We start from the raw sequence: 41,413 nt of genomic DNA, 5'->3' as shown, positions 1-41,413 counted from the left end.
CTCCGAGGCTCCCAATGCAGACAAGCACAATGACAGAACAAGTAGAAGAAAAGACGTTTGGTGTGGAGCAGATAGTAAAGATCGTCGGCTTAGCCGCATCAGTGAGTTTGCCGGCGTCTATTCTCTTTGACTGGGGCTTCTTTGGTGCGCTTGGTATGTCGCTAAGACAAGTGCCAACCTCGCTGGTTGATCATGCAAAAAGCGCGGTGTTCTGGTTTCCGTTCGTCATTCTGATGGGCGTTTCGATGACCGTCTCTGAAATGCTGGTCGTCAGATTCACGAGCGAAATGGGTCCATCGCTGAGAGCGGTCGAGAACGAGAGCCGGGACATTGCGGTCCTCTGGAGAAAGGTTCGTCAGCGCCATCGCAGGCTGTTCATGACGGTAGCGGCGGTCGGCATCGCCTTCATAATCGCTTATCTAGTGGCCGGGGACGCGGTGTTTCTTTGCTTGGTCACCGGTATATCGATGCTCTGGTCGGCCTTCGCAGTCTGGAGTGTTGCGCACCCCGGCGGTCTGCGACGGTGGTCTGCTAATGTCATTACCCTAATCGTGTTTGGTCCGCCGGCCGCACTCATGCTCTGGGGAATAGGGCACATCGAGGGAATGGGAGTGCATTTCGCGCCTCTTTCTACCAGAATTACGGTTACAGGCGCGCCGCCACAAAACGTTGCCGTGATCCGCTACTTGGACAAAGGGCTTTTGGCCCGGACTAAGGGAGGGGACGCCGAATTCTTCCAATGGTCGGCACTCGCCAATGTGGACACGCCGTCGAAGTTCGATGAGAACGACGGTCTTCTCTGCAGTTGGCTGCATCGGTGCTACTGGAATCTGCCGGACCACTTTAAAGATATGCGGTGAGCGTTAGTCGGCATGCCGCGAACCGTCTAGCATGTGATTGCTTCGCGCTTTGCCTTTTCAGACATCCGATCCAGATAATCGGCCACTGCGTCGTAAGCTGCATAGCGCGCGGCGCCTTCCTTGTACGTCGGAATCGGAAAAGTCTCGGCACTGACTTGGTTGCGGATCGTGCCCTCCGACATGGCCAGCAGCGTGGCGAGCTGGCCCATCGTCAGGCGCACGCCGAATTTTTCCAGAATGAATGCGCGAGTAAGCAGGCTCATTTGTTTGCGCTCCCTGAGTGAATGAATGCTGCGTGCTGCTGCATGGTGGTTCTCACTTCGACGGATGCAGCGCGCGATCGAGCTGCATCAAACCGGTTTCGATGGACAGGCGAGCCTGTTCGGCCCACGTGCGTGCTTCCTGCGCGGCTTTGTGCCGGCTATAGCTGCCTACCTCGTCACGCATCAGGTCGAGCAGCTCGATGTCCGCGCCATGCACGACGACGTCGACCAGCTGATGAATCTCGTGGCGAATCGCGTTGATTCGTGCGAGGGTGGCCAGTCGGGAATCCGACTGGCCTTCGTTCATCTGGATAGTCTTGCGCCGCGTGAGCGGCACCTCGTCCTTCTGGATCGCATTGGCGGGCGTGAGCCCGCCGCAGTTGACGTCGTCGTTCGATGCATGCGCCGGAGCGGCGCCAGCGAGCGAAAGCCGTGGGCGTTTGTCCGCTGGTTCCCGCTTACGCGGCAGCGGACGTGGGGTAGAAATGGCCGGGCGAACCATCTTTAAGCTCCTCGCTTCGTATCAAGTAGATCCTTCAGGGGCAGCAGGGCGGTGTGAACTCCTGCGATGGTCTGCTTTTCCAATTGGCCGAACGCGGGATCATGAAGCACAGCCTGCAGGGCCTGCAAAAGTTGCTTTGCCTGCACGTCGGTAATTTTGTGCGTAGCCGGCTTGTCGAGCGCCTTCTTGGTGACTTTGGCCTTCCCGCTGGCCTTTACCTGTGCCGCTGCGTTCGAAAGGCGCTCAAGCGCTTTCTCGCCACCATGCGTCCGGATTTCCTCAATCGCGAGTGTCGACGCCACTACCTTGTCGCGGACGAGCTTGTGAAGTGCGACCGGTGCCTGGGCGAGCAGCAGTACGTCGCGGATCGTCTGGTCTGTGATGTTCAGCCGCTTGCAGATCGTGGAATTGGGCTCGCCGAGCTCCTGCAGTTCAACTACTTTCTCTGCCAATTGCAGCGGTGTCAGCTTCTCGCCATCGTTGTTGGTGATGCCCGAATAGATGAGGTTAACGCGGTTGACTGATTTCGCCTCGTCGATAACGATCGGCAGGCGGTCGATCTCAGCGCCTTCCTGGATGGCCATCAGTGCTGCGTGATAGCGGTGCTGCCCCTCGTACACGAAGATTCGGTCTTTACCCCCGACTTTGCGCACGAAACAGCCAAGCGGCTTTTTGCGGTCGTATCCATTGGCCACAATCAAGCTGGCCAAGTGACGAACCCGCTCCATATCCAACGGGCGAACGTTGTCGCGCGGATCGTAGTGGATCTCACCGGGCGGAACAGTCCAGAGGCCCGATGATCCACCACCGGCAGCCTTGACCGCGGCCTTCGTGTTGCCGGTGACGATCATTGCGTCGAGAACGAGCGGACTGGTCTTAGCCATGATTCGCCTCCAGCCTGGACGGGATACCGCCTACGTCGGCGAACGTGGCATCCGGGGCATAGTGAAACAGCGTGCCGTCAAACGGAGCGATGGTTACACCGGCGAGCCAGTAAACGAGGCGTTCGTCGGAGCGCCGGATAGCCTGCCGCACGACCGTGGCTCGCACGAGCATGTGCAGCTCGAGGCGGAGTGCCTGTCGATCGGCGTGCGGCAATGCGGCCTCAACGTTGTCGATTGTGAGCGGGTCCGTCTGACCAGCAAAAAGGGCGATCAACGCCTTGCAGATCGGGGAGATGTCAGTCTGCATGTTGTCTCCGGAGGCGACCGTAAAGGGTGGCGCGCAGGAACGGCCGGGCAAAGCAGACCGCGCAGAACAATGCGATAGCCACGACGATGAGTTTGCCGGCGGAGGCGCCAGCGAATAGCCAGAGCACGGTGTCTGCGAGACCGGACAGGTAGCCGATATAACGGTGTTGGGCTGAGCCAGTGAGGAACCACACGGTGCAGCACGTGGTAATGGCGACGAGGAGGGCGAAGATCACGCGACCTCCTTTACACGTATCGCGCGTGGTTTCCGCTTCTTCGCCTTGGCGATCATGCTCTCGGCAAGGGACTCGGCCTTCTTGCGTTGATTCCTTTTGATGACCGATGCGCAGTCGTCTTCGCTTGGGTACGAGATCGACGTGCCGACGGCGTCGGTGCCGTCGAGGATTATGTAGAGCGTGTGCACGCTGCCGGCGAGAGGTCGGCGCGCAACGACGTACTTTCCCACCATGACAGGTGTGGTCGCGCGCGGTGCCATCGGATCGTAATGAACGATAGAGCGCAGGCCGATGGTGTACTGGGAGCATGGCGGCCGCGATCTGAAAGCTCCGTTGGCGATGGAGGCGGCGTTTTCGGATGCCCATACCGACGACGAGCGTCGCATCCGGGCGTTGATTGCCGAAAACAATGCGCAGCGTGCGACGAAACTTGAACAGGAGCTTTTCAAGCAGCGGACGCGTCTCGCCGATGCGGAACGCATTCTGGAGTCGAAGGCGACAAAGGCCGCCACTGAAAACAAGCGGATTGCGTCCGACAAGATCGACGCCGCGGTGCGCCGGCTGGCTGACCTGAAGCGCATGACCTTAAAGGATGCGGATTCGCGCATCTATCCCGGCTGGTATGCGCCAGTGATGATCGTTCAGGACGGCCGCCGCGTTGTTGTTCCAATGCGCTATCGCTGCCGGCTACCAGGCTGGACGGAGCAGATGGAGAGGGAAAAGCCGGGGACATACAACGCCCGACGAGACAATCTGCGGCGCGTATGGGGGAAGTTGTTCGGCTACAACCACGGCATCATGGTCGTCACTCGTTTCTACGAGAACGTCAATCGGAACGGGAAGAATGTCGTTTTGCAGTTCGATCCGACGCCGCCGCAACAAATGGTGGTCGCCTGCCTGTGGTCACGCACGCCGATACCAGGCGAACCCGATCTATGGTCATTTGCGGCGATCACTGACGAGCCGCCGCCGGAAGTCGCGGCGGCCGGTCACGATCGCTGTATTGTCCCGATCAAGCCGGAGAACGTCGACGCATGGCTCAATCCAGATCCGTCCGACCTGACGTCGCTCTACGCCATTCTCGACGACCGCGAGCGGCCGTACTACGAACATCGAATGGCGGCTTGACTTGCTGACGCTGCAACTGCTCACCTCCAATGCTAAAAATGAGCGAAACGCCGAAAAAACAGACCTTCATCAAAAACATCGACCCCGAACAGGCCAAATACTGGCTGAAGTTCTTCGAAGACATTCGGTCGTTAGCGCACTCGGACAGCCTGGAATGGCAACTGGAGACCGTAAAGCACCTCGCGATCATCCATGGAGCTGGACTTGCCGCCTCCGTTGCTATCGTTGCCGCCGACAAGATGGCTCCGATCAGAAGCCAGGGTATTACGTGCATCGCACTCTGCGCGCTCGGATTGCTGCTGGCCGTGGCCCTGATGTTCTGGCGATGGATATGGGGCACAGTGCAGACTCGCAAACTGCTATTTTTCATCAAAGCATTTGAACGCGGTGATGCTCCGATTGAAGACTTCGACGCTCTTGTCCTCACGGGATGGAAACGGATCGTTACCTTCGGTGCTGCGGGGCTATCGTTGCTTCTGTTCGGCATTTCCATCGGAATCGTCGTCTTCGCCATCCTTTGTTTGAAGAGCTAATGGAGGAGTGACCGGCAAAGTGACTTTGAACGGCCCATTCGACCCAACTCGGCCATTCAGCGTCTGGACGACCGCATGTCTTCTTCCAAGCCTCGTCAGCCGAGGTGGCACCTCTCCACAGGTATGATCGTCGGCCAGCCTTCCGTTTCAATTAAGTACGCACAGAAACGTTAGAGGTTTTATTTTGAAGCTGCTGACGAGTCCAACTTTCTCTTAGGTTACATCCGCTAACTGACCGGCTGTGGCGGTCTGACGGGTTACTTTGGCTGGCAGATGGCCTCACCAGAGATTAATAGGTTAGATCTGGCGTTATAGGGTCCATGTAGTGGGGAGCGGGCGTTCTTAGGACTATGGCAAGTGGCGGGGCCGGCTATGAACAAAAATCAAAAAGATCGTCATCGATCTGTCCACTCGCGCACCAATTTCGATCGCTCATGCACTATGCTTAAGACCGATGCAGTGCTAGTGGCGCGGCCGACACCGGTGACGAGGTTGCACGTTGGGATAGGAGTGGAAATGGGTGACTTAATAAAAGAAATATTACCCGCACTTCCTAACTTTTTCAGTGACCTAATTGAGATATTTTCCGGCCCGAAATCATTCCTTATTTCTATAGACTTTAATACTCGAAAAACGCTCACTAGGGCCGTGATTTTCCTCGGAGTGAGTACTCTGGTTACATATCTGAGCCAGATTTGGTACATCGAGCGATGGAAAACAGAACCGCTTGCCGATTTTTTTGAATATCTTGTGATTAATGGGATGACATTCTTCTTTGACGTCTTGCTTCTCAAATTGGCATGGCGGCTGGCGGGTGGCAAGGCCGAATTTAAGAAGTTGGTGACCTTTGCCGCGTACGAAGGTGGTGCTGGCTATCTAATTGGGAGCTTTGTATCGCTGCTGGGAGCGGGCGTCGCACGAACGATAGACCCGACTGGATTCCCTGCATTGGTGGCGCTAGACACGACTAGGATATTGGAAACACCCTCGGTGGCCGTATATATTGTGCTAATAGCCGCTTTTTTCTACATATTGTTCGCAAATATTTGGTTATTTCTCGTCTGGGGTGCCTTCCGGGAGATAAACGAAGTCCCGAGGCTGCGTTCGGCGATGGCGTTCGTTTTATATTATGCGTTTAGTATTCCATTTGCCATTCTGTCCGCTTACGTGCGAATCTGAGCAAACGAGGAGGTGCGGCCTGTGGGGTGCTGCCACGACGGTGATTTATTCATCGACGTGCACACTGCGGCGTTGCCTGGCCGACGCCGAAATCTGTGTGGAAACGGCCATTTGTGCGCACAGTAAGGATTTGCATAAATGGCCTTTACAAGAGGTAGTGATTAGACTTTGGATGCTGGTTCAGCGTTGGCAATGGCAGGCGGTGCTGCCGCAGCGGTCTGAATGGGCACAGGCGGATTCAAAAAACTTTCAATCGTATTGACGAGATTTTTCAGTTCCTTGATGCGATTCTTAACGTTTCCCCGAATTACGGTGGTATCGAGCGCATTAATAGTGCGCTTCACCCGCGATTTGTTATAACCACGTCGTCCTATTTGATAGCAGTCGTTTAGATCGGCAGCTGGGCTCGGGCGCAAAGTCATGTCATCCACGGCGGGGTGTTTAATATCGAAATACTGTGCAGTAATCTCTAGAGGTTTACCAGCACTCCGTAAGCCTTGCAAATGGGCAATCGCGCGCAAATTTGGGCATAACTTAAAAGAGCAGCCTAGCAGCGCAAGGTGGCAAGTACTAGAGCATCAGACCGGCTGCTGGCCTCATCGCGGAGGAGGCTGGTTAACGCTCGATCGCGATGCCAGTTAACTTGATTTCGATTTTTCAATGAATGTCGTGACCAAGGTCTTCTTGGTCTTGCATGCAGCACACGAGATTTCGGCCTGAAAGTCAAATTCAAGAGCTTGCGCATCGATTCTGCTCACTCGGTACAGGAGAAATTCAGTTCCGTGGCATGCCGGACACTTGTAGGTGGCGCACTCGATGGGTACGTGTGCCTGCACGGCTTGGTACATTGCAGCACAGATTGGACAGCGGGCTTCGATGCGACCCTTTCCACCGAGAGGCCAGCCAATACCATCCTTCTGCTCAATCCATTCGACTGATACGGCCGGGAGCCATCGTCCGGCAACCGCGTGGCGACATGACGACGAGCGTTGCATTGATCGACGATTCCACGAATGTTTCCCGGCAGGTTCTCACGCCACAAGCTTCGCACCCCGTTGCTACATAGTTGCTACAGCCGAGGGGGTGGTCCTTTATGCATGGGCATTTTGAGTCTCATTCCACCCCCTGAACTATTGCCGCCTTGGGACGACAAGTCAAAGCTACTTTGTCCGTCTCAGTGTGACCTGTTGCGGTCCTTCGTCATACTCAAGAGCGGCCATTTCGATCCGCCACGTCGGCGTCCACCGCTGGCCTAAGGGCTCGCCGCGCGGTGGCACCAGTTTGCCTTGATACAATTTCGGTTGACTATCGACAAGCGGCTATTGTTTCGCGAGTCTGGATGTTCTCGCTGAATGGTTGTTACTCAAATTATAGGGGCGACAAGATGGATCTGACTGAATTGAAGGCTCGATATGAAGAGCTCGCGCCACTGCACACAAGAGTCGCCGCCAACATAAAAGATGTTTTACAGAACTTTCTTCTGGAATCCTCCGTTCCCTATGTTTCGGTATCGTCCAGAGTGAAGGATTTTGATTCGTTTTGTGACAAAGTGGACTCAAAAGGGTATAAAAACCCTTTTGATGAAAATACTGACTTTGTCGGGGTTCGGGCAATTCTTTACTTTCCGAGTGATATCGATAAGATTTCTGATGTGATTAAAAAAGAGTTCGCAGTTGTCGAAAGCGAGGACAAGTCGGACAAGGTTGAATGGAATGAATTTGGTTACAGGTCTCATCATTTTATTGTCAAAGTGCCCGGCAGCTGGAGTGCAGCGCCAAATTATCGAAATTTAACTGATATAAAAATAGAGATCCAAATCAGAACTGTTCTCATGCATGCGTGGGCGGAGATAGAACACAAGTTACAGTATAAAAACCGTAGCAAAGTTCCGGGGGAATTGAGGCGGAAGCTAGCACGCCTCAGCGCCAAGCTTGAAGAGGCGGACGAAAATTTTCAGGATTTAAAAGAAAGCATTGAAGCGTATAAAACTGAAGTAGCGGAGGTTATCGGCCGCGCAGAAGTTCCAGAGCAACTTGAAGTTAATATCTTTTTTCTTCAGGAACTTCTTCAAACATTTTATGGGCGACATAAACAAGAACAAGGAACAGCAGATAACGTTCTTGAGGAGATCGTCGAAAAGCAGGTCACGGCAAAGCAGATTATCTCGGCAATTCACGCGTTCGCACCATTGGAGCCATGGCTTGAAGAACGATTTGGGGGCGTGATGACGGCCGGGAACATGCTCTCTTTCGCCTTGGAGACCATTCATCCTGGGTTTTGGTCGCCAGACAGATGTAACGATGCGCGCAACAACAGGATTAGGCAGCTTCGACGTCGCGCGGAAGAGTTGGGCATCATCTCGGCATAGCCGAAAAAATCTTGCCAGGCCTTCTCGGTCATATGTCAACAATCTGAGCCGCAGTGTTGAATATCTTAACTTGGCCGATTGTTGCCGGATGAGCGCGCGAGCCGGGGCTGCGGAATACTCCGCCGATCGCTAAAAGGGGAAATTTTGTTTGCTACAGATCTGCTACAGCAGGGGTAGCCATCCATATCTGACAGGCCTTGCGCCTGTCATTCCACCCCCTGAACTATCGCCGCCCAAGAAGGCGAATCAAAGTGACTTTGGCCGTCGAGCGAAGCCTTGGCTTCACGGTCTTCCCATCGCATTGGCTTGCAGCGGACACTCATTAGTGAAAATGGCTGAGGTCCGTCGCTATTTGTTCGGAGCCGGCTGGACACTTTGTTCTGGTGGCGGTTCAGCACTGTCTTCCGGGGTCGGCTGGACTTCGTCTTCCGGAAGCGGCTCAATGCTCTGCACGGCGGGTGGCTGAATGCTCTTGACCACGACGGGCGGCTCAACGCCTGGCACCGGCGCGCTGTGCAGGTCGGTGCTCAAGCCGCTGCTCAGGCCCGTGCCCACGTTCGAGGTCGTGGTGCTTGCACTCTTGAGCACGCCGTGCGCATCGAACAGGAACACCGCCGCAGACGAGCGCGTGTCGGCACCGCCAACCAACGACCCGATGAACGGAAGAAAGCTCTCAGGATGCGGCCTCGACGTCACGAACGTGTAGACGAGCAACGTCGAACCGTCGTCCAGCGCAGTCTGCACCGACGCCGGGCCGAGCATGGCTGTCACGTCTTGCAGGGTCGTCACGCCAGGCCTGAAGCTCGACATCTGTTGAGGCCTCACTTCGACCCCGGCCGACATGCAACCGGCAAGCAGCGCGCCGCACAGCAGCCCAACTACCAGTCCATGTTTCATGTTGCCCCCATATTGACAATTCTATGACGACGGCGTGTGGTCGGCACGCGGCGAGAAAAGCCAAGCACGCTAAGGGCGCTAGGTGGTGGTGGTCTGGTGGAACGCTCATCGGCAACAGTTCAGCGGTCGCCGAGGCGCATCACCCTTCCCGTCGCGTACCAAGGAGGACAGCAAGTCGGGGAGACGGAGCGTAGCCTTCGACGGGGCACCGGATTCAAGGCGGTGCGAACAATCGTGGAAACGACCGTCCGCAATTCACCGAGGTCCGGTCGTCCAACGGCGCAATGCAAATGTCTCTTCCTGGCCCGATTGTCGTTGGATGAGTGGGCGCGAGCCGGGACTGCATAACAGTCGGCTGATACTCTAGGAGCGGAGTTCTATGTGCTACAGATCTGCTACAGCAAGGGTAGCAACCCATATCTGACAGGCCTTGCGCCTCTCATTCCACCCCCTGAACTACAGGGAGAGGACCAAACCAAAATCATCGCCGCAATCTCGCTATTGAACAAGGTCCGCGGGGATCGGGCGAGTCCAAATTCGCCAGCGAGCGCAGAGTATATCAAACACGCCCAAACGCGAGGAGTGCCGCGCGAGGGCGCAGAAGCCCGTCCCACAAAGCAAACGGCCCAGCAGTCAAAGCCTGCTGGGCCGTGTGAACTGGCCGGGCGACCGCACCGGCGCATGCAACAAACTAACGCATCGCCCCCGCCACCCAATAAACCCGCCTCAGAACTCCACCACCGCGAACTCAGCCTTGCCCACGTCGCACAGCGGGCAGCGCCAGTCTTCGGGAATCGCGGCGAAGCGCGTGCCCGGCGCGATGCCTTCCTCGGGCAGGCCTTCTTCCTCGTTGTAGATCCAGCCGCAAATCAGGCAGACCCAGCTCTTATATTCAGTCACTTCAATTACTTCGCTCACGACGCACTCTTCTCTAGTTCAATGCAAGATCCGGCCAGTCTGCCCCTTTTTTGGGCACGGCGGCGACCCGCAATATTACCGGAATTTGTCAATCCGGCTGAAAACATCCCGATGTGGCGGCGCCGCACAGCGCCCGGGACAACGCCGAGCCCACTCGACGGACCGCGTCACACACAGCGTGTATGCTCTGATCCGCAGCTGATCTTTTGGACCGGCGCGCCGGGGCGCCTGGCATGAACTGCGACGATCGGCCTCAGGTCACTGAGGCGCCATCGTCGCCGACATGGCCCGCGCAGACTCTCGTTTCCCAAAAAGGAGAAAAACGATGTTCAAAAACAAATGGTTGGTCGGTGCGGCATTGGCCGGATTGCTCGCCGTATCCGGCGCGGCGCAGGCCGCAAGCGTATCGTTCGTGCAGCCGGCGGACGGCGCGACCGTCAGCAATCCCGTCCACGTGGTGTTCGGCGTCGACGGCATGAAGATCGCGCCGGCCGGCACGATGACGGAAGGCACGGGCCACCATCATCTGCTGGTGGACGGCAAGCCGCTGCCCAAGGGCGAGGTCATCCCCGCGAACGACAAATCGCTGCACTTCGGCAAGGGTCAGACCGAAACCGACCTGACGCTGCCGCCGGGCGACCACACGCTGACGCTGCAATTCGGCGACGGCGCACATCGTTCGTACGGTCCGGAAATGAGCAAGACCATCACGGTGCACGTGAAGTAACCTGTCGCACGAGACAGCCGGGCGCGTGCAAACGCCGTCCGGCTTCTTCACCATGCGCACCGGGCTTGTCCGCATCTGGCAAGCCGGCCATTTGGCCTATCTCTTCCGGCACACAGGCACCCGCCCGTGCGCCCGGTACAATGAGCAGTTCCGACTCATCGCTGTCTTCTCCAATTCTCCATGTCGCTTTACACCATTACCGGGGCCCAACTGGCGTTCGGTCACGTCGCGTTGCTCGATCACGCGGATTTCTCTCTCGAAGCGGGCGAACGCGTCGGGCTGATCGGCCGCAACGGCGCGGGCAAGTCGTCGCTGCTGAAAATCGTCGCCGATCTGACCAAGCCTGACGACGGCCTCGTCACGCGCCAGCAGAGTCTGTCCACGGTCTACGTGCCGCAAGAGCCGGAGTTCGACACGGACGACACGGTGTTCGACGCGGTCGCCGCCGGCCTCACGCACGCCCGCGCGCTGCTGGACGAATACGACGCGGTCGCCAATCAGCTCGCCGACGAACCGGAAGGTCCGGAGCACGATGCGCTGATGTCGCGCATGAACACGCTGCAATCGGCGCTTGACCATTCGGACGCTTGGAACTGGAGCACGCGCGTGGCCACCACGCTGCAGCAGATCGGTCTGAATGGCGAGGCGCGGGTGGGGTCGCTGTCGGGCGGCATGCAAAAGCGCGTCGCGCTGGCGCGCGCGCTGGTCGTGCAGCCCGACGTGCTGCTGCTCGACGAACCGACCAACCACCTCGACTTCGACGGCATCCGCTGGCTCGAAGACCTGCTGGTCTCGCTGCGCGCGGGCCTGCTCTTCATTACTCACGATCGCGCGTTTCTCGACCGCGTCGCCACGCGCATCGTCGAACTGGATCGCGGGCGTCTGTTGTCGTATCCGGGCAATTTCTCGGCTTATCAGACGCGCAAGGCGCAGCAGCTCGAAGTCGAGCAAGTGGAAGCGGCCAAGTTCGACAAGCTGCTCGCGCAGGAAGAAGTGTGGATTCGCAAGGGCGTCGAAGCGCGCCGCACGCGCAGCGTCGGCCGGATCGCGCGGCTCGTGGAGATGCGCAACCAGCGCGCGGAACGGCGCAACGTGCAGGGCAACGTCAAGCTCGACGTGGGCCAGGGCGAGAAGTCCGGCAAGATCGTCGCCGAATTGACCGACGTCACCAAGCGCTACGGTTCGCGCACGGTGGTCGACAGTTTCACGGCCACGGTCATGCGCGGCGACAAGATCGGCTTTGTCGGTCCGAACGGCGCGGGCAAAACCACGCTGCTCAAGCTGATCCTCGGCGAGCTGGCGCCGGACGAAGGCACGGTGCGCATCGGCACGAATCTGCAGGTCGCGTATTTCGACCAGATGCGCGCGCAACTCGATCTGGAAAAGAGCCTCGCCGACACCATCAGCCCGGGCAGCGAGTGGGTCGAAGTCAACGGCCAGAAGAAGCACGTCATGAGCTATCTCGGCGACTTCCTGTTCGCGCCGGAACGCGCGCGTTCGCCGGTCAAGTCGCTGTCGGGCGGCGAGCGTAACCGTCTGCTGCTCGCGCGTCTGTTCGCGCGTCCGGCCAACGTGCTGGTGCTCGACGAACCGACCAACGACCTCGACATTCCCACGCTCGAATTGCTCGAAGAACTGCTCACGGAATACGACGGCACGGTGCTGCTGGTCAGCCACGACCGCGCGTTCCTCGATAACGTCGCGACCTCGGTGATCGCGTCGGAAGGCGGCGGCAAGTGGCGCGAGTATGTCGGCGGCTTTACCGATTGGCAGATCCAGCGCGACCGTTCGCAGCAAATGGCGCTGGACGCGCAGAAAGAAGCCGGCAAGGACGCGGGCAAAGACACGGCCGCGGCCAAAGACAGTTCCGCGGGCCGCAATACGCCGCAACGCGCCGCGAAGCTGTCGTTCAAGGAGCAGCGTGAACTGGAGGCGCTGCCGGAAAAGATCGCCGCGCTCGAAGCCGAGCAGAAAGCGATAGGCGCACAACTCGAAGACGGCTCCGTGTTCGCCAAAGACGCGCAGGAAGGCACGCGTTTGACGGAGCGCTATGCCGCGATCGACGAAGAACTGCTGGTCGCGCTCGAACGCTGGGACGAGCTGGAAAACCGGCGCAAATAAGGCGCGGGGGCGGCGCGGGATTGGACCGCGCCGCCCCCGTCCCTTATCCAGACGGCTAATCCTGCGCATCGTGAATTGCCGCCCGTATCGAAATCAGTAAAATACCCCGCGAACAGGCTTCCCCGGTGTTCGCACCAGCGTCGACGTTGCCCACCCTGCTGCATGCAGGTCAGGCTTCGAGCCGCCGTCGAGCGCGCCAACGGGAAGCCAGGCGACAAAACAGCTTGCCCGCACTGCGGGCACCCCACCTAACCCCGTTGTTTCGTTTCGCTTTTTTTGAAAACTCAACGCATTGTCCACAGACCTGTGAACAGGACCTGTGGACAACGATGAACCGACGCACCCGAGTCAACCATGTCTACGAAAAAGCCAAACGCCGCGTATAGCGAAGCGTCGATCAAGGTGTTGAAGGGCCTGGAGCCGGTCAAGCAACGGCCCGGGATGTACACCCGCACCGAGAATCCGCTGCACATCATTCAGGAAGTCATCGACAACGCGTCGGACGAGGCCCTCGGCGGCTACGGCCGGCAAATCACGGTCACGCTGCACGCGGACCATTCGGTCTCGGTCGAAGACGACGGCCGCGGCATTCCCTTCGGCCTGCATCCGGAAGAAGGCGTGCCGGTCGTCGAGATCGTCTTCACGCGCCTGCACGCGGGCGGCAAGTTCGACAAAGCCGCCGGCGGCGCGTACACGTTCTCGGGCGGCTTGCACGGCGTCGGCGTGTCCGTCACCAACGCGCTGTCCACGCGCCTCGACGTCACCGTGTGGCGCGACGGCAAGATCGCCGAACTGAGTTTCGCCAATGGCGACGTCGCCAAGGAACTCGAAGTGCGGCCCGCCACGAAAGGCGACAAGAAATCCGGCACGCGCGTCACGGCGTGGGCCAATCCCAAGTACTTCGATTCGCCGAACCTGCCGCTCGGCGAACTGCAACGTCTGCTGCGCTCGAAAGCGGTGCTGCTGCCGGGCGTCGAAGTCACGCTGATCAACGAGAAAACCGGCGAACAGCAAAGCTGGAAATACGAAGACGGTCTGCGCGGCTATCTGCTCGAAGGCATGAACGGCGGCGATCTGCTGATTCCGCTGTTCGAGGGCGAGCGCTATGCCGAAAACTCGCGCGCGAGCGAAGAGACGTTCGCTGAGGGCGAGGGCGCCGCGTGGGTCGTCGCGTGGAGCGAGGAAGGGACGCTCACGCGCGAGTCGTACGTCAACCTGATTCCGACGCCCGCGGGCGGCACCCACGAATCCGGTTTGCGCGACGGTCTGTATCAGGCGGTGAAGAGCTTCGTCGAGTTGCACAACCTGCAGCCGAAGGGCGTCAAGCTGCTCGCTGAAGACGTGTTCGCGCGCGTGTCGTTCGTGCTGTCCGCGAAGGTGCTCGATCCGCAATTCCAAGGGCAGATCAAGGAACGCCTGAATAGCCGCGACGCGGTCAAGCTGGTGTCGTCGTTCACGCGGCCGGCGTTGGAGTTGTGGCTGAATCAGCACGTCGAGCACGGCAAGAAGCTCGCCGACCTCGTCATCAAGCAGGCGCAGGCGCGCACGCGCGCCGGGCAGAAGGTCGAGAAGCGCAAGAGCTCGGGCGTCGCTGTGTTGCCGGGCAAGCTGACCGATTGTGAATCGACGGAAATCGGCCGCAACGAACTGTTCCTTGTCGAGGGCGATTCGGCGGGCGGCTCCGCGAAGATGGGCCGAGACAAGGAATACCAGGCCATCCTGCCGCTGCGCGGCAAGGTGCTGAACACGTGGGAGACCGAGCGTGACCGCCTGTTCGCCAATAACGAGGTGCATGACATTTCGGTGGCGATCGGCGTCGATCCGCACAGCCCGGACGACAAGGTCGATCTGTCGAATCTGCGCTACGGCAAGATCTGCATTCTGTCGGACGCGGACGTCGACGGTTCGCACATTCAGGTGCTGCTGCTCACGCTGTTCTTCAAGCATTTCCCGCAGTTGATCGAACGCGGACATGTGTGCGTGGCGCGTCCGCCGCTGTTCCGGGTCGATGCGCCCGCGCGCGGCAAGAAGCCGGCGCAGAAGCTATACGCGCTCGACGAAGGCGAACTCGAAGCGATTCTCGACAAGCTGCGCAAGGACGGTGTGCGCGATACGCAGTGGTCCATCAGCCGCTTCAAGGGCCTCGGTGAAATGAGCGCGGAGCAGTTGTGGGACACCACGATGAACCCCGACACGCGGCGCCTGAGCCCGGTGGCGCTCGGCGAACTCGACTACGACGCCACGGTCGCGCGCATGACCATGCTGATGGGCAAGGGCGAAGCGGCGTCGCGCCGCAGCTGGCTGGAAGAAAAGGGCAACGAAGTGGAAGCGGATATCTGAGCGCGCGGTTCTGACCGCGCTCTGACTTCGCACGAAAACTTCACGCCAAACACGGATACGGAATCTAGATGGACGACGATAACACTCTCGACCTTTTCACCGAGCCGCCGCCCCCGGAGGGCGACTTTCTCACGCTCGGCAACTATGCGGAACGCGCGTACCTCGACTATGCGGTGAGCGTGGTCAAGGGCCGCGCGCTGCCGGATGTGTGCGACGGCCAGAAGCCGGTGCAGCGCCGCATTCTGTTCGCGATGAACGACATGGGTCTCTCCGACAACGCGAAGCCGGTCAAATCGGCGCGCGTGGTCGGCGACGTGCTCGGTAAGTATCACCCGCACGGCGACCAGTCCGCGTACGACGCACTGGTGCGTCTCGCGCAAGACTTCTCGATGCGCTATCCGCTGATCGACGGCCAGGGCAATTTCGGTTCGCGCGACGGCGACGGCGCAGCGGCGATGCGGTACACAGAAGCGCGCCTCACGCCGATCTCGAAGCTGCTGCTCGATGAAATCAACCAGGGCACGGTCGATTTCATGCCGAACTATGACGGCTCGTCCGAGGAACCGAGGCTGTTGCCCGCGCGCTTGCCGTTCGTGTTGCTGAACGGCGCATCGGGTATTGCGGTCGGATTGGCCACGGAAATTCCTTCGCACAATTTGCGCGAGGTCGCGGCAGCGACGGTCGCAATGATCCGCAATCCGAAGATCGAACACGCGGAATTGATGCAACACATCGCCGGGCCGGATTTTCCGGGCGGCGGTCAGATCATTTCGAGCGACGCCGAGATTTCCGCTGCGTACGAAAGCGGCCGCGGCAGCCTGAAGGTGCGGGCACGCTGGAAGATCGAAGAACTCGCTCGTGGTCAGTGGCAACTGGTGATCACCGAACTGCCGCCGAACACCGCAGCGCAGAAGGTGCTCGAAGAAATCGAGGAGCAGACCAACCCGAAGATCAAGCTCGGCAAAAAGGCGCTCACCCCCGAACAACTGCAAACCAAGCAGACCATGCTGGCGCTGCTCGATGCCGTGCGTGACGAGTCTGGCCGGGACGCGCCCGTGCGGCTCGTGTTCGAGCCGAAGTCGAGCCGTATCGATCAGACCGATTTCGTGAACACGCTGCTCGCGCACACGAGCCTCGAATCGAATGCGTCGCTCAATATGGTCATGGTCGGTGGCGACGGCCGACCCCGTCAGAAGGGCTTGAGCGAAATCCTGCACGAGTGGATCGCGTTCCGCTTCGCCACGGTGACGCGCCGCACGCGGCATCGATTGACAAAGGTCGACGACCGGATTCACATCCTCGAAGGCCGGATGATCGTCTTTTTGAATATCGACGAAGTCATCCGCATCATCCGCGAATCGGACGAACCGAAGGTCGCGTTGATGGCCGCGTTTGGCCTGTCCGATCGTCAGGCCGAGGACATTCTTGAAATCCGTCTGCGTCAGTTGGCGCGGCTCGAGAAGATCAAGATCGAGAAGGAACTCGCCGAACTGAAAGACGAGAAGGCCAAGCTGGAAGAACTGCTCGGCAGCGAATCGGCCATGAAGCGCCTGCTCATCAAGGAAATCGAAGGCGACGCCAAGCAGTACGGCGACGAGCGCCGCACGCTGATCCAGCAGGAAAAGCGCGCGACGTTCGAAGCGCGCGTGGTCGACGAACCGGTGACGGTCGTGGTCTCGCAGAAGGGCTGGGTGCGTGCGCTGAAGGGTCATGGACTCGACGCGGCGGGCTTCACGTTCAAGGCCGGCGACGGGCTCTATGCGGCGTTCCAGTGCCGTACGCCGGACACGCTGGTCGCGTGGGGCAGCAACGGCCGTGTCTACTCGGTCGCGGTCGCGATGCTGCCGGGCGGCCGAGGTGACGGCGTGCCGGTCACATCGCTGATCGAGCTGGAATCGGGCAGCCATCTGATGCATTACTACGCGGCGTCCGCGGATCAGGCGCTGCTGCTTGCCTCGAGCAACGGCTTCGGCTTCGTCGCCAAGGTCGGCGACATGGTGAGCCGCGTGAAGGCCGGCAAGTCGTTCATGACGATCGACGCCGGCGCCGCGCCGCTCGCGCCGATGCCGATGCTGCCGGATGCGACGCACATTGCGTGTCTCTCCTCGGGCGGCCGTCTGCTGGTGTTCGGCCTCGACGAGATGAAGACGCTTTCGGGCGGCGGCCGCGGCGTCACGTTGATGGGTCTCGACGACAAGGAAACGCTGGTGCAGGCGCTGGCCATCAATAACGCGGGTGTCGTGTTGATCGGCACGCGCCGTGGCGGCCGCGTCGATGAAGAGAAGGTGAGCGGCGCCGCGCTCGCGCCGCATATCGGCAAGCGGGCGCGCAAGGGCCGCGCGCCTGAGAGCAAGATGAAGCTCGAAAGCATGCGTCCGGTGCTGGCCGTTTGACAAAGCTTGACGCTGGAACACGGCAAGCGTCTGCTAGCATGCGAGACGCTTGTCGTGCGTAGTACAAAACCGGGGAGCAGCATCGCCATTACGGTGGATATGCTGCGATAACAACTACAAAAACGGCGTGAAAGCCTCGAGTGCGATGGAACTGCGTGCATGGCGCGCGGTCGAACGCGCTCAATAGCCGCTCGTTATAAGCGGCGTGGCGTCGTCGGGAGAGGAAAACAACATGAACAAGGCTATCGAACTCGCGCTCTTTCTCCATCTGCTCGCGGTTGCCGTGTGGGTAGGTGGGATGGTGTTCGCGCATTTCTGTCTGCGTCCGGCCATTGCCGATCTCTCGCCGCAATTGCGCTTGCCGCTGTGGGAATCGGTGTTCGGCCGCTTCTTCAATTGGGTCGCCGCCTCCGTGCTGGTGATTCTCCTCACCGGCGGCTTCCTGCTGATGCAATTCGGCGGCGGGCACGCTACCTGGCCGCTGCATGCCATGGCCGGCCTCGGCATCGTGATGATGCTGATCTTCGGGCACATCCGCTTCGCCGTGTTCCCGCGCATCCGCCGCGCGGTGCAGGCGCAAAAATGGCCGGATGGCGCGCGTGCCGTCGGCACGATCCGTCGTCTGGTGCTGATCAATATCGTGCTCGGCGTGGTGACGATCGGTGTCGCGGTGCTGTCGCGCGGCTTCTGAGATTCCGCGATTCCACAATTGCCCGTTTGAAGTCCGATAGCCGCGTGGCGACACCGCCGCGCGGCGCACCCTTGAAGCCTCGTCATCATTGAGCGAAGCGCTGCTGCGCCGTCTAAATCAGCGAGCCATACGCGAGCCACAGCCCGCACACCACCGCCACCGTCCCGTACACCACGTACACCGGCACCTTCAGCTTGGCGAAGCACATGGCGGAGAACAGCGCCGTCAGCAGATAAACCGGTTTGAACGGCACATGCGCGGCAATGCGCAGCACGGCCACCGCGAGAAACGCGGTGGTGACGGCGCGCAGGATCCGCATGCCGTGCTCGAAGCGCGGATTGGCCTTCAACTGATGCAAATGCCGCTGCGCCAGCACGACGAGACACCCCGACGGCACGAATAACGCGAGCGTGGCAATCAGCGCGCCCACCCAGCCATCCACCAGATAGCCGAAGAACGGCACCACGTTCAACAGCGGTCCGGGCGACAGCGGCGACAGCGAGAACGCCAACGTGAAGTCGTTATCGGAGACGCCGATCGCCGGTGTGACGAACAGCGTCTTGAGCACCGGCAACGCTGAGAAGCCGCCACCGAACAACGTCATGCCGGCACCCGCAAGCCGCGGCCACAACAGCGCCAGTTCATAGCGATGCGGCAACGGCATCGCAAACAACACGAGGAACACGCTCAAGGCGGTCAGCATCTGCCAGTCGCCGCGCGCGAACGACACGACGACGCGCGAATTCCGAACCGGACTCACTAGCCAGCCGGTGCCGAAGGCCGCCCCGAGCATCACGACATAAGCGGCCGGACTGCGCGCATAGAAGAGCGCGATGCAACCCAGCACCGCCGCGACCCATTCGAGTTTGCCGCGCACGAGGGCACGCGTCTGTTTGTACCAGGTGATCGCGATCAGCGTGGCCAACACGACGCTGAAGTGATTGAGCAAGGTTTGCGAGGCGGCGGCGCGCACGAACGGCGTGCGATAGAAGATCGCGAACAGCGTCATCAGCATGAAGAAGGGCAGGACGCTGGCAATGCCCGCGATCCAGGCGCCGGCGCGTCCGCGCAGCGCATGCCCGAGTTGCACGGCGACGTTGCAGCCGACCGGGCCGGGCACCATCCAGGCGAGCGCGATCAGATCGGAGAAAGCGACGCGCGAGAGACGTCCTTCGCGTTCGACATAATGGTTTTCAAGTTGCGCCATCAGCGCGAGGCCGCCCCATGACAACGCGGACAGGCCGAATACGACCCGAAACAGCGTCCACAGCGGTTCCCGTTCGCCTCGTCTGGCAGCATCCTGGCTCGTGATCATCTGCATGGCGCCACGAGCGCCCGGCACGCGGGCGCTCGTCCTTTGAGATCATCGTTTAGTGGTTTTGACGCGGCCGTCGGGCGGCATCGCGCTGTGATGCAGTACTGCGAGAATGTAGCCGGTTTTGCGGCGCTGCGGGTAGATGACCCGTGACGGCCCGCAACGGGCGCCGCGCTCAGGGGTTGGTGCTGGACACGCTGCTGGTGCTGTCGGCTTCGTGCGCGCTGCGGCGGCCCGTCATGCCGCAGACGCCGAAGCGTTCCAGCAGCGCCGGAATCGCGTCCACCGGCACTGGACGCGAGAACAGGAAGCCTTGCGCCTCGATATGGCCGAGCGCGGCGAGCCACGCAATCTGCTCTTCGGTCTCCGTGCCTTCGACCACCACCGTGAGCCCGAGCGAACGCGCCAGATTGACGATCGCGGTGACCATCACGCAGACGCTGCGGTCGCCCGGAATTGCCTGGATGAACGAACGGTCCACCTTCAGCGTGTCCACCGAGAAGCGGTTCAGATAGGACAGCGACGAATAGCCGGTGCCGAAATCGTCGAGTGCGATGCGCACGCCGAGACGCTTCAACGCGAAGATCTTCTCCGAGACGAGTTCGGGATATTCCATCATCGCCGTTTCGGTGATTTCGAGCTCGAGGCGGCGCGCGGAGATGCCGCTCTCCTCGATGGCGTGCGAGATCGTTTCGTACAGATCGCCGCGCCAGAACTGCACCGCCGAGATATTCACCGCGAGCGACAGCGTGTCGTAGCCCTGTTGCTGCCACAGCGCGAGTTGCCGGCAGGCGGTCTCGATCACGAAGTCGCCGATCGGCACGATCAGGCCGGTCGATTCGGCAACCGGAATGAACTCGTTGGCCGGAATCAAACCGTGCTGCGGATGATTCCAGCGCACCAGCGCCTCGAAGCCGGTAATGCAGCGGCGCGTCAGATCGATCTTCGGCTGATAGGCGAGGAACAGTTGCCCTTCGGCGAGCGCCACGCGCAACTGCTGTTCCCACTTCATCAAATGATCCGCGCGATGCGACAGTTGCGGCGAATAGAACTGGTAGCAGTTCTTGCCCGCGTCTTTCGCGCTGTACATGGCGAGGTCGGCTTTTTTCAGCAGGTCGATCTCGCTTTCGTTGGCGACCGAGTAGAGCGCGATGCCGATGCTCGCATGCAGCACGAACGAACTGCCGCGCACATCGAACGGCTTGGCGAACGCTTCGGCCGCGGCTTCGGCGAGCGCGACGGCGCGCTTCTCGACGTCGTCGCCCTTGATCACGACGACGAACTCGTCGCCGCCGATGCGGCTTAGCGCGCCGCCTTCGCCGACCGCGGTGGCGAGTCGCGAGGCCGTCATTTGCAGCACGATGTCGCCGGCGTTGTGGCCGAGCGTGTCGTTGACGGTCTTGAAGTTGTCGAGGTCGATAAAGAGAATCGCCAGGCGCCCGAGGTTGGCCTGCTGCGCCACGTCGTGCCGCAGGGTCTGCAATGTCGCATAGCGATTGCGCAGGCCGGTGAGCAGATCGTATTCGACCAGATGCGTCATCTCGCGCTCGCGGCCGAGCAGCTTGCCGATCAGGCCGGTGGCCACGGCGAAGAAGCTCAGCATGGCGAGCGAGATGAAGCCCGCCATCAGCAGATAGACGTTGCGCGTGTGGTTGTAGTCGGCGAATTCTTCGGCTTGAGAGAGACCCACCAGCACGCCGAGCGGATAACCGTCGATATGCCGGTACGACACGATGCGCGTGACGTTGTCGATCGAATCGACGTAGGTGCCCGACACATGCTCCGAGGTCGGATACGAGCCGCTCGCCGAGAATGCGCCGTTGGCGGTTTCGGCGCTGCCGGTGCGCCGCGCGAGCACGGCGCCGTTGTCCGAGATCACCGCGATCACGCCTTCGTGGCCGATGGCCGCGTTGTTGTAGAAGTCGGTGGTGAAATAGCTGGGATCCTCGGAGACCACCACGACGCCCGCGAACGAGCCGTCCGGATGATTCAGACGCCGCGTCATCTGTAACGTCCAGTGGCCGGACACGCGGCCGAGCACCGGCTTGCTGATATACAACTGGTCGTCGTTCTCGTGTTCGTGGACCTTGAAGTGTTCGCGGTCGGATAGATCGATGCGCTTGGGATTGAGCTCGGCCGTGTTGGCGATCAGCGTGCCGCGTTCGTCGATCAACGACACCTGCACCAGCGTCTCGCTTTGCACGACGCCTTTTTCCACCGTGCTGGCGAGATCGAAATGATTCGGCGTTTTCTCAAACTCGAATTTGACAAAGCGGGTGATCTGATCGACCTGGTGAATCGCCTTGACCGTGTGCTGCTCCAGCGCCGCGGAGAGAATCGCAGCAGAGGCCATGGCTTCACGATAAGTGGCTTCTTTCTCGACCGACAGACGCGCGAAGATCACCGTCCAAAGCAGGATCAGGACCAATACGCCGAGCGCGGGAATCGCGAGCAAAGCGCGCCGGCGCGACACTGCGGGATCGCGTCGGGCTTTGGCTTCGCGCTGGTCGGAAAAGCGGGATTGACTCATCGGGCGGCCCGTGCCTGGGTGCCGGCCGGTTGCAAACGAGCGAGCGTCGACTGCGCTGATTTCATGAGTGGCTGCATGGTGACCAAGGTGCCGGAACTGCTGCGCAGAAGAAGAAACCGTGGCGCCGTGCCTGACCATCCGCAGGTCATCGGGTACGTCTCGATATTACTTAATGCCAGTGGATTAAGGAAGGGGCCGGGCATCGGGTATACGAGGGCGCGGCAACCTGCCCCGCGCGGCGATTTTGGCACCCTGTGCGGGCAGTCTTGAGGCCACCACAGCGCGGTCGTATTCGAGTATTTCATCGGGAATCGGCGGCGAGGGGCGCCAGCATTCAGGTGTGCCAGGCCTTCAACAGGCCTCTTCCAATGCAAGGCGCATTTAATAGTGCAAACGATGCGGCGTTTCGTGGTCAAGCGCGGCCAGGCAGGGCGAACCCTATGCCGCTTCCGATTGCGTGCCTGACACATGAACGAGGCAAGGGGCGTGCCGATCAGGGCAGGCGAAACGTGCCGTCGACAATCGTCACCGACGAGCCGCCAATCCATGTCCTGCGGCGTGCGTCGTCGTAGTGCACGGTAACCTGGCCGGCTCGGCCCAGGGCGGTGCCTTGACGGGCTGAATAGTGCGTGCCCGGGCGCAACTGCTGGGCGCTCAGCAGGCCTGCGAGCGCCGCATTGGCGCTGCCTGTCACAGGGTCTTCACCGATGCCGAAATCACCGCCGGCCATCAGGCAGCGCACCTCGAAAGTGGCCGGGCCGCCGGCCTCGTGCGGACCGTAGACGGCGAGGCCAAGCGTGTTGACCGAACGCGCCATGTCGGTGAGCGCGGCGGCATCGGGTTCGAGCGCGAGGCATTCACGCGCCGAATTGACGCGCACCACGAGCCACGGCGCACCATTGTCGACCGCGCAGGGCGCCGCGCTGAAATCGATTGCGTCGCTACGTAAAGCCGTAGAGAGTGCTGCGTGGCGGTCCTCGGCAAGCGGCGTGACTCGCGCGGGCGGCGCGGCGAAGGCCCATGCGCCTTCCGATTCAGGCAAGGCCTCGAGTTCGACGAGTCCCACGCCGCATTGCTGCACGAGCTTGCCGGCCTGCTTCGGCTGATAGCCGCTTTCGAGCAGCGCGTGCGCGGTGCCGAGTGTCGGATGACCCGCGAACGGTAGTTCGCCATGCGTGGTGAAGATGCGCACACGATAGTCGGCGGCCGGGTCGGTCGGCTTCAACAGGAACGTCGTTTCGGACAGATTGGTCCAGTGGGCGATGGCTTGCATCTGATTCGCATCGAGTGCATCGGCATCGAACACCACGGCAAGCGGATTGCCTTTGAACGGCACCGACGTGAACACGTCGACTTGTTTGAAACGGACAGTGTGGGCGGGCATCGGGCGCGGTCCAGCGAATCAAACGGATGGATAGGGTTGGCGGATTCTATCCGTTGACGACGGAACGATCTACCTCGTCACAAATGCAAAACGCGCCGCGGGTGGCTGACACCTCGCGACGCGTTCCTTGCACTGTGCCGGATGAACCGGCAGCTTCGACTGCGTTACTCGACTTCGGCGATCATCTCGATCTCGACGCACGCGCCGAGCGGAATCTGCGCGACGCCGAATGCCGAACGCGCATGCTTGCCGCGTTCGCCGAATACGTCGGCGACCAGTTCGGACGCGCCGTTGGTGACCAGATGCTGTTCGGTGAACTCGAGCGTCGAGTTGACGAGACTCATCAGCTTGACGATGCGCGTGACGCGGTTCAGATCGCCGACGTGCGCGTGCAGCGTGGCGAGCAGGTCGATGGCGATCGAGCGTGCGGCGGCTTTGCCTTCCTCTGTGGTGAGGGTGGCGCCGAGCTTGCCGGTCCACACCTTGCCGTCCTTCTTGGCGATATGTCCGGAGAGATACACCGTGTTGCCGCTTTGCGCGCTCATCACATACGCGGCAGCCGGTGCGCCGGCGGTCGGCAGTTCGATGCCCAGTTCCTCGAGCCTGTCGTAAATATTCGTTTGAGCCATGGTGTGTCCTTCGTCAGTAGTGGAATTCGGTGGATGCGGGCCGGGCGAAAATCGCGCGCAAAAAAGCGCGCGGCGGCGTTTAGATTTTCGCGCGGATCAGCGCGCCGAGACGCGACACGCCTTCGTCGATCTTGGCCGGCGGCACCGTCACGAACGACAGGCGCAGCGTGTTGTGTTGCGCTTCGCTCGCGAAGAACGGACCGCCCGGCACGAACGCGACGTTCTGCGCGACAGCTTCTTCCAGCAGCTTCATGCTGTCGATCTGCGCGGGCAAATTCACCCACACGAACATGCCGCCTTCCGGGCGGTTCCAGCTTACGCCTTCCGGCATGTAGCGTTCGAGCGAGGCCAGCATCGCCGCGCATTGATCGCGATACAGTTCGCGGATAGTCGGCACGTGCGTGTCGAGGAAGCCGTCCTTGATCACTTCGTACACGATGCGCTGCGTGAAGCTCGGCGTGTGCAGATCGGTGGCTTGCTTGGCTTGCACGAGTTTGAAGATCAACTCTTCGGGCGCGATGATGTAGCCGACCCGCAGGCCCGGCGCCAGCACCTTCGAGAACGAACCGAGATGGACGATGTGGTCCGGCGCCATCGACAGCATGGTGGGCAGCGGTTCGCCCGCGTAGTCGAGCGCGCCGTAGGGGTCGTCTTCGATCACCGGGAACGGCGCGGTCTTCGCGAACTCGGCGAGCGCGCGGCGGCGTTCGACCGGCAGGCGGCGGCCCGTCGGATTCTGGAAATTCGGTTGCGCATACAGCAGACGCGCGCCGGCCGTCAGGTCAGGCGTGAGCCCTTCGGGGACGAGGCCTTGTTCGTCGGTCGGCACTTGCACGTAACGCGGCTCGTACATCGAGAACGATTGCAGCGCGCCGAGGTAGGTCGGCGTTTCGACCAGCACGGGGCTGTCCGGACACACCAGTACCTTGCCGAGAAGGTCGAGCGCCTGCTGCGAGCCGGTGGTGATCAGCACCTGAGTCGGACGAATCTGCGCGCCGTTCACCGAATAACGCTTGGCGATCCATTCACGTAGCGGCAGAAAACCTTCGGTCGCGCTGTATTGCAGCGCCGCGGCGGGTTCGTCGCGCAGAATGCGGTCCGCTGCCGCGCGCATGCGTTCGGCCGGGAAGGTCGCCGGCGAGGGCAGGCCGCCCGCGAACGAAATGACTTCGGGCCGCTCCGTGACCTTCAGAATCTCGCGAATCGCCGAGCTCGTGAGCTTGCGTGCGCGTTCGGACAATTGCCACGTGGGGGCTTTCAAGTCGCTTTGGTCCATGGTCTCCTCTGCTGGTACTGGAACCGGTCAAACTTCAATTATCGCGCGAGTCGGCGACCCGCGCGCGCTGCTTATTTAAGGGTCCGTAGACCGTCGGGTGTTTCAAATTCGGCGACGAGCGCCGGCGCGCCTTCCGTAGGCTGCAACTCGATCAGATGCGCCGCGCCGAGCCAGCGCAGTTGCGCCGCCACCGTGTCGGCTTGCTGGTGTGCGCCTGTCAACGCTTTCAGCGAAATCTCCGTTTCCGGCAAGGCCGTCGACGGATGCCTCGTCGTGTCCCACTGGATCAGCGAAGGCAGCACGCCGTCGCCGATGCCTTGCCAGGCGGGGAACGCGCCGTCGTCGGGCACGGTCAGGCCCCACGTGAAATCGGCGCGCGTCATCGGCACGACAGGAGGAATGCGCTGCGGGTACTGCGCCTGCCACGTCGGCAGGTGTTTTGGCCGCTCGACCCGGGCGACCCAGTGCGACAGATACGGTCCGTTCTCGAGCCGCGCGTGCGTCGCCGGGTCGTCGAGGGCGAACAGGCGGGGGCGCGGCGCGCTGCCGTCGGCCGGCGCAGTGGCCTGCGGATCGACCGCGATCACTTCCAGATACACACCGCCCCACAGGTTCAGCAGGCGGTTGTGCGTGCGCATCAGCGGATGCGCACCGCCGCCGGACGGTGCAACGCCGAGCGTGTCGGCGACGTACTGCGTGCCCTCGTCAAGGGTGCGGGCGGATATCACGAGGTGATCGAGGCGGAGCGGATGAGCAGTCATGACGGATCGGGGAAACGGTTTCTGCGGTAAACCGGAGCGTGCCGGGTGTCGCGGCAACGCTGCCGGGGCCGTAAGCATAACCGTTTGCCAGATCGGCGGGCCATGCGGATGGGTGTTCGGCAGGGTTTTGCCGGAGAGCGCGTGGGCGTCGTGAGGCTTGCCGTGCCGCATTCCATCCTTTACTTATCTCAAATGTAACGACCCTGACCGGCACAGTAACGGTACAATCGACTCGATACTGTTCGGTACAGTTGGAGCCCGTCATGTCCGTCCCGCTCGCCCAGATTCCCGCCCCGCACGATACTGCCTCGCTGACGCTGGTCGAGCAGCTCGTCCAGTGGGCGCGCCGCCGCATCGAGGAGCGCGTGTTCCGCCCCGGCATGCGCATGCCGTCCATCCGCAAGCTCGCGCTCGACAAGGGCGTGTCGCGCTTCACGGTGGTCGAGGCGTACGAACGGCTGGTGGCGCAAGGTTTTCTCGAGTCGCGGCGCGGCTCGGGGTTCTATGTGCGCGAGCGGTTGGGCGCCGCAGCCAGCGCCACCGCCGAGATTCATCCGCTTACGGCGGCCGCGCCGGCGCCCGCCACGATCGATGTGGTCTGGCTGCTGCGCAACATGCTGCACACCGGCGCGCGGCCCGAACGCAGTCCCGGCCTGGGTTATCTGCCGGCGCGCTGGCTCGACGGTGACCTGATCACCAACGCGCTGCGCACGCTCGGCCGGCAAAGCGGCGCGCAGATGCTCGGCATCGGCACGCCGCAGGGTTTCTTGCCGCTGCGCCAGCAGTTGCAGACGCGGCTCGAGGAACTGGAGATTGGCGCGTCGCCGGATCAGATCGTGATGGTGTCCGGCATCACGCAGGCCATCGACCTGATCTCGCGCATCTACGTGAAGCCGGGCGATGCGGTGATCGTCGGCGATCCGGCGTGGTTTCAGATGTTCGGGCGTTTCGCCTCGCAGGGCGCGCGGCTGGTCGGCATGCCCTACACGCCGGACGGCCCGGACCTCGACGCGCTCGAGTCGCTCGTGCAGACGTGGCGGCCGAAAATGCTGGTGATCAACTCGGTGCTGCAGAACCCGACCGGCACGTCGCTCACGGCGGCCCAGGCGTTCCGCATTCTGCGCCTCGCCGAAGCGTACGATTTCATCGTCGTCGAAGATGATATTTACGGTGATCTGTGCCCGCCGAGCTATCCCGGCACGCGGCTCGCGAGCCTCGACCAGTTGAAGCGCGTGATCTACCTCGGCAGTTTTTCGAAGACGCTCGCGCCGAATCTGCGGGTCGGTTTCGTTGCCTGCGCGCCTGAAGTGGCCACGGCGGTCAGCGACCAGAAGATGCTGGTCGGCATGACGAGCCCGGAACTGAACGAGCGTGTGCTGTACAAGATTCTGACCGAAGGCCACTACCGGCGGCATGTCGAACGGCTGCGCGTGCGGCTCGACGGCGTGCGTGAGAAATCCGTGCGGATGCTGGAGAAGACCGGCCTGAAGCTGTTCCTGACGCCCATGGCCGGCATGTTCGTGTGGGCCGACACGGGCGTCGATGCCGACGCGCTGGCGGCCGCCGGCCACGAAGCCGGCTTTCTGCTGACGCCCGGCAGCCTGTTTTCCCCGCAGCAGTCGTCGACCACCTGGATGCGCTTCAATATTGCCAACTGCGGCGATCCCGAGCTGGCCACTTTTTTGTGCCGTTATCTCGACAGTGTGGCGCGCCGCGCCTCTTGAAACCGCGCCGGCTTGCCCCCAATTAGGCGGACAATCCGGCGGCCGGCGCTTCGGCCCAGCGGCGGCGGCTCACCGGCGTCACGCCGACGTCGCCGGCGAACCGCAACGCACGGCGCCGCGCCCGACTTGAACCCCCATTCGCAACAGAGAGGAAGTCCGACCATGGCACAAGAAACCATGAGCTTTCAGGCAGAAGTGAAACAGCTTCTGCACCTGATGATCCATTCGCTGTACAGCAACAAGGAAATTTTCCTGCGCGAACTGATTTCGAACGCGTCCGACGCGGCCGACAAGCTGCGCTTTGAAGCAATCGAAAACAGCGCGTTGTACGAAAACGATCCGAACCTGCGGATTCGCGTGTCGTACGACAAAGCCGCGCGCACCATCACGCTCGACGACAACGGCATCGGCATGAGCCGCGACGAAGCGATCGCCAACCTCGGTACGATCGCGCGCTCGGGCACCAAGGAATTCTTCGGCAAGCTCTCCGGCGACCAGCAGAAAGATGCGGCGCTGATCGGCCAGTTCGGCGTGGGCTTCTATTCGGGCTTCATCGTCGCGGACAAGATCACGGTCGAAACGCGCCGCGCCGGCTTGCCGGCCTCGGAAGGCGTGCGCTGGGAAAGCGCGGGCGAAGGCGATTTCGCGGTCGAGCAGATCGAGCGCGCCGCGCGTGGTACGACCATCACGCTGCATCTGCGTGCCGATGAAGACGACCTGCTGTCGTCGCATCGTCTGAAATCGATCATCCAGAAGTACTCGGACCACGTCGCGCTGCCGATCCTGATGCAGAAGGAAGAGTGGGACGCGGAAAAGAGCGAGATGGTCACGAAGGACGAGGACGAGACCGTCAATCAGGCCAGCGCGCTGTGGACTCGCGCGAAGAACGACATCACCGACGAACAGTACAAGCAGTTCTATCAGCACCTCTCGCACGATCATCAGGACCCGCTCACGTGGACGCATAACCGCGTCGAGGGTCGCAGCGAGTACACGCAATTGCTGTACGTGCCGACCCACGCGCCGTTCGACATGTTCAATCGCGATTATCGCGGCGGCCTGAAGCTGTACGTGAAGCGCGTGTTCATCATGGACGACGCCGAGCAACTGCTGCCCGCGTATCTGCGCTTCGTGAAGGGCGTGGTCGATTCGGCGGATTTGCCGCTGAACGTGTCGCGCGAAATCCTGCAGGAAAGCCGCGATGTGAAGGCGATTCGCGAAGGCGTGACCAAGCGTTCGCTGTCGATGCTCGAAGAGCTGGCCAACTCGGATAACGAGGCGGACAAGGAAAAGTACGCCGGTTTCTGGAAGGAATTCGGCCAGGTGCTGAAGGAAGGCATCGGCGAAGACTTCGCCAATCGCGAGCGGATCGCGAAGCTCGTGCGTTTTGCGTCGACGCATACGGACACGCCGGAACAGACCGTGTCGCTGGCCGACTACGTCGCGCGTATGAAGCCCGAGCAGACCAAGATCTACTACGTGACCGCCGACACCTGGCAGGCCGCGACCCACAGCCCGCACCTCGAAGTGTTCCGCAAGAAGGGCGTGGAAGTGCTGCTGCTGACCGATCGCGTGGATGAGTGGATCCTGTCGTTCCTGAACGAATTCGAAGGCAAGCCGCTGCAAAGCGTGGCGCGCGGCGACCTCGATCTGGGCGCGCTGAACGACGAAGAAAAAGAGGCGCAGGAAAAGGTCGGCGAAGAGTTCAAGCCGCTCGTCGAGAAGATGAAGGAAGCGCTGAAGGACAAGGCCAAGGACGTGCGTCTCACGTTCCGCCTGACCGATTCGCCGTCTTGCCTCGTTGCCGACGACGGCGAAATGAGCGGCTATCTGCAACGCATGCTGAAGGCCGCGGGCCAGCAAGCGCCGTCGTTCCATCCGATTCTCGAAGTGAATCCGGAGCACGCGCTGGTGAAGGGGCTGCACGCGGACAGTGCGAACTTCGACGACTGGTGCCATCTGCTGTTCGATCAGGCATTGCTCGCTGAAGGCGGCGCGCTGGACGATCCGGCGAGCTTCGTGAAGCGCACCAATGCGCTGCTGCTGGCGCGCGCGAACTGAGCGTGGGTCGGAACTAATCCACGGCGTCGCACTGACGTTATCGGGTTGAAAAATGCGCTGCTTCGGCAGCGCATTTTTTTTGTCCGGCGCGGCGGAGCAAGATTGGCTCCGCCTGGGCCGGTTCGAGACGATGGCTCAACGCGCGGGCGCCGTCCCCTCCAGATGACGCACTTGCGAGAGCACGCTACCGGCCAGCTCTTTTGCCTCGTGACATGTAGTGTGATCGGCCAGCACTTTCGCGGCGAGACTGCCGATGGCCTTGCTGGTCTGTTTCGACGTGTGGTGTTGCGCCAGCGCCGAGCCTGCCAGTTCTTTTTCCAATTGCGCGACACCTACGCGCCGTAAAACGGCCGCAGCCAGATGAGCGATGCGGTCGGACGTTTCCTTCTGATTTGCCGTATTCAAACGATGCTCCTTTGTTGTAGTGAGTCAACCTGGATCGACTAGCGGGATGCCGTTCGTAGTCGACCAAAATTAATTATGGTTAACTAACTAAATAGAATCAATGCCATTAAATTGAGATTGGTTTATGAGATATAAAAGCGCGGTTTCGTCTTATGCTCGCGCGATTTTTATTCGGAAGCTTGCAGGATTATTTCCAGTCTCTAAGCATTGAAAGCACCAGGTCCTATTTTTTTGATTACGCCTTCGCGCATGACAACCACAACGCTCTGAATTCCCATGTCCGACTCCACCCTGGCAGTACCTCTCGATTCCGTTCATCTCCTGTGGTTGATCCTGCGCGAGCAAGGCTTCGATGCCGCTGCGCGTCGCGCAGTCGAATTCGCTGTGGCCGGCGCGACGCCGCAGTTGCACGCCGACCTGTGCGCGAGCGCGGGGCGTTTCGAAGACGCGTATCACAGCGCGTCGCAGGCGCAAGCGTGCGCGAACGGAGCGCGCCACGCGCGGGTCGCGCTGTTCGCCGATGCGCTCGGCTACACCAGCGCTGCGCAGCGCGACAGCGAGCAGGCCGTGGCCGCGCAGCCGGTCGAAACAACGATCGACTGGGTCGTGTGGTTGATCGACACATGCGGCGCGCAGTCGGCGGCCGCGCGAATCTTGCGTGCCTATGAGCGTCGAGCGCCGCAGGACGCGCGCGCGCCGTGGTGGTTGTCGATCGCGTTGGCAGCGCTGCCCGAGACGAGCGCGCGGGACGAGCGTCGCGCGGCGTTGTCGAGGGCGTATGCGCTCGACCCCGCGGTCGATCCGGCGTTGCCGCTGCAACTCGCGCTCGCGTTGCGCGAGATGCGCGATTGGCCGGCGCTCGAGCGTATCTGCCGCGAAAGCCTTGCGCGCAATCCCGCCGATGCGGAGATGGCCTGGCAACTCAGCCACGCGCAATGGCAGTGCAACGACGCGGCAGCGGCGGAGGCCACCATGCGCGCCGTGGACGCCGTCGCGCCCGGCGATGCGGACGTGCTGGCCGCCATCGGCATGTATCTGAACGAGCAGGCGCGCTACGAGGACAGCGAGGCGGCGCTGCGTGCGGCGCTCGCAATCGATCCGTCAGCGGTGCAGGCAGCGGTCGATCTGGCGGACCTGGAATTGCGGCGCGGCGATTGGTCGAGCGCGTGGCCGCGATTCGAGGCGCGTCTCGCGCGCGAAGACCGTGCGCAGAACAACGTCGTCAGCGTGATGAGGCGTTTGTGTCCGCGCTGGCATGGCGAGGCGCTCGCCGGCAAGACCTTGGTCGTGCACAGCGAGCAGGGCAGCGGCGACGACATCCAGATGGTCCGCTTCGTTCCGCATCTGGCGGCACGCGTGCGTGACGAAGGCGGCTGGCTGGTGCTTGCCGTGCGTCGCGCGCTGCAACCGCTGTTTGCGCGGTTCTACGCGGATTGCGTGTCGATCGAGGAAGGTCCGCTCGGCTCACCGGATTACGGTTTGCCGCTCATGAGCTTGCCACTCGTGCTCGGTATCGAGCCGGAGCAGGTTCGCGGCGCGCCCTACCTGCAGGCCGATGCGTCGAAGGTCGCGGCGTGGCGCGAACGGATCAGCGCGCACGCGCCCGATGCGATGTGGCACGTCGGTCTCGTGTGGTCGGGCAGCCCGACGCATCGGCGCGACGCCAAGCGGTCGATTCCGCTTGCGGCGCTGACGCCGCTGCTGACGCTGCCCGATGTCGTATTCCATCCGCTCACGCCCGGACGCCACGCCGATGTGACGGCGCTGGCCGCGCAAGGTTTTCGCCTGTGCGATCTGACCGGCGGTTACGAAGACGGCTTCGACGACGTGGCGGCGCATCTCACCGCATTGGACGCGTTGGTGACGATCGACAGCGCGCCGTTGCATCTCGGCGGCGCATTAGGGCATCGCGTGCTCGCGATGCTCGATCACGTCTCGCACTGGTCGTGGGGCAACGAAGAGACGCAGCCCTGGTATGACTCGGTCGAACTATTCCGACAGCCGCAGCCCGCACAGTGGGCACCGGCGGTCGAGCGGGTGGCCGCGCGTCTGAAGACGATGATGACGCCGGACCGGACAGCCTGAGCGGCGCAAGCCTCGGCAGGTTGAGCAACTCACGCAACTGATCGACTTTGATGCACGAACCCGAATTCCCACTCCCCACCAGCGTCTCCAACGATGTTGGCGCGATCACCGCGCGTGCCGACGCCTGCTTCGCCGCAGGGCGCCATCACGAAGCGATCGCCGGCTACGAGCGCGTTCTCGCCGAACAACCGCACAACGTGTACGCGCTCCATCGTCTCGGCCTCGCGTCATTTCGCGTCGATCGGCCCGATCGTTCGCGCGAGTATCTCGATCAGGCATTGAGCGTCGCGCCCGAGCGCGCGGATATCTGGGAGCATCGCGGCTTGATCGCCGCGCTGGGCGGCGAGCTGATGGCGGCCGAAGCGTTTTACCATCGCGCGATGGATCTAGGTGGCGGCACCGCGAGCCTGCATCGGAATCTCGGCGATTGCCTGAAGCTGTCGAAGCGTCTCGTCGAAGCGCGCGGGCACTACCGCGAGGCGCTCGAACTCGAGCCGACATTGCATCATGCCGTTCGCGCGCTCGCACAAATCAGTACGGAGCTCGAACGCTATCAGGACGCAGCGGACTACTGGCTGCGTGCGTGGACGCTCGACTCGACGCATCCGGCGGACGCGCTCGAACTGATCGCGGCTTTGTCGAGAGCGCAGCGCGGTGCGGGAATCGACTGCGTGCTCGCCGAGCTGCGCGCCCGCTTCGCCGGCGACGCATCCGCGTTGCAACAGGTGGCCTTTGCATTGAACGGCGTGGAGCGCTTCAGGGATGCAATCAGCGTCGCCATCGACGGCCTCGGCATCGATCCGCACAACGGCTGGCTGCATCACAACGCGTCATTTGCGTTCAATATGCTGGGAGACTTTCCGTCAATGCATGCGCATGCCGTCGAAGCCGCGCGGCTGATGCCCGATCATCCACTGATGCAATTCAATCTAGCAGCCGCACAACTGCGCGCCGGCGACTACGAAAACGGCTGGAAGCAATACCGCTGGCACGAGGCCCTGCCGGAAAATCACGATCTGGTGCGCCCGGCTTATCCGGAGTGGCAAGGCGAGCGGGTGACGGGCCGCCGCTTTCTGCTCGTCGGCGAGCAGGGGCTGGGCGATCAACTGCAGTTCTTGCGCATGGCCGAGTGGTTGCATCGGCGCGGCGCGCAGGTCGACGTCTGGGTCGAGGCTCCGCTGGGCGAAGTGGCGCGCAGAGCGGCCGGCGTGCATGCCGCGTGGACCACCGCGCCGCCCGGACCGTACGACTACTGGTGCCGCATGCTCAGAATGCCGGAGCATATGAAGCTGGATCTGCCGATGCTGCCGCTCGCGACGTCTTATCTGCGAGCGGAACCGGCGCAGATGCAACGCTGGCAGAACCGGCTCGACGCGCTCGATCCGCCAGATGCGCGCGGTCCGCTCGGAAAGCGCGTCGGCATTGTCTGGGCCGGCAATCCGGCGTATGGACTCGATCGCTACCGGTCGATTCCGTTGCGCCAATGGCTGCCGGTTCTACAGCAGACCGGCGTGCAATGGTTCGCGCTGCAAAAGGGCGAGGCACAGAATGAGGCAGTGGCGTGGTGCGCGGATATCGGCATGCACAGGCTCGGGCCGGAGATCGGCACATTCGCCGACACGCTGGCCATCGTGCAGTCGCTCGATCTGGTGATTACGGTGGACACGGCGGTTGCCCATCTGGCCGGCGCATGCGGCACGCCGGTCTGGGTGCTGGTGCCCACGTTCACCGACTGGCGCTGGATGACGGAGCGCGACGATAGTCCTTGGTATGCGTCGGCGCGTCTGTTCAGGCAGCGCGAGTTGGAGCGTTGGGACACGGTGCTCGACGAGGTCGCGCGAGCATTGCGCGATTTTGTCGCTAGCTGAAACCCGGGCGGGCTCACACGCGCCCGGGTTTCTATTTGAAGGCGGCCGCGAAATGGCCGTTGGTTACTTCTTCCCCATCAACGTCTCCATCGTCTCGCCACGCACGACGATTTCAGTGCGACGATTCAGCGCGCGGCCTTCGGGCGTATCGTTGCTCGCCACCGGATCGTTGTACGCGTTGCCCTTCGTGCGAATGCGGTTCATCGCGATGCCGCGCGCCACCAGCGCATAGCCCACTGCGGTCGCGCGCGCGTCGGACAGTTGCTGGTTGTATTCGAGCGTGCCGACATTGTCGGTATAGCCCTCGACGATAATTGGTTTCTTGCTGCGCTTGAGCAGCACGGCCGAACGATCGATGACCGCGGCCGCGTCGCTGCGCACGTCGGATTTGTTGAAATCGAACAGGGCGGTTTCGGGCAGCTTGACCGCGACACCGCCGGCGACCGGCGCCACCTCGATGCCGACGGCCTTGTTCAACGATGTCTCCGTATCGCGGTTCAGCGGAGCCGCGCAACCCGCCACCAGCAGGACCGAGATCGCGCATGCGGTTGTGCCCAGAATGTTCTTCATCTTCGTGTTTTCTCCTTGATTATTCGTTCACGTGGCGCGCCATTCGATCGTGGGCGGCCGGCTTTGCAAAGCACGGAGGTTTTATCGCGCGACGCGCGCCGCGGAGAATCGGAACTATCTGAAATCGACGCGCCGGTGGAAGTGCTGCACCACCGGTGTCGGACTCGATGGAATCTGCTGAAGGGAAGGGTCTGCGCGTTGGCGAATGATCCGACAGCCGCGCCGTTATAATCCGACACCATGTCTATCCGTTTCGATGCCGCCGACGCCCACTGGCGCGTCGCGCCCTTATCCGGCTTGAGCGCCGCCCAGAAAGACTGGCTGACCCGCGGTGGTTCACTGACCGCGCATCTGCGTGCGCTCGGCGCGGTCGCGGTACGCGTGACGCGTGAAGGCGTCGCGCTGCCGTGGGCCGACGAGAGCGCCGCGCTCGGCCTTGCGCCGCGTGCGCCGGTCTGGGTTCGGGAAGTCGCGCTGTCGGTCGACGGCGTGCCGTTTGTCGCCGCGCATAGCATCGCGCCGCTCGCCGCGAGCGCGGGCGTGTGGCAGGCCATGCGGCGCCTGCGCACGCGGCCGCTGGCCGAGCTCCTGTATAGCGATAGCAGTGTGGCGCGTTCGTCGTTGGTGAGCCGCAGGTTGACCGCCCGGCATCCGCTCTATCACCTCGCGGCACGTGAGGTCGACGGGCCGCCGCCGCACGCGCTGGTTGCGCGCCGCTCGGTATTCGAGCGCCACGGTGCGCCGCTGATGGTCACCGAATGCATGTTGCCGGCGTTATGGACGCATCTGGCGACCCTGCCCGGCGCGAGCAAATCGGAAGAGTGGCTGGCGCATCCGCGGGTGCGCGAACACGGCCGTCCGCTCGAGCACACCGCATCGCGCGCGCATCCCGCAACGCGCACGCCCGACGAACGGAGCCGCTGATGCTGCGCGGCTTTCCTCCCGTCGTCGCCGCGGACACGCATACGCTGATTCTCGGCAGTTTTCCCGGCGAGGCGTCGCTTGCCGCGACGCAGTACTACGCGCATCCACGCAACCAGTTCTGGCGCCTGCTCGGCATCGTGCTCGACGAGCCGCTCGCCGAACTCACCTACGAAGAGCGTTTGCGCCGCGTGCTCGCACACGGCATCGGCGTGTGGGACGTGCTCGCCGCCTGCACGCGCGAAGGCAGTCTCGACGCGGCGATCCGCAACGCCAGTCCGAATGATTTCGCTTCGTTGCGCGCCCACGCGCCGAAGCTCGCGAAAGTCTGCTTCAACGGCAAGACGGCGGGCCGTTTCGCGCCGGTGATCGGCGCGGCGGGCTACGTCACCCTGGTATTGCCTTCGTCGAGTCCGGCGAATGCTATGCTCTCGTTCGACCAAAAATTGCGTCTTTGGCGCGACATCCTTACATGACGAAATTGATCAAGCGCGCTTCGGCTGAAGCGCGTGCCTTCCGCAACCGTGACGCTGACGTCGCCGGCGGCAAACAGAAAACGCAGAAAGAGCACAACGTCACGCGCAACAAAAAGCGCGTTTCGCACGACGACGATCTGCACGACGCGCCGCAAATCGAAGCGCCGCGCAAGCCGCGTTTTGCGCCGGTGACGTTCTCGGAAGAGGGCGGCGTGCGCTTCCTGCATTTCGGCACGGAATGGGTGCAAGGCGCAATGCGTCTGCGCAAGCCGGATCACATCGAACTCGAATACGCGCAGCAGATGATGGCCTGGCTGCTGTTCATCGAAACGCCCAAGCGCATTGTCCAGCTCGGTCTGGGCGCCGCGGCGCTGACCAAGTTCGCGCACCGCTTCCTCAAGCGCGCGAAGGTCGAGGCAGTGGAAGTGAACCCGGCGGTCGTGGTGGCCGCGCGCACGATGTTCGAGCTGCCGCACGACGACGCCCGTCTGACGGTGCACGAAACCGACGCATGGGACTTCGTCAATGACCGCGCCAACCACGGCACGATCGGCGCGCTGCAGATCGACGTCTACGATGCGACCGCGCGCGGTCCGGTGCTCGACAGCGTCGGCTTCTATCGTGCGGTGCGTGCGTGCCTGACCGAGGCGGGTGTGGTGACGGTGAACCTGTTCGGCGATCACCCGAGCTTCGTGCGCAATATGAAGCGTTTGAACGAAGCCTTCGATGGCCGCGTGGTCGCGCTGCCGGAAGTGCACGACGGCAACCGCATCGCGATCGCTTTCTCGGGTCCGGCGCTCGCGGTGCCGTTCACGGCGCTGCAAGCGCGCGCCAAACTGATCGAAGCGGAACTCGGCTTGCCCGCGCGCAAGTGGATCAAGGGTCTGCAGGAATCGACCGGGCAGACCGGCGTCTCGTTCTCGGTCTGATTCCGAGGGCCTAAGCGGTCGGACCGCGCAAGGCGGTTCGATCCAAAGCAGTGCATGAACTGAATACCGCCGTCGGCGCGCTGCTTGCCGTTGCGCCCACGCGACGCTCGTCGCCGTCATCCATCGCGCATTGAACAGCCGGTCCTCTTCCTCGCGAAGCGGGCCCGGCCTGTCAGACCCAAGCCGCGCGGCCTTACGCGTGCCGCTGCAGCGCTTCAAATACGCCCGTTGAAACAGCGTCCCGCCAGTCCCTGAACGCACGGTCGTGCTGGGGTCGTCCCTGCTTGACCGCGCATTCGCCACTCCTATACTCTTTCGAAGCTTTCGGGGCGCCCGTGGCTATCCGCTATGGGATCCACCTCCCGTCAAACACGGGCCAACATTTCAATAATAGGGAAGAGGAGACGTCATGGCTCACGACGCCGACGCGAACAAAGCCAACAAGCACTGGCTCTGGTTGCTGCTGTTGCCCTGGATCGCGATGATCTGGGTGCCGTCATATAACAAGGTCGAACCGGTGCTGTTCGACTTTCCGTTCTTCTACTGGTATCAGCTCCTGTGGGTGCTGATCAGCGCGGTCATCACTGCGCTCGTGTACTTCAAGACCAAGACGCGCTCCAGCGGCCGTCCGCAGGGGGGCGCACAATAATGAACGCCATTGCAACTTTCGTCTTCGTTCTGTTTTTCATCGGCGTCACGATTCTCGGCTTTGTCGCGGCCCACTGGCGGCGCGGCGATCTCGCGCATCTGGAAGAGTGGGGCCTCGGCGGCCGGCGCTTCGGCACCATCGTCACGTGGTTCCTGCTGGGCGGCGACCTGTACACCGCGTACACCTTCATCGCCGTGCCGGCGCTGGTGTTCGGTGCGGGCGCAACCGGTTTCTTCGCGCTGCCGTACACGATCCTGATCTATCCGTTCGCATTCGTCGTGTTCCCGAAACTGTGGAGCATCGCCAAACGTCAGGGCTACGTGACGTCGGCTGACTTCGTTTCGGCGCGTTATGGCAGCCGTATGCTTGCTCTGGCGATCGCCGTGACCGGCATCGTCGCGACCATGCCGTACATCGCGCTGCAACTGGTCGGTATCGAAGTGGTGATCGGCGCGCTCGGTTTCGACACCAAGGGCTTCGTCGGCGATCTGCCGCTGATCATCGCGTTCGCGATTCTGGCGGCGTACACGTACACCTCGGGTCTGCGCGCGCCGGCCATGATCGCGGTGGTCAAGGACGTGCTGATCTACATCACGATCTTCGCCGCGGTCATCGTGATTCCGCCGCAACTGGGCGGCTTCGGTCACATCTTCAGCGTGGTGCCGCCGGCCAAGCTGCTGCTGAAGGCGCCGGACGTCTCGAGCCTGAATGGCTACAGCGCGTACGCGACGCTCGCGGTGGGTTCGGCGCTCGCGCTGTTCCTGTACCCGCATTCGATCACGGCGGTGCTGTCGTCGAAGTCGGGTAACACGATCCGCCGCAATATGGCGATGCTGCCGGCTTACTCGCTGGTGCTCGGCCTGCTCGCGCTGCTCGGCTTCATGGCGCTTGCCTCGGGTGTGAAGGACATGCCGGAGTTCGCGCCGTACTTCAAGGCGTTCGGCCCGAACTTCGCTGTACCGGCGTTGTTCCTGCATTACTTCCCGTCGTGGTTCGTCGGCGTGGCGTTCGCGGCGATCGGCATCGGCGCGCTGGTGCCGGCGGCGATCATGTCGATCGCGGCGGCAAATCTGTACACGCGCAACATCCACAAGGAGTTCGTCAACCGCAACATGACGCATGAGCAGGAGACCAATGTCGCGAAGCTGGTCTCGCTGATCGTCAAGGTCGGCGCGGTGGCGTTCATTCTCGGCCTGCCGCTCACGTATGCGATCCAGTTGCAGCTGCTCGGCGGTATCTGGATCATCCAGACGCTGCCGGCGATCGTGCTGGGTCTGTACACGCGCGTGCTCGACTACCGCGGCCTGTTGATCGGCTGGGCGGTCGGCATCGCAACCGGCACGTGGATGGCGATTTCGCTGAAGCTGGCCAGCTCGATCTTCACGATCCACCTGTTCGGCATGGCGATCCCGGGCTACGCGGCGGTGTGGTCGCTGATCGTGAACCTGGTGGTGGCGGTGGTGGTGAGCCTGCTGGTGCGCGCGGCCGGCATGCAGCGCGCCGAAGACCGTACCCGTCCGGAAGACTATCTGGACGTGGTCGAAAGCTGATCATGACCGCTTTACGTCGCGCCGCTTCACGTGGTTCGACGGCTTGAAGACTGCAACGCCCGCACACGAAAGTGTGCGGGCGTTTGTCTTATAGCGCCACTCCAGGGCAGGATAGCAGGACCGACCTTCACCGCATCGAGCGCGCCGCCATGGCTTCTGCCGATTCCCACACCGTGATTCCACGCCGCTCGGCGCTCAGCCGGATGGTTCGCGCGGTTACGTCGCCTTACTACCGTTATCGCCACGCCAAGGTGCTGCACAGTCTGCGCGTTGGGCTGGCCATGCTGGTTTCGATTCTGGCGACCACCGGGATCGATATTCCGCACGGCATCTGGTCGTCGGTCACTTTGCTGGTGGTGATCGGCGGCTTGCAGCATCACGGCAACATCCGCAAGAAGGCGGCCGAACGGGCGGCGGGCACGTTGCTCGGAGCGTCGATCGGGCTCGCGCTGATCGTGTTGCAGAACCTCACTGGGTCGGCGCCGCTCACCTATGTGGCGATGTCGATCGTCGCGGGCATCTGCGCGTGGTTCGCGATCGGCTCGTCAGGCTATATCGGGCTGTTGACCGCGATCACCATGTGTATCGTCGCGGGTCACGGCGACAATCTGATCGACGTCGGCTTGTGGCGCACGCTGAACGTGCTGATCGGCATTGTGATCGCGCTGGCGTTTTCGTTTGCGCTGCCGCTGCATGCCACCTATTCGTGGCGCTACGGGCTCGCGACGAATCTGCGCGAATGCGCGCGCGTCTACACGCGGCTGCTGGAGGGCGAGACGATCAGCGAGGAAGAGCAGGTCAAGCGCTTTCTGGCGATCAACAAGCGGCTTGTGCAATTGCGTTCGCTGATGCCATCGGTGGCGAAGGAAATCGACGTGCCGCAGTCGAAGCTCGAAGAGATTCAGCGGCTGCACCGCTCGGTGCTCAGTTCGCTGGAGTTGCTCGCCACGGGTCCGCTGATGCACGCCGACGCCACGGTGCGCGCCGCCTACGCCGAGCAATGCGGCGTGGAAGTGCGCACCGTGCGCTCGATTCTGCTGGCGATGGCGCGTGGCCTGCGCTTTGGCCGGGCGACCCACTTCGGCATTCCGGCCGCGTCGCCGCTCGCGCAGAGGCATGGCGACGCGGCGCTCGAGTTGCCGCCCGAATTTCAGGGTCCGTATTGGCTCGGACAGCGGCTGGCCGAACAGGTGGACCGGCTGCGGGAGCGGTTGCTGGAAACCGAGCCGAACTGGAACATCGAACGGCGTTCGGGGATTTTGGGGAAGGTTTAGCGCGGGGTGGGATTGCGCTTGCTTCTGCGTCTGCCACGCCCGCCACGCTCAACCCTCCAGTACCGTCACCATCCACATGAGACCGAAGCGGTCGACCACCATCCCGAAGCCCTTGCTCCAGAAAGTCGGCTGAAACGGTAGCGTCACCTGGCCGCCGTCGGCGAGCGCATTGAAGTATTTTTCGGCGGAGGCGGCGTCGTCGGCGGTCAGTGACAGGCTGAAGCCGTTCATCGTAGCTGAGGGATCGCAATGTCCGTCGGAGGCCATCCAGTCGGTCGAACCCATCCGCACGTTAGCGTGCATGATCTTTTCTTCGAGACCCGGCTGCGGCTGGTTTTGCGGATCGGGCGGCGCCTCCTTGTAGCGCATCTTGAAGGTCACCTGAGCGCCGAGTTTCGCGCAGTAATAGTCGAGCGCTTCTTCGCAACGCCCGTTGAAAAATACGTAAGGTTGAACCAGCATGATCGTCTCCGGAAAGGGTGAGCAGCGCGACATCCCCGGCAAAAAGCCAACGCAAGAGCCCACGGTTTGAAGAACTACCGCGACGGCGCGCGCAGCGCCGCCGGAAGAATGAGCGCCTTGTCACTCACGCGGAATGCGCGAGGACACGAATTCCAGATGCGCCACGACCGTGGCTGCGCGAGGGTCCCGCTTAAGAAT

General features: G+C 62.0%; 38 protein-coding genes. 20 read left to right on the top strand and 18 right to left on the bottom strand.

Features of this window, described 5'->3' with window-relative positions:
- The coding region (locus PQR42_RS42405; RefSeq protein WP_408393564.1) for a hypothetical protein at positions 1–860 on the top strand (860 nt) is incomplete at its 5' end.
- A 26-nt stretch (positions 861–886) separates the two neighbouring features.
- Here PQR42_RS42405 and PQR42_RS42400 read toward each other — a convergent pair.
- From PQR42_RS42400 to PQR42_RS42375, 6 genes are read right to left on the bottom strand one after another with little or no spacing between them, the layout of a single operon-like run.
- Positions 887–1,123, bottom strand: a complete 237-nt coding sequence (locus PQR42_RS42400) for a hypothetical protein (protein ID WP_408393561.1) — start codon at positions 1,121–1,123, stop codon at positions 887–889.
- Positions 1,124–1,175: 52 nt separating this feature from the next.
- On the bottom strand, positions 1,176–1,625 hold the full coding sequence (locus PQR42_RS42395; RefSeq protein WP_408393559.1) for a hypothetical protein: 450 nt from the start codon (positions 1,623–1,625) through the stop codon (positions 1,176–1,178).
- Positions 1,626–1,627: 2 nt separating this feature from the next.
- Positions 1,628–2,509, bottom strand: a complete 882-nt coding sequence (locus PQR42_RS42390) for a ParB/RepB/Spo0J family partition protein (protein ID WP_408393556.1) — start codon at positions 2,507–2,509, stop codon at positions 1,628–1,630.
- Entirely contained in the window at positions 2,502–2,816 is a 315-nt protein-coding gene (locus PQR42_RS42385; RefSeq protein WP_408291393.1) for a hypothetical protein, read from the bottom strand. The genes PQR42_RS42390 and PQR42_RS42385 overlap by 8 nt, the downstream gene beginning before the upstream one ends.
- Positions 2,806–3,051 carry a hypothetical protein gene (locus PQR42_RS42380; protein WP_408393553.1) on the bottom strand — a complete coding sequence of 82 codons (246 nt, stop codon included), beginning with the start codon at positions 3,049–3,051 and terminating at the stop codon, positions 2,806–2,808. Before PQR42_RS42380 ends, PQR42_RS42385 begins: the two co-directional genes overlap by 11 nt.
- The gene (locus PQR42_RS42375; RefSeq protein WP_408393550.1) at positions 3,048–3,311 is read right to left on the bottom strand and encodes a beta-hexosaminidase; all 264 of its coding nucleotides are present in this window, start codon (positions 3,309–3,311) and stop codon (positions 3,048–3,050) included. The genes PQR42_RS42380 and PQR42_RS42375 overlap by 4 nt, the downstream gene beginning before the upstream one ends.
- Positions 3,312–3,342: 31 nt before the next feature.
- Here PQR42_RS42375 and PQR42_RS42370 point away from each other — a divergent pair, with 31 nt between their 5' ends.
- The 3 genes from PQR42_RS42370 to PQR42_RS42360 all read left to right on the top strand — a co-directional run bounded on the left by PQR42_RS42370 (position 3,343) and on the right by PQR42_RS42360 (position 5,891).
- Positions 3,343–4,179: an SOS response-associated peptidase family protein gene (locus PQR42_RS42370; protein ID WP_408495590.1), complete on the top strand. Its 837-nt coding sequence runs from the start codon at positions 3,343–3,345 to the stop codon at positions 4,177–4,179.
- Between the two features lie 38 nt (positions 4,180–4,217).
- Positions 4,218–4,712 carry a hypothetical protein gene (locus PQR42_RS42365; protein ID WP_408393548.1) on the top strand — a complete coding sequence of 165 codons (495 nt, stop codon included), beginning with the start codon at positions 4,218–4,220 and terminating at the stop codon, positions 4,710–4,712.
- Positions 4,713–5,228: 516 nt separating this feature from the next.
- Positions 5,229–5,891, top strand: a complete 663-nt coding sequence (locus PQR42_RS42360) for a hypothetical protein (protein WP_408495588.1) — start codon at positions 5,229–5,231, stop codon at positions 5,889–5,891.
- 161 nt (positions 5,892–6,052) lie between these two features.
- On the opposite strand, the gene PQR42_RS42355 is transcribed toward PQR42_RS42360, so the two are convergent.
- Positions 6,053–6,412, bottom strand: a complete 360-nt coding sequence (locus PQR42_RS42355) for a hypothetical protein (RefSeq protein ID WP_408393542.1) — start codon at positions 6,410–6,412, stop codon at positions 6,053–6,055.
- A gap of 863 nt (positions 6,413–7,275) precedes the next feature.
- Between PQR42_RS42355 and PQR42_RS42350 the strand changes: the two genes are divergently transcribed.
- The gene (locus tag PQR42_RS42350) at positions 7,276–8,259 is read left to right on the top strand and encodes a GTP pyrophosphokinase (RefSeq protein WP_408393539.1); all 984 of its coding nucleotides are present in this window, start codon (positions 7,276–7,278) and stop codon (positions 8,257–8,259) included.
- Positions 8,260–8,607: 348 nt separating this feature from the next.
- Here PQR42_RS42350 and PQR42_RS42345 read toward each other — a convergent pair whose 3' ends face one another.
- Together PQR42_RS42345 and PQR42_RS42340 are read right to left on the bottom strand one after the other, a co-directional pair.
- Positions 8,608–9,156, bottom strand: coding sequence for a hypothetical protein (locus PQR42_RS42345; RefSeq protein WP_408393536.1), 549 nt, complete (start codon positions 9,154–9,156; stop codon positions 8,608–8,610).
- A 726-nt stretch (positions 9,157–9,882) separates the two neighbouring features.
- On the bottom strand, positions 9,883–10,074 hold the full coding sequence (locus PQR42_RS42340; RefSeq protein WP_007175738.1) for a rubredoxin: 192 nt from the start codon (positions 10,072–10,074) through the stop codon (positions 9,883–9,885).
- A 325-nt stretch (positions 10,075–10,399) separates the two neighbouring features.
- On the opposite strand from PQR42_RS42340, the gene PQR42_RS42335 reads away from it, so the two are divergent.
- From PQR42_RS42335 to PQR42_RS42315, 5 genes are all read left to right on the top strand, one after another.
- A complete protein-coding gene (locus PQR42_RS42335) occupies positions 10,400–10,801 on the top strand; it encodes a DUF4399 domain-containing protein (protein ID WP_134456770.1) in 402 nt (133 codons plus the stop codon).
- A gap of 180 nt (positions 10,802–10,981) precedes the next feature.
- The gene (locus PQR42_RS42330) at positions 10,982–12,922 is read left to right on the top strand and encodes an ATP-binding cassette domain-containing protein (protein WP_408444106.1); all 1,941 of its coding nucleotides are present in this window, start codon (positions 10,982–10,984) and stop codon (positions 12,920–12,922) included.
- A gap of 354 nt (positions 12,923–13,276) precedes the next feature.
- Positions 13,277–15,262 (top strand): DNA topoisomerase IV subunit B, encoded by a 1,986-nt coding sequence (locus tag PQR42_RS42325; RefSeq protein WP_408210238.1) that lies wholly within the window; start codon positions 13,277–13,279, stop codon positions 15,260–15,262.
- A 68-nt stretch (positions 15,263–15,330) separates the two neighbouring features.
- Positions 15,331–17,655: a DNA topoisomerase IV subunit A gene (gene parC, locus PQR42_RS42320; protein WP_408392951.1), complete on the top strand. Its 2,325-nt coding sequence runs from the start codon at positions 15,331–15,333 to the stop codon at positions 17,653–17,655.
- A gap of 232 nt (positions 17,656–17,887) precedes the next feature.
- Positions 17,888–18,346 (top strand): CopD family protein, encoded by a 459-nt coding sequence (locus PQR42_RS42315; protein ID WP_012432243.1) that lies wholly within the window; start codon positions 17,888–17,890, stop codon positions 18,344–18,346.
- A gap of 112 nt (positions 18,347–18,458) precedes the next feature.
- Here PQR42_RS42315 and PQR42_RS42310 read toward each other — a convergent pair whose 3' ends face one another.
- From PQR42_RS42310 to PQR42_RS42285, 6 genes are all read right to left on the bottom strand, one after another.
- Positions 18,459–19,667, bottom strand: coding sequence for a chromate transporter (locus PQR42_RS42310; protein WP_408392985.1), 1,209 nt, complete (start codon positions 19,665–19,667; stop codon positions 18,459–18,461).
- Between the two features lie 169 nt (positions 19,668–19,836).
- On the bottom strand, positions 19,837–22,191 hold the full coding sequence (locus PQR42_RS42305) for a bifunctional diguanylate cyclase/phosphodiesterase (protein ID WP_408210243.1): 2,355 nt from the start codon (positions 22,189–22,191) through the stop codon (positions 19,837–19,839).
- 493 nt (positions 22,192–22,684) lie between these two features.
- Positions 22,685–23,575: a PhzF family phenazine biosynthesis protein gene (locus PQR42_RS42300; RefSeq protein WP_408392954.1), complete on the bottom strand. Its 891-nt coding sequence runs from the start codon at positions 23,573–23,575 to the stop codon at positions 22,685–22,687.
- Between the two features lie 164 nt (positions 23,576–23,739).
- Positions 23,740–24,204 (bottom strand): RidA family protein, encoded by a 465-nt coding sequence (locus PQR42_RS42295; RefSeq protein WP_132375398.1) that lies wholly within the window; start codon positions 24,202–24,204, stop codon positions 23,740–23,742.
- Positions 24,205–24,283: 79 nt separating this feature from the next.
- Complete coding sequence (locus PQR42_RS42290) at positions 24,284–25,480, bottom strand: aminotransferase-like domain-containing protein (protein ID WP_408392957.1); 1,197 nt, start codon at positions 25,478–25,480, stop codon at positions 24,284–24,286.
- Positions 25,481–25,551: 71 nt separating this feature from the next.
- Positions 25,552–26,241 (bottom strand): VOC family protein, encoded by a 690-nt coding sequence (locus PQR42_RS42285; RefSeq protein WP_408392960.1) that lies wholly within the window; start codon positions 26,239–26,241, stop codon positions 25,552–25,554.
- Positions 26,242–26,504: 263 nt separating this feature from the next.
- Between PQR42_RS42285 and PQR42_RS42280 the strand changes: the two genes are divergently transcribed.
- A complete protein-coding gene (locus PQR42_RS42280; RefSeq protein WP_408392963.1) occupies positions 26,505–27,965 on the top strand; it encodes an aminotransferase-like domain-containing protein in 1,461 nt (486 codons plus the stop codon).
- A gap of 162 nt (positions 27,966–28,127) precedes the next feature.
- Positions 28,128–30,026, top strand: coding sequence for a molecular chaperone HtpG (gene htpG, locus PQR42_RS42275; protein ID WP_408210259.1), 1,899 nt, complete (start codon positions 28,128–28,130; stop codon positions 30,024–30,026).
- Between the two features lie 135 nt (positions 30,027–30,161).
- Here the strand turns inward: htpG and PQR42_RS42270 are convergent, their stop codons facing one another.
- Complete coding sequence (locus tag PQR42_RS42270) at positions 30,162–30,431, bottom strand: hypothetical protein (protein ID WP_408210262.1); 270 nt, start codon at positions 30,429–30,431, stop codon at positions 30,162–30,164.
- A 276-nt stretch (positions 30,432–30,707) separates the two neighbouring features.
- Between PQR42_RS42270 and PQR42_RS42265 the strand changes: the two genes are divergently transcribed.
- Both PQR42_RS42265 and PQR42_RS42260 read left to right on the top strand, forming a co-directional pair.
- Positions 30,708–32,516: a hypothetical protein gene (locus PQR42_RS42265; RefSeq protein WP_408392966.1), complete on the top strand. Its 1,809-nt coding sequence runs from the start codon at positions 30,708–30,710 to the stop codon at positions 32,514–32,516.
- Between the two features lie 50 nt (positions 32,517–32,566).
- Positions 32,567–34,384: a tetratricopeptide repeat protein gene (locus PQR42_RS42260; protein ID WP_408392969.1), complete on the top strand. Its 1,818-nt coding sequence runs from the start codon at positions 32,567–32,569 to the stop codon at positions 34,382–34,384.
- A 63-nt stretch (positions 34,385–34,447) separates the two neighbouring features.
- On the opposite strand, the gene PQR42_RS42255 is transcribed toward PQR42_RS42260, so the two are convergent.
- A complete protein-coding gene (locus PQR42_RS42255; RefSeq protein ID WP_408392972.1) occupies positions 34,448–34,954 on the bottom strand; it encodes an OmpA family protein in 507 nt (168 codons plus the stop codon).
- Between the two features lie 240 nt (positions 34,955–35,194).
- Here PQR42_RS42255 and PQR42_RS42250 point away from each other — a divergent pair, with 240 nt between their 5' ends.
- The 6 genes from PQR42_RS42250 (at position 35,195) to PQR42_RS42225 (ending at position 40,753) form a co-directional block, all read left to right on the top strand.
- Positions 35,195–35,878 (top strand): chorismate--pyruvate lyase family protein, encoded by a 684-nt coding sequence (locus PQR42_RS42250; RefSeq protein WP_408392975.1) that lies wholly within the window; start codon positions 35,195–35,197, stop codon positions 35,876–35,878.
- Complete coding sequence (locus tag PQR42_RS42245) at positions 35,878–36,351, top strand: DNA-deoxyinosine glycosylase (protein WP_408210276.1); 474 nt, start codon at positions 35,878–35,880, stop codon at positions 36,349–36,351. The genes PQR42_RS42250 and PQR42_RS42245 overlap by 1 nt, the downstream gene beginning before the upstream one ends.
- Entirely contained in the window at positions 36,348–37,280 is a 933-nt protein-coding gene (locus PQR42_RS42240) for a class I SAM-dependent methyltransferase (protein WP_408210279.1), read from the top strand. Before PQR42_RS42245 ends, PQR42_RS42240 begins: the two co-directional genes overlap by 4 nt.
- A gap of 409 nt (positions 37,281–37,689) precedes the next feature.
- The gene (locus tag PQR42_RS42235) at positions 37,690–37,929 is read left to right on the top strand and encodes a DUF3311 domain-containing protein (RefSeq protein ID WP_408210282.1); all 240 of its coding nucleotides are present in this window, start codon (positions 37,690–37,692) and stop codon (positions 37,927–37,929) included.
- Entirely contained in the window at positions 37,929–39,479 is a 1,551-nt protein-coding gene (mctP, locus tag PQR42_RS42230; RefSeq protein WP_408210285.1) for a monocarboxylate uptake permease MctP, read from the top strand. The genes PQR42_RS42235 and mctP overlap by 1 nt, the downstream gene beginning before the upstream one ends.
- A 149-nt stretch (positions 39,480–39,628) precedes the next feature.
- The gene (locus PQR42_RS42225) at positions 39,629–40,753 is read left to right on the top strand and encodes an FUSC family protein (RefSeq protein ID WP_408392979.1); all 1,125 of its coding nucleotides are present in this window, start codon (positions 39,629–39,631) and stop codon (positions 40,751–40,753) included.
- A gap of 48 nt (positions 40,754–40,801) precedes the next feature.
- Here PQR42_RS42225 and PQR42_RS42220 read toward each other — a convergent pair whose 3' ends face one another.
- Positions 40,802–41,215 (bottom strand): VOC family protein, encoded by a 414-nt coding sequence (locus PQR42_RS42220; RefSeq protein ID WP_408392982.1) that lies wholly within the window; start codon positions 41,213–41,215, stop codon positions 40,802–40,804.
- Between the last annotated feature and the right edge of the window lie 198 nt (positions 41,216–41,413).

The sequence above is a fragment of the Paraburkholderia sediminicola genome (assembly GCF_046027355.1).
In the GTDB taxonomy this organism is placed as follows: Bacteria; Pseudomonadota; Gammaproteobacteria; order Burkholderiales; family Burkholderiaceae; genus Paraburkholderia; species Paraburkholderia sediminicola_B.
This window is presented reverse-complemented; position numbering and strand designations above follow the sequence as displayed.

What these genes read in the sequence shown, in the direction of transcription:
- PQR42_RS42400 (WP_408393561.1), bottom strand. Translation starts at nt 1,123, where the DNA reads ATGAGCCTGCTTACTCGCGCATTCATTCTGGAAAAATTCGGCGTGCGC.
- PQR42_RS42395 (WP_408393559.1), bottom strand. Translation starts at nt 1,625, where the DNA reads ATGGTTCGCCCGGCCATTTCTACCCCACGTCCGCTGCCGCGTAAGCGG.
- PQR42_RS42390 (WP_408393556.1), bottom strand. Translation starts at nt 2,509, where the DNA reads ATGGCTAAGACCAGTCCGCTCGTTCTCGACGCAATGATCGTCACCGGC.
- PQR42_RS42385 (WP_408291393.1), bottom strand. Translation starts at nt 2,816, where the DNA reads ATGCAGACTGACATCTCCCCGATCTGCAAGGCGTTGATCGCCCTTTTT.
- PQR42_RS42375 (WP_408393550.1), bottom strand. Translation starts at nt 3,311, where the DNA reads ATGGCACCGCGCGCGACCACACCTGTCATGGTGGGAAAGTACGTCGTT.
- PQR42_RS42370 (WP_408495590.1), top strand. Translation starts at nt 3,343, where the DNA reads ATGGTGTACTGGGAGCATGGCGGCCGCGATCTGAAAGCTCCGTTGGCG.
- PQR42_RS42365 (WP_408393548.1), top strand. Translation starts at nt 4,218, where the DNA reads ATGAGCGAAACGCCGAAAAAACAGACCTTCATCAAAAACATCGACCCC.
- PQR42_RS42360 (WP_408495588.1), top strand. Translation starts at nt 5,229, where the DNA reads ATGGGTGACTTAATAAAAGAAATATTACCCGCACTTCCTAACTTTTTC.
- PQR42_RS42350 (WP_408393539.1), top strand. Translation starts at nt 7,276, where the DNA reads ATGGATCTGACTGAATTGAAGGCTCGATATGAAGAGCTCGCGCCACTG.
- PQR42_RS42345 (WP_408393536.1), bottom strand. Translation starts at nt 9,156, where the DNA reads ATGAAACATGGACTGGTAGTTGGGCTGCTGTGCGGCGCGCTGCTTGCC.
- PQR42_RS42335 (WP_134456770.1), top strand. Translation starts at nt 10,400, where the DNA reads ATGTTCAAAAACAAATGGTTGGTCGGTGCGGCATTGGCCGGATTGCTC.
- PQR42_RS42330 (WP_408444106.1), top strand. Translation starts at nt 10,982, where the DNA reads ATGTCGCTTTACACCATTACCGGGGCCCAACTGGCGTTCGGTCACGTC.
- PQR42_RS42325 (WP_408210238.1), top strand. Translation starts at nt 13,277, where the DNA reads ATGTCTACGAAAAAGCCAAACGCCGCGTATAGCGAAGCGTCGATCAAG.
- parC (WP_408392951.1), top strand. Translation starts at nt 15,331, where the DNA reads ATGGACGACGATAACACTCTCGACCTTTTCACCGAGCCGCCGCCCCCG.
- PQR42_RS42315 (WP_012432243.1), top strand. Translation starts at nt 17,888, where the DNA reads ATGAACAAGGCTATCGAACTCGCGCTCTTTCTCCATCTGCTCGCGGTT.
- PQR42_RS42310 (WP_408392985.1), bottom strand. Translation starts at nt 19,667, where the DNA reads ATGCAGATGATCACGAGCCAGGATGCTGCCAGACGAGGCGAACGGGAA.
- PQR42_RS42305 (WP_408210243.1), bottom strand. Translation starts at nt 22,191, where the DNA reads ATGAGTCAATCCCGCTTTTCCGACCAGCGCGAAGCCAAAGCCCGACGC.
- PQR42_RS42300 (WP_408392954.1), bottom strand. Translation starts at nt 23,575, where the DNA reads ATGCCCGCCCACACTGTCCGTTTCAAACAAGTCGACGTGTTCACGTCG.
- PQR42_RS42295 (WP_132375398.1), bottom strand. Translation starts at nt 24,204, where the DNA reads ATGGCTCAAACGAATATTTACGACAGGCTCGAGGAACTGGGCATCGAA.
- PQR42_RS42290 (WP_408392957.1), bottom strand. Translation starts at nt 25,480, where the DNA reads ATGGACCAAAGCGACTTGAAAGCCCCCACGTGGCAATTGTCCGAACGC.
- PQR42_RS42285 (WP_408392960.1), bottom strand. Translation starts at nt 26,241, where the DNA reads ATGACTGCTCATCCGCTCCGCCTCGATCACCTCGTGATATCCGCCCGC.
- PQR42_RS42280 (WP_408392963.1), top strand. Translation starts at nt 26,505, where the DNA reads ATGTCCGTCCCGCTCGCCCAGATTCCCGCCCCGCACGATACTGCCTCG.
- htpG (WP_408210259.1), top strand. Translation starts at nt 28,128, where the DNA reads ATGGCACAAGAAACCATGAGCTTTCAGGCAGAAGTGAAACAGCTTCTG.
- PQR42_RS42265 (WP_408392966.1), top strand. Translation starts at nt 30,708, where the DNA reads ATGTCCGACTCCACCCTGGCAGTACCTCTCGATTCCGTTCATCTCCTG.
- PQR42_RS42260 (WP_408392969.1), top strand. Translation starts at nt 32,567, where the DNA reads ATGCACGAACCCGAATTCCCACTCCCCACCAGCGTCTCCAACGATGTT.
- PQR42_RS42255 (WP_408392972.1), bottom strand. Translation starts at nt 34,954, where the DNA reads ATGAAGAACATTCTGGGCACAACCGCATGCGCGATCTCGGTCCTGCTG.
- PQR42_RS42250 (WP_408392975.1), top strand. Translation starts at nt 35,195, where the DNA reads ATGTCTATCCGTTTCGATGCCGCCGACGCCCACTGGCGCGTCGCGCCC.
- PQR42_RS42245 (WP_408210276.1), top strand. Translation starts at nt 35,878, where the DNA reads ATGCTGCGCGGCTTTCCTCCCGTCGTCGCCGCGGACACGCATACGCTG.
- PQR42_RS42240 (WP_408210279.1), top strand. Translation starts at nt 36,348, where the DNA reads ATGACGAAATTGATCAAGCGCGCTTCGGCTGAAGCGCGTGCCTTCCGC.
- PQR42_RS42235 (WP_408210282.1), top strand. Translation starts at nt 37,690, where the DNA reads ATGGCTCACGACGCCGACGCGAACAAAGCCAACAAGCACTGGCTCTGG.
- mctP (WP_408210285.1), top strand. Translation starts at nt 37,929, where the DNA reads ATGAACGCCATTGCAACTTTCGTCTTCGTTCTGTTTTTCATCGGCGTC.
- PQR42_RS42225 (WP_408392979.1), top strand. Translation starts at nt 39,629, where the DNA reads ATGGCTTCTGCCGATTCCCACACCGTGATTCCACGCCGCTCGGCGCTC.
- PQR42_RS42220 (WP_408392982.1), bottom strand. Translation starts at nt 41,215, where the DNA reads ATGCTGGTTCAACCTTACGTATTTTTCAACGGGCGTTGCGAAGAAGCG.